The organism is candidate division KSB1 bacterium (assembly GCA_024655945.1).
Lineage (GTDB): Bacteria > Zhuqueibacterota > Zhuqueibacteria > JANLFK01 > Oleimicrobiaceae > Oleimicrobium.
Window position 1 is genome coordinate 1 of record JANLFK010000006.1, and the last position, 57,671, is coordinate 57,671.

Below are 57,671 nucleotides of genomic sequence, written 5' to 3' on the forward strand. Positions count from 1 at the left end.
AAGCTTTCCACGACGCCGTTGCAGCGTGGGGTGGCTACCGGGATGGTGCGGTGGGTGACGCCGTAGACCTGTTCCAGCAGCTGCACAAAGGGGCTGTTCTTTTTGGCGTTGGCGGGGCCGACAAACTCGGTGCCCCAATCGCTTTGCACGGTGAGCTGGTGGAGGTTGATGCCATGGCGGCTGAGGTGTTCCAGCACCAGAGTGGCAAAGCGCATGGAGTTGGCCACCCTCAGTTCGTAGGCAAAGGCGACGAAAGTGGTGGCGGTGGTCACATCACAGATAGTGTCCTGCTACTTGGGCAGTTTCCCCAGATAGATCAGTGGCCAGAGGGTGGCGATGTCGTTGAGGTATTTGACGTCAATCTGCATGCGGTGGAAGGCCCGGAAGGTCTTCCTGAGGGTAGAAAGGTCGACCTTGTGCCGCCAGCGTTTCTGGCGGGGGACAAGCAGGTGGTAGTCATGGAGGATGCGGTTGATGGTGGTGGCCGACAGACGACGCTGGTGGCGGGTCAGCAGCAGCCAGCGCAGGGTGCGCTGTCCGGCGAAGGGGTAGCCTCGCTTCACCTCTGCCACCAAGGCTTCTACCCCAGGAGGTGTCTGTGGTCGTGTGGGCGTTGGCGGTGACGTTCCTGGGCTCATGGGTGGTGCGTGGTAGTGGATGCGCCAACGTCGTGTTGTTGGGGCAATTGTGCAACCAGATCCTCAGTCTGGCGCAATGGCAGCCATGCCACCGCACGGGGACAGAATGGCTCGAAGCTAGCCCTGATCACCTCACCGATCGCCTCACATAGGTGGGAAGGTTTTGTCTGGTCCCCACAAAACAGACTCAAAATCGCCTTGCATATTTGCCCACCGGGTGCTATATTCTGGCGCAAACCGACAGAGACCATTTACCAAATACCGGGAGGAAAGATGAGTACGCTCATGCGTCACGTTGGCCGCCTCGCGTGCACGGCAGCGGCACTGGCACTCCTATTCTCCTGTGCAGTCAACCCGGTGACCGGCAAGCGCGATTTCATGCTGCTCACCGAGGCGGATGAGATCCAACTCGGCAAACAGACCGATGCCGAGGTCATTGCCACCTACGGGGTTTTGGAAAACCCGCAGCTTCAGGCGTATGTCGGCGACCTTGGGCAGCGGCTGGCAAGGGTCAGCCACCGGCCGCAACTGCCCTACTCGTTCAAAGTGCTGGATTCGCCGGTAATCAACGCCTTCGCCGTGCCCGGCGGCTACGTCTATCTCACCCGTGGCATTCTCGCCTACCTCAACAATGAAGCCGAGTTGGCCGGGGTCATGGGGCACGAAATCGGCCACATCACCGCGCGCCACACTGCCAAGCAGTACAGCAAAGCAATGGTAGCCGGCCTGGGCCTGGAGATCGGCAAGGAGCTTTCCAAGGAGTTCCGCAAGTACGCCCCATACGTGGAGTTCGGCGTGGGCATGCTCTTCCTGAAGTTCAGCCGCGACGACGAGCGCCAGGCCGACGAGTTGGGCGTCACCTACTCCACCAAGGCGGGCTGTGACGCCTCGCACATGGCCAATTTCTTCGTCACCTTGGAGCGCTTGCAGCCCAGCTCCGCACAGGGGCTGCCCGACTGGTTCTCCACCCACCCAAATCCGCCGTCGCGCATCAAGAACATCCAGAGCTTGGCAGCGCAGTGGAAAAAGACTGTGGGCGCGGCCGACTACCAGGTGAACAGCGAAAGGTACCTGCGCAGCGTGGATGGCATCGTCTACGGGGAGGATCCCCGGCAGGGGTACGTAGCCGATGGGGTGTTCTACCATCCGACCATGCGCTTCCAGTTCCCGGTGCCGCAGAATTGGAACGTGGCCAACACGCCATCGCAAGTGCAGATGGTCTCGCCCCAGGAAGACGCGGTCATCCTCTTCATGCTGGCCAAGGAGCCCGCTCCCAAGGCGGCGGCGGACAAATTTGTGCAAGAGACAAATGCCACCGTGGTGGAGTCCACCTCGCTGCAGGTCAACGGCCTTGCCGCCCACCGCCTGGTGACCAACTTGGTTTCGGGGGAGACTGCCCTGGCGGTGCTCTCTTACTTCATCCAAAAGGGGAACACGGTGTTTGTGTTCCACGGCTACACTCTTCAGGCCGGGTTTGCGCAGTACAGGAGCCTGTTGCAGAGCACGATGTCTCAGTTCCGGGAGCTCACCGATCCGGCGCGCATCAACGTCAAGCCAGCGATCCTGCGCGTGAAGGAGGCGCCACGCCAGGCTACCTTGCGCCAGATCCTCAAGGACTTTGGCGTGGCGGATGACAAGCTCTCCGCCATGGCGATCCTCAACGGCAAGGAGTTGGAAGAAGTGCTGCCGGCCGGCACCCTGGTGAAGGTAGTGGAAAAGTAGGGAGCAAGGCCCACAAGCGAAAAACGGGCGGAGCAAGCCTGCTTCGCCCGTTTCTTTTCTCCCACCGCTTTCCCTTCACGGCGTCGTCATCCCCTGCACGCGATAGTTGAACTCATACGAGAGGGCGCGACTCCAGTCCTCGTCAAAAATGGTCTTGTAGCGCGTCCCTTCGGGGGGCCCAACCGGCTTGCCGTAGGTGAAGAACCAATTGACAATCGGGCTGCCGGTGAAGCCGAAAGCAATCCAGTACCGTCCCGGCGAGAGCAGAATGGGGTCCCCCTGGAAAGGGAAATCCACCCAGCGGTAGCCCGGACGCAAGGAGAGCTGCCCCACGGAGAGCATTTCGCTGGTGGCAATGTAAGCCCCTGGTTTGGCGTTGTCGTCCTTGTACAGCTCCACCCACAGGGTGCCGTCGCCGCCAAAGCGGTGCAGCGCCAGGCCCACGCTGCGCAGGCTGAGCGGCTTACTGAGCACGAACATTTGTGCGTATTGCGCCGCCTGCGTGGTCACGTACTCGGCCGTCTCTACAAGAAAATTCTTGCGCATCTCAAAGGCGTTCTCGCCGCCCGCCACTGCCGGCCCCCGCGCCGCCATAAAGTCCACGCCCTCCGGATAGTTGAGGTTGCCGTAGACAAATGGCACCGTGTAGCGGAGCTGCTTCATCTCCTGTTCGGGGACGACCTTCGGCGGTGGCGGTGGGGGCGGCGCCTCGTAGGGCTTGAACACTGCCAACACTTCCGGAAGAAAGAGCATGTTGCGCGGGCCGTGCGCTTCCTTCTTGGCGTTGAGCGCCACGCGGTCCTGGACAAAGTCCGCGTCGATACTCTCTTCGCACTGCGGCTGCCCTTCTGCGCCTTGTGACTGCGTCCAGCGAATCAGGCCATCCTTGATGGTCTCCTCGTTGTCCACGCCCACTTCGATGCGGATGAAGCGGTTGCTGACAAAGAGCTCGGTCTGCTGGGGGTCAAAGGGCACCCATCCCAGGTCAGGGAAAAACACCTCGATCCACGAGTGCCTACCCTGGCCCATGCGCATGGTGAGCGTGCCATCAGGCAACTTCACGTCGTACGGGCGCTTGAGGGTGACGCCATTGACGATGCGCACCGGCACCCCCACCGCGCGCAGCAGGGCCGCAGCCAGGTGCGAGTAGTTCTGGCAATTGCCCTTGCCGCTCTGGAACGAATAGAGCGCGTCGTACTGCACGGGCGGCGTTACGTACTGCATGTGGTCCACTACCCAGGAGAGAATTTTCTGCACGGCGTCAAATTCGGTTTGAGCACCGACGGTGAGCTGGCGTGCCTTGGCGGCAATGGCCGCGTCGCCGCTCTGCACCTGAGGACTCGGTTTGAGGTAGACCCCCACCTCGGCGGGCAGAGCCGTCAGAGGAAACGGAGCCTGGGTCTTCAAAGACTGCAGCGTGACCTTGGTCACTGCCACCATGGCAATGTTCGCCTCCACCAGGCCTCTGGCACCTGACCAGGTCGCCTTCACCACGCGGTTGCCGCGCGCATCGACTTCCTCCTGCCGCGAAGACGGCTCCGGTTGAAAGGTGAGCGAAAACTCGGCGACAGCCTGGTTGTACGTCGGCGAGGCGAAGCTTTCCGGCACCACAAAGCTCAGCAAGAGGAGCTTAGTGCCTGGTGCGGGCTCGACTTTTTGCGACAGCCGGTAGGCAATCTTCGACTCCTGCCCGCCGTTGAGCAGATAGTTTTCCGCGGCGCTCCGTCCCACTACGCACGCCGCGAGCAGCAGCACGACCAGTCCCTTTCGCACGGTCACCTCCATTGCCCGATGAACCACCTTCTCTCCTTCCTGAGAGGGGCTTGCAGGCTCAGCACACGATGCACGACCCGCTGAGCCGCGCCCTGCAATACTGCGCCATAGTGTGCGCAGCACAAGACATGTGTTCTGCCAGGTGCTCCGGCGAGTAGCCGCCCGGGGCGAAAATCATCATCAGCACTTCTTGGGTGTTCTCGGTTATCCTGGTGCGGGCCGAGTCTGCAGAGGGATTGCCAAACGGCCCCTCCGCATCGACTAAGACCAGCTTCCCTTGCGCGTTGACCCAGCCCTTGCCAATCCCTTCGTACCCCTCCCCTTCGAGGCCCAAGCGAGCAACGACCTCGTGGCCTTTTATCGTCGCCACGTCGTACAGCCCGATGGGCAGCAGAAAGCGCAGGCAGCAGAGGTTGCACGCATCGACCACCGTGTTGATTTGGTAGAGATCCATCCCTTTGAGCACGCGGCGCAAGAGGGCCTCTGAGGACGGCCGGTTCTTGGTGGGATCCAATCCAATCCGCCGATAGAGCGCTCGGGCCGGCTGCAGCGCGGGCAAGGCACCATCGGGGTTTTGGAAGCGCGTACGCAGCTCCTCGGCCAGCGATTGCATCTCTTGCCCCAGCTCCGCTGACCTGTTGCCGACCACGACCTCGGCCAATTGCAGCACCGCCAGGTTCACCCAGCCTGCCACCTGCGGCGCGACCACAAGCGTGACGTTCCCTCGGCTCATCTGCCCGGCCCTTGTACGCTCGGATGTTACGAAATCCTCCCGTCAAAAGCAAGCAAAATATGCGGCAGCCGTCAGGCGGCCGAAGGGCCCGAGGCGCATCTCGCGCCAATGGCAGGGAGTGGCAACGCATCAAGGCCGCAGCACTCCCGGGGGTTCTCGCTTCTGGAACAAGCTGGCGACGCACGCGTTGAGCGTGCTCGTCCTCGCCGAGCACGTGCCGCTGCAGCGAAGGCCGCCCGACGAAGGTGACGACAGGCGAGACAGCTCCTCCACCGCGAGGAGAGCACGGCCTCTGGCACGAGGACGCGTCACTCGCCAAGGGCGGTCCGGCAGGAACTCTCGGGCGGCAGTGGCTGCGCGGCGAGGGGTTTGTACCCCCACGGCCGATGGGCAACTGCCTCCGCAGCAGGCGCGAGGGCGCGCTATCTGATGAGCACACAGCGACCGGTGGCCACCTGCCGTGCTCCGGCCACTCGCAGGAAGTACACGCCAGGACCCACGTCTTGGTCAGGTTGCCAGCGCACGGCATGCAAGCCGGCGGCGTACTCCTGGGAGGCAAGCTGCTGCACGAGCTGGCCCACGGCATTGTACACGGAGACGGACACCACCTCCGGCGCCGGCAAGTCAAACATGAGCGTCACGCCGCTCCTGTCCCTGCTCAGGGGGAAGGGGTTCGGGTAGGCAGGATAGAACACAAAGCTTGCTGGCGCGCCGCTTGCGCCCTGCTCGCATGCCAAGACAGCAGTCGAGGGCACGTCGATGCCGGAAAAGACGTAGGCGACACCGCCTTTCTCGAACCATGACTTGGACAGGTCGGCCTTGTTGAACACGTGCGCATAGCCGTCAGAGCTGCGTGCCGGGTCGTGCACGATGGGGTCTCCGCTGGCGGTAAAGCCCGCCACCATCATCAGGTGTCCGCTGTACAGGGGCGGTCCCACCGACATGCCGATGCGCCCGCCTTTGGCCAGCACGTCGTAGGCCTGGCTCCAGGAGCGGATGCGCGCCACTGTGCCCCGCAGGCCGTGCTCTGCGGCATTCTGCACCACGCGCGGCCAGACGCCAAAGATTCCCCAGTAGGGGTCGTACGTATCCAGGGCGAATGGGAGGGGATCAACAGAAATCCCATAGCTCAGCAGGATCATGGCCACAGTCGTCGGCGAACAGATTCTGCCGCCAAATTCGCTGGAAATCTTGTACTGCGCCAGGAAGGTGGTGGGAATGAAGATCGCCGGGGGCCGGTCCGCAAGGGCAGCGCTCAGGTCAAACTCGGCCGTCGTGCGACTGTCGCTCGCCACAAATGACAGCAGCCGCACCGTGGGAGAAGGCACGCTTGCAGCCAGGCGCTTCATCTCGATCTTGAACTGCCAGCTCGTGGCATAGAAGGAGAGCTCCACGGTGTCGATGTCAATCCGCCCACCGGCGAAGGTCGTCGGCTTGGTGCCCGGCCAGAGGTTGGCCTTCCAGTAGCCGACTTCCAACCAAGGCGACCACCCAGTCCCGTAGGGCACGCGGATGAGCACGCGGAAGCCGCCGCTGTCGCCAGGCGCCGAGCCATTCCATGAGGGGAGGCCGATGTCGAACGGGAAGGGTGCGCTCTGCACCTGCAAGATGATGCTTCCGCTCAAGGAGCCATCGGCTAACTGGATCGCTCGCCCGTCCGGGCTGCGCACAATGTTCACGATGCTGGTCGCCCCGGCCAAGAGTGAGTCGGCCCCTTCCAGAACAAACTGCTGGTCCGGGTACGACGCAAGTGCCCCTGGTGCGCTCAGCCCAAGCAGAGCAGCAAGAAACAGCATCCCTTTGCGACTTCTCAAAAAGCCACCTCCACGATTCCGTCTTTCCATGTGCGACACCTGAAGTTCGATTTCTCATGTCAACTGCTGGGCGGGAACCCAGCATAAGCACTCGCCTGCTGCGCCGCCACTCGTACCACCCTGCTCACAGCAGCCGCACCTTTCTTCGCACCAGCGTCCGGTCTTTCCAGGTCGCCTTGCCGGCCAGAGCACGGACTATGGCTTCCAGGCCGATCAATACCGAGGCAGTAATGACCACGGGGTAAAGACAGCACAGCCGCTTGGGCATGCCGGTGGCCGTTGCGACCAGGAGCCACAGGAGGCAGTTCAGGCCGACAGTCACAAGTGCGGCAACGCTGGAGCCGGGGAGACTCGTCCTCATCATGCCGGAGAGGACGGTGACCAGCGGGTGCCACGCGATGAGCATCAGCCATGACCAGACGAAGAGCGCCACCAGCAGGCGGTAGTTGAACAGAGCGAAGTAGTTCTTGGCGAACCCTCGTCTCGCCTCGCACCAGCCGCGGTACATGCGAGCGGTGACGAGGTCGGTGGCGTTGACCAGCCGCCATCGTAGGCCGGCTTTCTTGATGTGCCTTGCCAGTTCCATGTCCTCGGTGGCGTGGTCGCGGACGGCGGCGTGTCCGCCCACCTGCTCGTATGCCTCACGCCGCATGAGCAAGAACTTGCCATTGGCCGCCACCAAGGCGCGGTTCTTGCGCAGCCAATAGGCAAGGGGCACCGGCAGCAGGGTGAGGATGCTCCAGGCCGGAAACGGGACGGTGACGAGCTCTCCTACGCTGCCTATCTCCAGGCCGGTGATGGCCGTAAGCAAGTCTGCCTTTGTGCTCTGCAAGGCGGCCACTGCCCGAGCGAGGGTTTCGGGCTGATGCCGCGTATCGGCGTCGGTGAAAAAGAGGAGCTCGCCGGTAGCAGTTGCCGCAAGCTGGTGACAGGCCCACGGCTTGCCATTCCACCCCTCCGGCAAGGGCTGACCGTGCACCAGGCGGACGGGCGTCCCCCCTGTGTCGCGCACCACCGCCGCTGTGCCATCTGCAGAGTCATCGTCCAAGACGAGCACCTCAAAATCCGGGTAGGATTGCGCGACCAGCGACGAGACGCATGCAGCAATGCTCCCCTGCTCGTTACGCGCCGGAACCAGAATAGATACGCGCGGCTGCGGGGAAGAGGGCCGAAACCTGGAGAGAAGGGGCACTGCCCGCAGATTCAGTGCAGCGATAGCAAGCTGCACTGCCACAAAGAGCAGAATGCGCCACGAGTCGACGATCGGACTCACACCCTGCTCCTGTGCGCGCACAATTCCCGCCGGTGGGTGAAGATGAGCAGGGCAAGATTCAGCGTGGCAGTCCCCAACAGAGGCCCGGCACCGAAGCGCACAGCAACGAACAGCGTCACGCCGGCCATGGCCGAAGCCACCACCCAGGCGTCCGGCAGACGGAGCAGGAACTTGGCCACTGCGCATGCACCGCCGAGAATGCAGGGGACCTGCCAGGCGGTGAGCCCTGCCCACACGCCGAAAGTAACGGCGATCCCCTTGCCGCCGCGACCTGCCAGCCACGGCGAGAAGATGTGGCCCAGCACCGGCGCCATGGCGATGAGCGGCAGAAACCATCCCCAAGGCGAGGCCTCAGGCGCTGACAGCGGCCAGGTAGCCAAGGCCACGGGGAGTGCGCCTTTGAGAAAGTCCAAGAGGCCTCCTGCCAGCCCGATGGCCAGGCCTGCCGCCTTGATGGCGTTGGCCGCTCCGGGGTTGCCGTCGCCGACCTTGCGCACATCCTGGCCCCCCAGCCGCCCCAACCAGTAGGAGAACATGAGCGAGCCGCTGAGGAAGCCTGCGGCGAGCCAGAAGGCGGTTGTCCCTGGAGTCGGTTGGCCGTGCATGGTGTTCACCTCCTCCTTTTCAGCGCACCAGGACGCACCGGCGCGTCTGCTGCCGGTGGGAGGTGCGGGCCTGCACAAAATAGACTCCACTGGGCAGTGGCCTGCCTGCATGGTCCCGTCCGTCCCAGGTCAGAAGATGCTTGCCTGAGAGCACCTGTCCATCGCAGAGCACGGCAACCTGTTCCCCTCTCGCGTTGTACACCGCCACCCAGGCCTGCTTCGGCTCGGGCAGGTGAAGCACTAGAGAGGCCGAGGTGTTGCAGGGATTCGGGTAGGGCTGGCTAAGGACACAGGTAGGCGCACCCGAGCTAACTTGTGGAGCGGGCACGCTGGTTATGTAGGCGTCGTAAGCCTGGCGGAGAACAGCGAGCGCCCGTCTCGCCAAGTCCGCCTCAGCCTGCAGCATGACCTGCGGCGGCACGGGATTGGCACGCCACAGCACCATGAGACTTTCGGCCCTAGCGAAAATAGCATCCTCTGCGGGGAAGAGCGTGTACCAAAATCCGCCTCCCTTGCCATCCCGAAGTTTGTAGGAGTCGATGTAGTTGCTGTTCTCCGCATAGTCGAACAGGAGACTCTTGATGGCCAGGGCGGCATCACACAAGGGGGCGGTCACTTCGCCATTGGCGGCGGCAGGCGTGTTACCCACCGGCCAATAGGGCACAGCAACCGCACCGGCCGGCTGACCCAGCATGGCCCACATCGTGCTCAGACGCGCCGGCTCGCCCGGCCGCACACCCTGGATGACGGCCGCCGATACCGAAGTGGAGCGGCAGATGCTGAGGTAGCAGTAGATATAGCCAAACGGTCTGTTGCTCTGCCAGCGTGCAGGGAAGGGTACTGGCACGGGATTGCTGTTGGCGTCAGAAAAGTCACGCATTTGCGTACGAAGGATGCTGCGATAGCCAAGCGTGTCCCCGGCCCAAAAATCCGCAATCAGCTTAGTGGTTCGCCGGTAGCGCTCAATGCCACTGCTACCACCACCGTGGAGGGCAAAGTTGGTGCGCAACACATAACCCTGAGAGGCGACTGAAGAGTCGTTGGCGTCGTACTTCCAGTACTGCGTGCCGGCGGTCTCAAAAATGGCCGCAGCCCCGGTGCTGTCAATGACGGCAAAGTTTGCCTGGGTGGTGCGCCCGGTAAGGTTGGTGCGGTCAAGAAGGGCCTGGAACTCTGCCACCGACGCGCAACTGCCTAATGCGTCCTTCATCAGGGTAGCATTGCTGGGACCGGTGGCAGCGGTTGGAAGGTCGCTCGACAGAGAGTTGAGGATGGCAAAGCCCCTCTCGTTCACGCCCATCCACGGAGTGGTGGAGCCAGCGCTCACCACGGCCACGAAGCGGTACAAAGAGCCGGTAACCCACACCACTTCGTTGTTCACCTGGCCGGCGTCTCGGGTCTTCCACACCATGGGGCGCCCGTCAGCAGTAGCCCGGGCAGAGGCCACGCCGATGGTGCACTCCTCCAGCTGATGTTCAGGCAACTCCTCCCATGGCCCTTCAGCTGGGGCCATCGCCATGACCCCTGCCAGCACTATGCCCACCACGATGGTGATGCGCATCCTCATCCTCACCACCACACCTGACCACGGGCTTGTCCTGCCCATTGACAGGTCCCGTGCGTCTGTTGCCGCGTCGCAAGCAGCAAGATGTCGTGAGTCCATTGTGGCGCAGGGCCTCCTCTGCGATGCCGCGGAACTCCAGGTGCCGGCATCTTCGCCCTCAGGTGCTCAGGCTTGACAAGCTCCACCCTGGCTGGACCGCGCCTTCGCCACCTGGCTGACCTGCACCGGGAATCGGCTGATCACCGCACTATCGTCACCTTCCGCATGAAACGCGCAAGTTCCTGGCCTTGTTGGTCGTGAACCTCCAACAGGATGAAGTATACCCCGCTGGCTAGTTCCCTTCCACGTCCATCCTTGCCATCCCAACGCACGGCTCCGCGGCCTGAAGGCTGCCTGCCTTGCAGGAGGGTACACACCTCCTGCCCGAGCAGGTTCACCACCGTCATCTTCACCACTGCAGGCCGCGGCAACGAATAGGCGATTTCGGTTTGGCCATTGAAAGGATTGGGGTAACACGGATAGAGGCGGTAGGAGTCAGGAGCTTCCTGACCGCCACTTACTGTAAGCGATGTTGCCAACCCATCTTTGACCAAGACATCATCGATGTTCCAACCGCCCGCCACGAGGTTGTCGCCGTTGGATGTGAGTCCAAAAGAGACCACCACCTGGGGATTGCCGTCCGCAATGGCCGAAATGTCCACAAGCTGGACCGTCCAGCTGCGGTCAAAGAGCCCTTCTGGAGGACTTGTCCAGACCACCTGGTCATTCACCAAGACGGTAGCAACGTCCCCGGCGCGCACATTGAGCCATCGCATGAAACGTAGCCCCACCTTCTGGTAGCGGCTGCAGTCGATCGTTGGGGAGTTCAGGTAGCAGTTGACATTGGCTTGGTAGGATCCGTCCCAACCTTCGCCTCCCAAGTCGTTGCCCCAGCAATATTGACCCGAGTAGGCTGAGCGGGGGTCTTGCCCGCTCGCCTTTCCTTGGGGAGTTCCCCACTGCCAGTCGTCCTGCAGATTGGATGGGTTGCCCCGCACCTCATGCCACCAGCGGCTGTCGGCCACCTCCAAGTCGTCGAAAAAACCTGCTACACAGGCGTAGCGGAAGGACTCTATGGCCGTGTACTTTTCTGCGCTAACCAACGTCAGGCGGAAGTGGGCCACATGCGCCGCTGGCGCCGCAGCTGGCAGCTCAGCCCTAAACAGAAAGACCCCCTCTTGGCCGGGCTCAATGGCCTCTACCGTATCCATGGCAACGGGCAATCTCACCCACTCACTCGCACATGTAAGGGTGCCGCGTACCTGGGTGGCGGTCATGCCGCCGTGGTTTGCTACCACTACTTTGAGAGCAACCTCCTCCCCTGGTTCCAGTGCGCCATTGTCGTTGGCCAGACTGTCCGCCACCACCACGCGCGCGTAGTGAAGCAAGGGAGCCTGGATCTCCAGGGAAAAGTCGAGGTCAAGGCTCAATCCGCCCGCGCCTCTGATCTGAAGCTGCAGGGGGAGCTGAAAGCCATGGGGGGTGCGGTAGAACACCCGCAGCACAAAACTCTCCTCCGGCGAAACGGTAGAATCCACGGGGAGGACTCCGTACGAGACTGTCCCCTTGAGCACCGTACCGTTGGCATGTCGGGCCACCAGGGTCGCGGTGAGATTCTCCGCCGGGCTCCTGCCCGCATTGCGCAGGGGGATGCGCAATTCGATGGTCTCTCCCGCCTCAACCCTCCCGTTGCCGTTGCCTGCGCTCGCCCCTAAGCTATCGTCGTCCACTACTATTGCGCTGATGCTAGGCAGAGCAGCGGGCGGCAGCGCGATGTCCAGCAAGCTCCACCCGTCGCTGGCCACCGTCACGTGCTCGGTGACGGGCAGGAACCCGGGGGCCCAAGCGCGAAGGGTGTAGACACCCGGTGCGGCAAAACGGTGGAAGCGGCCGTAGCGCGCCTCAGCCCTACGGGGTGTCATCCCTGGGCGGTCGTACTCAAGGATGCTGACCTCTGCGGCCACAGGCGCGCCCGTCTCTGCATCCCGTACGTGTCCGTACACGCCCGGACCAGCTACCGTTTTCTCCAGCAGGTACAATGCCCCGGCCAAGTTGTCTGCAGCCACCCGGCGCGCCACCGGCCCGGGGGGAATAAACTCCGTCCCAGTTTCGATGAGAAGCTCGTAGACCCCTGCCACCGCAAATGCCCACGGGTAGCTCTGGTTGGTGGCATTTGTGCGTCCCCCCGGCTCGTAAAAACCTCCCCCCAGGCGGGGGATGCGATTGGCGACTGCCGCGGCAAACGCGTCCAACAAGGGCGTCTCCGGTATGGTGGAGCCGTATACACCACGCGCATAGTAGATTTCTTCAGCGTAGCTATGGTAGGAGATGGAGCAGAGGAAGCGCTCCCGCAAGACCAGATCGCGCTTGGCTTGCGTCTCCGCTTCCGAGAAAGGGGCCGGACCTCGGTACGTCCAGCTCGTCATGTCACCAGAACCACCCTCTGACCAGCGGTAGTCGTAGTTGCGATTTAGATCTACGCCGTCGAAGGTGACGTCAAAACGGCCATTGCCGTTATTGTCCCGCTGGTTCTTTCGCCACCAGGGGCTACCCAGATCGTTATCCACGATGTACTTGTAGCCCTCAGGATTCAGAATGGGGACAACCCAGATTTCCAGCTCGTTGACCGCCGTGGTAACGAGGGGATCCTTGCCATAGTTTTCCAACAGATGCCGGACAAGAAGCAAACAGCACTCCATGCCCAACGGCTCGCGGGCATGGTGCATACCATCATAGAGGACGGTGAACTCGTCTTCATCGAGCGCGGCATTATCGGAGATTTTTGTGGCGTAGATAGGGATGTGCAATTGCTGGCTGGCACCTATTTGATGCACGGCCGTAATCTCTGGGTACTCTCGGTGCAGAGAGTCCAGATAAGCTACCATGTGTTCGTAGGTGTGGTAGGCTGGGTCGAACAGGCGCGCACGATCAATGGTTGGCAGCAGTTGGTAGGTGAAACCCCTTTCCTTGAGGATCCCCAGTTGTTGCTCATCCACCACCAGGTCCACATAGTCCTTGAGACCTTGGTAGGCAAAGTCCAGGTCCAGGTCCTGCAAGCGCTGAAGGGATGCCCGCTCCGGGATCGGCACCCTCACCAGCAACCTTTGGCTTTGCCCGGCTATGCATGCGCCCGCAACCATGAGGGTCGCAGCGATGAGGGACAGCCGATGACTCGTACGCTTCATCTTACGCCTCCTCAGTCCTGTGCCAATGTACGAAAGTTTGCGCAACTGCGCAAGCCCCTATTTGCCCTTGCCAAGCCGGCATGTCACCCCCATTGGCCTGGCTCTGTTGCAGCTCCAAAGGCGCAGGGTACAGATGCCGTGCCACTCGGGAGCCATTCCGCTGCCGTGGCAAAAAAACAGGCAAGGACGCAGCCCTCACGTTGCGTACGGGCCACATCCTTGCCTGACCTCGGCCCCGCGAGTGACATACAGCGGGCAGCCCCCGGCTGGGCCAGCAGAAGCTCCTGCGGTCACCTCCTGCTGGCTGCTACCGCACAAGAGTCATCTTGCGCGTGGCTACAAAGTCGCCAGCACGCAGGGTGCAGAAGTAGACGCCGGAAGGCAACCCACGGGCATCCCACACTACACCCTTCATCCCGGCAGGCTCGACCCGGTCGACGAGTCTGGCAACCTCTTGGCCCCTCTCGTTGTGGACGGTGAGAGTGACGTGCGCTTGCTCCTTAAGGTCAAACCTGATCGAGGTAGTCGGGTTGAAAGGATTGGGGAAGTTCTGGTATAGGGCAAAAGACTTCGGTACTTCACTACGCGGCAGGCTGACGGCGCTGCGCGCCTTGACCTCGGAGGTGGGCGCACCCACATAGTACAGCGAGTCCACTCCGCCGACGTACTCGCGGAAAATGATGTGCAACTTGTCGCTGGCGTTCTTGGCCATGCCGTTGGGGTGGCCGCGGCCGCTCCAGTTCTCCACCACCGCCACCGGCCCGTTCCAAGTGCTGCCCTGGTCACCGGAGACCATGACGAACATCTTGTACTTGTACTTGTACTGGTCGCCGGCAGCGCCTGTGGTGTCAACAACATCGACGTAGGAGTAGTATAAGGTCCCGTCCGGGCCAAGGGCGGCATTGTTCATCGGCCACGCCGAGTTCTTCGGGTTGAGCGCTACGATACCCTCCGGGATGACCTGCGGGTACACGAAGCGGCTAATGTTCCACACCGAGCCGTCGTAGCGAAAATCCCAGGCACACACCTGTTCTGGGGTCCCCTCAGAGGTGTCGGCGCCGATAGCAAAGACGTGAAAGTTACCTGCCCCATCTAAGAGAGAGGTAATGTTCCGCCCTAGACGGCCGTTGCCAAAGTCCAGAAAGTCGGCGCCTGGAATAAGAGCCGGCGACGACCAGGTAGCGCCTCCATCGGTGGAGGTGGAGTAGATCACACGCCACAGGTCGTCATCCGAATAATACTGCCCAAGTCCCGCCGCATATGCCTTGTTGTTGGCGCCCAATTCCACCAAAGTGGAAGAAGTGGACAGGTCGATGACGTAGTTTGGCTTGCCCACGTCTGCAGGCACCGCCGAAGCCCATCGGATGGGCGGACTCCAGGTGGCGCCGCCGTCCTCGGAGCGATAGACCAACAAGTACTCACCGGGCGCCTGAGGCGCCGAAGTGGTCCCGGGATGGTGATAGGCTCCCACCAACCACAGCTGCGGGTTATCAGGCGCTATCGCGATGCTGTAATAACGCATATCCAGGATGTCCTCTGCAGAAGCAGTCTGATCGATGAAGCTATTTGCCCATCCCCCCATGTTCCAGCCGAGCAAGTCCATGGCCAGCGTCGGTTGGCCCTTCATGAGCGTCGTGTTGGCCGTGGAAACATTGCGGTAGACGATGATCGGGGTTGAGGCGTTCCCTTTCAAAGTGGGGTAGTAGGCATTCATCACCGCACCCACACCCAGATTGATGCTCTCATGGAGGGTCCACGTCTGGCCACCATCGGTGGAAATAGCCGCGGTGATCCTCCGGGGGTCTGGATCGGATGAGCCGTAGGCCCAGTACCATGTCGCGATTAAGTTTCCGGTTGACGGCTCATAGTAGATGACCTCGTTGCCTCCGCGATAGCAGGAGTTGAAACTCGGCCCCCCGGACGGGCTGGTGGCAACCAGCACGGGCGTCACGCCAGAGATAGGACACCTCTGCCCCCAGCTCACGCCTGCCCCTACCAACAGGAGCACCGCCGTAAGGAGAATCGTCGCTTTGCGCATGTTGTCCTCCACAATATCGTGAGACACAGCTCCGTTGCACGCACCACGCACCCTTCCTGAGGAGAGAATCCTGTTACACACTCCTTCTGCCGCTCTCTCACCTCCTTTCTGGCTAAGGAGTTGGATGGCTGCCCTGGCCCCCCTGAACCCCCCTGTGCCCTTCTGTCCTCAGCAACTCGAGGAAAGCAGGGTCGACATCGTAGTGGACTTGCTGCGCCGCCCTGACATGATCCCAGGCGCGCCGCAGATCGCCCATGGTATAGTAGGCCACGGCAAGATTGTTGTGGGCTTTGCCCAGGCGCGGGTTGAGGCGCAAGGCGGTCTGCAGGGCGCTCACGGCATGGGGTAAGTCCTGCATCTGATAGAAGCATACTCCCAGGCTGCAGTGCGCATCCGCATACAAGGGGTCACAGGCGATGGCGCGTCGGAATGCTTCCATGGCCTGCTGCAGTCTTCCCTCCTCTAAGTAGATGAGCCCCAAGTTGTAATATGCTTCCGCATAGCCAGGGTTTTTCTGCAGCGCCTTCTGGAGCTGAACCACTGCTTGCTCCCGATACCCTTGGTGGTGATAGACCACACCCAAGCCCGAGTACGCGTCCGCGTACTCACCGTTAAGGGCAATCGCCTTGCGGAAGGCGGCAATAGCGGCCCTATTGTCGCCACGCAAATAGGCCAGCCGTCCGAGGTTCGCCTGCGCCACATAGTCCTGGGGGGCCAGGCTCAAGGCCTTGAGGTACTGGGCGCGCGCCCCCTCGGCATCGCCGCTCTGCTCTAACGCCATGCCAAGATTGGTGTAGGCGTTGGCAAAGGAGGGACTCAGTTCGATGCAGCGACGGAACTCCCTCGTCGCCTCTGCCACCTCTCCACGGCGCAGCATGCTATTGCCCATCATGTAGTGAAATTCGGCGTGGCCCTGGAGCTGTTGCTGGTGGCGGCGCAGGAGCGCCAACTTTTCCTCCTCTTTGCCGGCCCAGCCGAGGACTTTGGCCAGGTTGAGCGTGCCTTCCAGGTAGTAGTCAGGGGGCAGCGCGTGCATCACCCGTTCATAGGCAGCCAGGCGCTCATGGTCGGTCACTGCCCTGGCGGCGGGCACCCACCCCAGGCGTTGCATCTGCTGGACCAGCAGCTCGGCGATAAGCTGATGGCCGCGCACCGTCGGATGCACGTGGTCCAGCAACAAAGAAGAGTCCATCACCCCCTGGGGCGAACGGCGTGCAAACTCCTCCTCCACATCGACCAGTGCGAGCCCATAGCGGGAGGCTACATCCCGGATGATCCGGTTAATCTCCCCAGGTGCTCGCAGCGGGCAGACATCCAACTCCCTGGCCAGCAGTAAATACTGCTTGGCCAGGTCAAAGTGCCCCAGCCTGTGCAGACAGCAACCAATGCGGTAGGCCAATTCCGCGTACTGATCATCGAGCTGGTAGCATTGTTGGTAGGCAGCCAGTGCCTGTTCGTACCCCCCGCGAGCCCCGGCAATGATGCCAGCGCGAAAGTGTTCATCCCACCACTCCTGTTGTTCTTGGCTCCACGGCTCGCGGTGTTCAGATTTGAAAGGGGAAAAGTCTTTGAGGTTTGTGGGCAGCGTTGCCAGCAGCATCTTGACGTGATGCTGGCGGGCGAGCGCCACCATGCGCTCCAGGTTGTAACGATAGTGGGCATAAGTTTGCTCGCGCTGCAGAGTCTGCCGCGAGTAGCGCTCCAGGCCGGCACTGGCATCAAGGATGGCACTGACCTCATCCTTCAGCGGGGGCTTCTCCTCCCCTTGGCCGAGGACTCTCCTTTGCACGGCCGTAACTACGGGGCGCAAGGCAGCATAGAGGGCTGACCTGTCCATGAGCAGCCTCGCTTTCCGCACCACGGGAGGCTGGCGTAGGAGTGCATCATAGGTGCGCGCCTCCAGAAACTCGTTGTGGCCGCAGTATAGCACGAACACGTCCGGCTCGTAGCGCAATGCCTCCTCTACCAGGTGGGCAACGCGATAGCTGGCGTAGGAGATGCCACCGGCGTTGATGACTTCGTAGCGGTGATCGGGATCCTGTAGCTGGAGGTTGATCGCAAGCCATCTGGGAAAAGCGGTCTCGCCTCTGTAAGGGCGACCGTAGGTGGTTGAGCCACCGAAGCAAAAGATGCGGACCGTGCCGGGGGCTTTCTTTGCGGAGAATTCCTGATGATTGAAGAAGGGCAGCTTGTTGGGGGCGGTGGCCATCATCAGCCGCCCGTCCCCTGCTTTGCTCTCGACCCATAACGGATAAACCCTTTCAAAGCCGACAAAAGGGTCGAGGCGCCTGGCTCGGTTGCCCATACCTGCCAGGCGGAGTACTCCTTCGGCAAGCCCCAGGAGGAACAGCCCGGACACCATGAGGGCCAGCCTCTGCCGCCAGGTCGTCGGAGGCTTAGCCTCGCCGCGTGTCCCGTGCCCTTTGTCCTGCTCAGCGGGCAATCCTTATCTCCTCGCGCCAGTCAGGATTGTAAATCTCCAACCGCTCCCCACTCTTGAGCGTACAGTGCACGAGACGATGGTTGCCGTAAACGCCATAGTCACAGAAGACAAACTCCACTCGCCCCTGGCTCTTGAGGTTCTCGTAGATCCAGATCTCGTAGGCGCGCGTATCGACGCTGGCCGGCTCCCGCTCTATTTCGTCCGGGGGCCCATACATGATGTAGACCCGCCCGCGGTCGGACTGCCAACCCGGAGTGGTCGGCGAGCCGAACAACCGGTTCGCAGCGTCAAAGCGGCGCAGATGTTCCGACCGGAACTGGGGCGAAAAGGCCGCCCAAAAGGAGGCGACGTACCTGGCCTTGCCCTGCGCATCCAGCTGGTCAAACAGGCGCAGCTCCTGGTCGCTCACCAAGTAGGTAAGTTGGGCACGGGCCTGGGCTGCTTGCTGCTCGTCCAGCTGGCTAGGCGAGCTGACCACGGCGGGATTGCTGAACCAAAAAGGGGTCTCCCGTTGCACAGTGGCGCCGCTGGTGCTATCGGTCACGGCCAGCCGCAGCAGATACCGCCCAGAGGCCACCCCTAAGAGGTTGATCTTTTCCGCCCACACCGCGGTGGGGGCGCGCGGCCGCATGCTCCTCTGCCCCGAGTGCACGGGGTTGCCTTGGCCGTCTACAACCGACCACTGGCGCAGGCAGCTCTGCCCCGCCACCAGATTGTACAGTTCGCAGTAGAAATACAAGAAAGGCGAGTCGATGCCATAGATGCGCGTAGGGTTGGGAAGGACTTGAAAACCACTTTTCACGAACCGATTGTCAGCAGCTGCACGCTCGATGGAGCCTGCCAACTCCACCTCGCTCATCTGCAGACCAGAGTCAGCAAAGGTGGGCACCTGCACCCAGGTCTGCAGTGAGCCACGCATGCCCGAATTCAGGTCCTCTACCTCGACGTCCAAGAGGAGCGAATCCTCATGCACCACGAAGCCGACCACCTCCAGGGATGTCTGTCGTTGGCTGTCCTGCAGCGAGTCAGCGCGCACCACGCTCTGCCAGGTGCGTTCCCCAACAGCCTGCCCAGCGCGAGTCAGGAGGCGCGCCCGCACGGAGTAGCCGGCCAACCACCCCCCCTCGGTGGCGCTGAAGCGCAGCCGCCCATGAGGAATGCCCAGATACACCTCCTGGTAGGTCGCACCTGCGCTGCGCAGCTCTTTGAAGGCCGCCCAGTCGCAATTGAAACGAAGCGCCCCTTGCTGGGCAGCGGGTGCAACTGCCCAACCTACCACCGCAAAAGCCAGCGCCCACAAACCTACCACGCTACCGCACCCTCGCCAGCTCTGCTTCCAGGAATGGTCGCCACCCCGTGTGCGGGAACTTCTCCAGGAAGTATTGGAAGATGGGCGGCCGTTCAATCTCCTGCCCATTGGAAGCCGTGAAAGCGGAAATCCTATCGTAGGCACCGTGGCGGATCTCCCGATTGGAGAACAAGGTGAAATAGTTATGCTTCAGGTTCACGATCCTATTCTCGGGGCCAATGTCGAAAAAGGTACCGCTAAAGGCCACGGTCTCCGTCGGCTGTATCTCATAGTTGCTCACTGTGCTGCGGAATTCGTTGGCAATGGTGAGGAACGCCACACCAGGCATGTTCACTCGCAAACCTTTGAGCGCGTACTTGCCGTCCGGCACGTTAGGAATGAAGAAGTAACCGTTCTCATCAGCCACCACCCATTTGCCGAACAACTTCTCCTTGCCGTCCTCCTGGGAGTACCCAATGACGGCCACCTCCACGTTGGCAAAGTAGACGTCGTTCCTGTTCTGGTAGCCACTGTTTTCGAAAATCACAGAGCCGATGAGGAGGTGTTTCCCCTCCACCGGTTCCTGGAGGGAAGCCATGCCTCCTGCGCATGCTACCAGCAACGCCAACCCAAACACCAATGCCGCTCTTACCATGCGCCGCATAGTCTCTTCCTGCCAAAGTGTGATTGTTCCGCTAACGGCGGCAACCGGGTCTTGTTCTCTTTCTTCCTTGGTTGCTTGTCTTGCGGGCACGCCGTCAGACGCTGTGGGGTGGCCAAGAGAGGAAGCCGCCGTTGGCCACCGGGCCATCAGAAGCCGATCTCTACCGAGGTGACATGGATGCTGTCCAGGTCGCCATAGTCGGCAAGGGCATAGTCGAAGCGTACGTTCATGCCCGACACCGGCAGGCGCAATCCGCCACCGAACGAAAAAGTGGCCAGGTCGTACTTCTGCTTGTAACCCGCGCGCAGGGCCAGGATGTTGCGCCACTCGTATTCGAGGCCGTACTTGGCGCGCATTGGGTTGTCGAACGCGTCGTTCACCTCGAACACCCACGTGAGGCGATTGGCAGAGCTCTTGACCACGAAGGCCTTCGATCCCACCAGATCCAGCGCGACACCCATTTGGAAACTGACCGGCATAGGGTAGTCATCTACCATGAACTTGGCATCCAGGTTACGGTTGCCGACGCCGGGTTGATCTGGGCGCGGCTCATAGGAGAAGGTCTGGAGCGGGCCTTCATCCATGGCCATGTTCGGGCCGAAATTGGTGATGCTCATGCCCACGCGTAGGCCGCTGAGCCCTGGGCTGAATAACAGCCCCAGATCCCCACAGTAGCCATCGGCCTTCTCTTGCCAGATCTGCTCGTGCACGTAGCGCCCGGTCACACCAAAGGTGACGCGGTCGGTGAGCATGCGAGAGTAACTCAGACTGACGGCCATGTTGTAGCTGGAGAAGAAAAGGCCGGTACCGTCAGGGCTTTCCACGGTGGTCTTCTCGATCTTACCCAAATCCACATAGTCAAGGGCGACGCCGAAGACGTTGTTGCCACCCGTGGGAATCACCACCCCCACGAACTGGTGCGAGATATCCGCATAGAGGTTGACGTTGTGATAGGTGACGGTCAGACGGTCGAAGAACGACAGCCCGGCCGGGTTCCACTTCAGGGCCGAGGCATCGTTGGCCAGGGCAGTGAAGGCGCCCGCCAGGGCCACTGCCCGCGCCCCCACCTCGAGGTTGAGGAAGTTGGCCGCCGTGGTACCCACCTTGTGCACCTCTCCCTGGGCAAAGACTGGCGCCGGAGCGACAATCGTCGCTGCAAGTAGGAGAACAATCGTCTTTCTCATATCCTCGGTCTCCTTTGCCTCATTCACTTGACAACAGCCAACTTCCCGATCTTGGTGTTGCCATTTGGTGTCTTCACCACCCAGATGTAGATCCCGTATGACACCTCAAGGTTCTCTTTGGTCAACAGGTCCCACCGTGCCTCTCCATAGGTAGGCATGTTGTGCACAATCTCCCGCACATGGTCGCCCGTGAGGGTGTAGATGTTGATGGTACACTGCGGTGGCAAATGGGTAAAACGCACCTCCCGCTGTTCCCACTGCGCCGAGCCGGTGTACAGCTCGGTCTTGGAGTACACGACGTAGGGGTTTGGCACCACCCTAATGTGGGCCAGGTCGTCTGCAGTGATGGCGCGAGTGGTAGGCGAGTAGGTACGAAAACGAAACCTATCCCTGACAAAGGGCTTCTTGGTGGTCACCCGGAAGACACTGCCTGGCATGGGCTCTTTGCCCATCGGGTTGACTACTGGCTGCCCACCTACCCATTGGGTGTCGGGTTTCCACGTCCACTCAAAAACCCAGGTAAAGGTGCGGGTAGTGGAGCCAGGGGTCAGTCGCTCCCACAATTTGATCTGGTCGCCACTGGCAAAACTACCCGTGGTGGGGGTGATGAAGATATCCACCTGCTTGGGGGGATCCATGCTCACGTTCCAGATCTGAAACGGGACCGTCTTGGTCCCCACGACGTTAGTATCAGCGTTCGGCCCCAAGAAGCGGATCTCGTAATCGGAGGGCTGCCGTTTGCTTGCCCCTACCAGCCGGAATGTCCAGGTGCTGGTGTCGCCCACCACATTTGCCCACCCGGCATGGAGGAGCTCGACTACGTCGTGGTTGATGATCTTCAGCCCCACCCCGTCGAAGATAGGTGCAGCTTCCGGTTCGATGCCGCTACTCTCATTGCCGATGTTAGTGCAATCGCTCACCCTGTAGCGCCGCTCGTCCTCGTCATACACGCTGTAGGCAAGGCGGCCCAGGGTGTCGGCGATCTGCAAGGTGTACGTATGCCCAAGCACCGCGTCATCGTCGATCACCTTGAGGGCAATGGGGCCAGTACCCGTGCCTGCCAAGCGCAGGAACACTGTGTCCACCTGCGCCCCGACATAGCCCACAGGCCTCACGCCAGGGATGACATCGACCACGTTGAGGTCACGGGACGAATTGCCCCGCGCCGTCTCATTGCAGTTGAACTCCCTGTCCGCGTACCAGTGGTCATAGGCGGTGATGCAGTAGCGGTAGCGAATACCGGGTACCACGTTGTTGTCAGTCCAGGTGTGGACGATGCCACTATTGTTGCCCACATAAAACCAGGGCTGGAACGGATCTACCCCCTCATACTCGTCGACCAGATCACACTGGAAGACCGGCACATAGGTGAGAACCGCACCGGGCGTGCCCTTGTCGGTGATCTCATAAACCTCTTGTCCCCAGTCGACATAGTCCAGGTCCCGGTCGAAGTAGGCCTTGTAGATTTTGTACCCCTCAAAGTCTCTTTCCTTGGTGAGGATGTCGACGGATTTTTCCGCGGCGTCGTCCCAGTAGAGAGTAACCTTGTTATCACCGGTGTAGACGAGCGGGAGGCCGTTCTCGTCCAGCACGTTGGTGCCGACAGCGTACAGCGTGGGAGTCTTCGGGGGACCGGTGCCCTGGAACTTGTTGTTGTACAGTTCCATAGCTTTGGCAAAGTTGTTGAGCACGTCCGCGAAACGTACCTCGTAAGGGTTGGTGGGAAACCCATCGGCATCCAGCGGCCCAGGGTTATCAAAACCACCGACGATGCAAAAGTGCAACGGCAAGGTGTCGCCAGGGGCGATGCTGAACGGGCCGGAAGACATCAGGAAGTGCACGTCGGGACGGCTCCCCACCGGGTAGCTCTCCTGCCACTCCCGCAACAGCTGCAGGTCGTCGAAGTTGGGGTCAGGCCCGTGGAAATACTTCTGCTGGTCTTGCGGGGTAAGGATCTCCTTCTTGCCGCTGGCCATTGCATAGATGATCTCCTCCATCTTGCGACCACATGGTTCGGCATCGAAGGTCTCCTGTTCATAGAAGTGGAACCCCGTGAGGCCGATGTCGCGAGGTGTCTTGAGAAAGGCGATGGCGTACGCCGACACGGGACCCTCGGAGTTGATGTCATCAGCATCGCGGTCCCAGCCGTCTTTGTCGAACATCAAAAAGATGCCGCGGGCAGTGTCGGCGATGCAATAGTCGTCCTCCGCCCAAGGGTCCATGGTGTAGCCCTGAGGGTCGCGCCCCGGGAGGTCAGGGTCAATAATGAACCCAAAATAGAGCCCATCGATCGGCCCATTGTAATGTTGGCGGCTGGGATCAGTGATGTCATCGCGATAGATGAGGTGGTAGTTAAAAAAGACAATATCCTCGTAGGCCCTTGTCGCGTAACAATAGCCGCTTACTTCCATGTCAAAGCCGATGGGATAGCCAACGTTGACCTCATCGCCCTTGCGGATGCCGTTCCACTTGTCGTCCATGACGAAATAGATATCCTTGTCGGAGACAAAGCGGCCAGGAACCTCCTGGCCGTAGGTGGGTGAAGTGGGGTCGGGATCTATGGCCCAATGCCCTGGCCAGTGGCGCTCGCCTGGGGTTGCGATAAACTGCCTGAAGGTGGGCGAGGTGGGGTTTTTGTCGTAGTAGCCCTGCGGCCAGGAGTTAGGCCTGGTGCTGGTGGCGATAAGCGGAATATCGGACCATGTGTCGTCGCCCATGAGGCGCGTCTTGGAGTAGTCCTGCGCCTCCCAGTCGGTGTAGGTTAAACCCTGGCCGCCAGTACCAAAGTACATGGAGATGCTCTCGATGCAGTTGTAGTATTGGCTGCGGTCAAAATGGCGGCCATCTTCAGTGACGATGTCGGTCGCCCACGGCTGCGGTGGCACAGCCAAGAAGGGGATGATCCAGCGCAGCTCCCCCCAGAAGCCGTGCTTGCAATAAGGGAAGCCGCGGCTGCCGATCATGCCATAGTTTTCCACCCCGTTGACCTGCATTTTGCCAGCGTCCATGAAGGCGATGCCGCGATCGAAGTTACTGGCATGCTTCCTCAGGTCGGCTGGAAAGCTCTTATGCTCGGGGGACCAGTCCCTCTGTTGCGCCAGCGTGGCGCCTGCCAGCAGCGCCAGTACTACAACAATACTTAGCTTGCGTGTCGGTCGCATGCGTGCTCTCCTCGCGTTTCAGTCGCTTGCTTGTTGCGCCCGGTGCTACATCATCAGTCGCACGCCAAAGTTGATCAAGCGGCGCGGGCCAAAATTGTTGATGGTGATGCCATCCATTCTGGTGGCGCTGTAAGTACCATAGGCGCCACCGGGATCAGTTGCCGAGCCGGTACGCTCGTAGCCCTCCAGCACGTTGAGGCGGTCGAACAGGTTGCGCACCTGCACGAAGAACGAGTAGGTCAACCCGAATGCCTTCACGTTCTTGTAAGCCCGCAGGTCAAACTGGTGCCAGAACGGCCAACGGGCAGAGTTCTCTTTCTCCAAGTAACCTTCGTCGCCCATGTAGGGGGTATAGACGCGCCCGCTCTCGCCAAAGTAGACGAGGCTGACCCCGAAATTGGAGAGCAGCCGCTTGCCCAAAAGGCGCGGCCCGCTACGAGAGGGGATACTAAAGTCGATATGCACCCGAATGCTGTGCGGCTGATCCCACGAGGCGATGCTCTCCCGCTTGGGCATGGTCTGCTTGGTGTCCCCGTCCCAGTAGCCGTCCCAGGAGGTGGGCTTCAGCACCATCGCCCGCGACCACGTATAGTTGACGGTCCCCGAGAAGTAGTGGCTGTAACGTTTGCGCAGGGTGATGTCCATGCCCTTGGCCGAACCGAAGTTGTTGTTAACAAACACATAGTAGGTGTACGGATTATCGTGCCCTGGGTCCGAATAGGCAGGCACCGTGATAGAGCCCACCTGGTTTGTGGTCTCCTTGGTCCACAAGGTCGCATTGAGCCCGTACAGGTCGCCGATCTGCTGCTGGAAGCCGATCTCGTACTGGATAGCTTTCTCCGGCTCCAAGCTCGGGTTGCCAATGATGTTGCCCCGCATCATGCTCACTTCGCGGATGGCCCCGGAGGCGCGATAGAGGTCGCGGTAGTTGGGCGCCTGGTAGAAATGGCCAAAGTTAAAGTGCACCACCGACTTGTCGGTAAGCGGATAGGCCATGCCGATGCGGGGGCTGAACTTGAACTTTTTCTTGGCCTTCACCCACCCATTGTATTCAAAGCCGGGTTGGGTTGGGTCCTGCTCGCCCAGGGGATCCAGGGGATCGGCCCACATCTCACCACCGGCGTTGGCGTAGTCCAGCCTGCCCCCGACATTGATGACAACGCTGCCATACTCGATCTTGTCCAAGATGTAGAGCGCACCCTCCTTGGGAAGCATGCGGTAGATGGTCGGGTACGCCGAGGGCCCTGAGGTCCCTTGGTCGTCGTGCCGGTGCACGTCCATGTACACGAACTGGCCCCCGAACTTGAGCTGATGGTGCCTGGTCACCTGGCTGGTAAAGTCCAACCGCAGGTCATAAGTGACGCTGGAGTCACCCTCAAAGTAGTTGTTGTCGTAGCGGATGCGGAAGTAGTCCTCCCAGGGGTCGAGGACCCCGTAGGTATTGTAGTGAGCGTATTGCTCCTTGGCCAGAATGTTATCCCAGTCCGGCGCCCAATAATTCGTCAACCCCATGACGGTGGCGTAGGGGTGGCTGTAGTCATTGAGAATGCGCGAGCGGCGGGACTGGAAGAAGCGCTGAAACCTGAAGGTGTAGAAGGTGGAGGGGCTCAACGTGTGGCTCAACGCCAGGCTCTGTCTGTTGCTGCGCTGGATGCGTACCTGGCGGGCGCCCATGCCTGAGCGGTTCCGATGCCAGATCTCAAAGTTGGTGCTCCCACAGACAGGACAGACCTCAGGCGTTGGTTCACCAGGGGCAACAAAGCGGCCGTCGTCGTACTTGGCCCCGCGCAAAAAGATGCGCGCGCCACAGTCGCTGCACACCAACAACCGGTCGATGCTCTCCCGGTTGTCCACTGGGCTCTGATCCACGTTGTACCAACCGCCGAACCAGTCGTCAGGCAGGTAGTAGTAGTAGCCCGCGTGGAACACGTTGGCCTGACTGTAGCCGCCCGACTGGGAAGCGCTCAGCGCCAGCTTGAGGTTGGGACTGATGCGCCAGGTCAACTTACCCAAGTAGTCAAACGAGTTATCCCACCCCAACCCTTTCCACCCTTTCCAGATATCAATGGGGTTAATCCAGCGCACAGCCCCGTACACTGGCCCTTTGGTCTTGACGCTCTGCAGTTGCGCAGAAGTGATCAGGTCCATCTTGCCGTCTTCGAAGAAGTCTTTGAACAACTCCTTCGACGAGGGAAGATCTCCACGATAGTCGTCCCAAATGATGTCGTCAAACTTGAGCACCGTGCCAGCCCGCACACTGGCCTCGCCAGAGAAGAAGAAGGACACGGTCTTGGTGAAGGGCACCGGGCCACTGAAACTGGCCACCACGTCTTGGTAATTGCGCGCCCGCCCCTCAGCAGGCGCCAACGCCTTGATGCCAAACGGCATGGAAGTGCTATACTCGAGCTGCCCCGAGAAGACTGACCCCCCCTCGCGCGTGGACAGGTTGATGACCCCGGACAGGGCATTGCCGTATTCAGGGCTAAACCCGCCGGCAGCCACCGTCATCTGGTTGATGGCGTTATTGTTGACCCGCGTGGCGAAGCCGCCAAACAGCGGGTTCCCCACCTTCATGCCGTCAATGACTAAGGCCAGCTCGTTGTTGCGCCCGCCGCGCATACGAATGTCCTCGATGCCGCGCAGGTCGTAGCCCGACTTGCTGTACGGCGTATTGGTCAGGACAGTGACATTCGACTGCAACGCCAGTACCCTGGTCATGTCCTCGGCAGGCAAGTTCTTGATGTCCTCGTAGGTAATAGTGGAAACCTTCGAGGTCACGTCGCGCTCGATGAGCGGGCGCTCGGCCGTCACCACCACCTCCTCTCCCTCCAGCACCGTCTCTTCCAATTCAAAGTTGATGCGCGTGGTCTGCTCGACCACCACCTGCACCCCCTCCTTGTGCACCGTCCGGTAGCCAATCATTGAGGCCACCAGCGTGTAGGTTCCTGGCTGCACGTTCAGGATGAAGTAGTAACCATCCGCGCCAGTGGAGGCACCGCGTGCCGTGCCCTTGACGATTACGCTGACCCCAGGAATGGGCCGGCCAGAGGCCCTATCCTTGACCACCCCGTCAATCTTGCCAGTGACTGATTGGGCGTGGACGAGGCAAGGTAGTAGTAGCAAAGCTACCACTAGCGCCATAACTATGCTCCCTCTCATAGCTCCCTCCTGTAAAGGGTTTAGTTGCGGCGCGTGCGCGGGGTCTGTCCTGGGCTCCCACCCCGCCGCACGCACACCTCCCGCCTCCGTGCACCACTTCTGCGGCGCAAAGACGATGCTACTTGCCGGAAAAAACACAAAAGGCACAGACCCATCCCTTCCCCACTAAAGAGAGTAGCTGTGCCCTTGCACTCCGAGACTATCAATCATCACTCCCGCTCTCTCGGGCGCCTTAGCCTTGCAAGGCCAAGGTTTTGCACTCGTGATTTAACGTCCCAAGGCCAAAATGTCAAGAAAAAAATTCATTTTTTCCCGACCGCGTGGAAAGTTCATCTTGTTTGCCTCGCCATCTTCCAGCGAAACCTTTCTGTATGAGTCGCTGGATATGGTTATCCAGAACGATCGAAGGGTGCTTGAAACCATGGTAGATCCGGTGTCTCCCGCAGTAGCGATTCCCTTTCCTAAGGGCGAGGGAAGGGGCATAAGCCTCGGCTGTAAACTTTGCTGTGTGTCTACAGTCTTCTCCGCTATGGAATTCGTTCCCCACAAGCCGATGAAGCACTTGCGGCGCGCTCTGTGAGGTGGTCGCCCACGGCGGCATGCAACGGTGCCACACCCTCACGAACCCCGGGCCCTTTCGAGCTCCTCTTGCGCTCCCCGCGCCCATACACGACGAATCTTGAGCCGTCATGTGTGTGCATCGTCGCTGCACTGCGCCCTACCCTCGCAGGCGTGAAGCTGACTCAGCAGGGGATGCACAGAGTTGTCGCGGTGTCGTCCTTCTTTGGGCGGCAGGCACCCCGTTCACCACCGGTGCGCACCTAGCGGCGCGCAAACCGGCAAGGCAGCCGCCCGACTCTCCTCATCTGCAGCGGCACTCGCACATGTCACCGAGCTCCTTGGCATCCATCCGGTTGTGGTAAAGGGGGCGCAAATCCCTCGTCACCTCCTGCAACTGCCTATCCCCCTTCTTCTTTGCTTTTCCGCACCAAATCACGCTGGGAGACGATGCGCGTAGTCGGTGGCGATTCGGAAGATCGCATAGCTGCTTCCCTTTCTCCGGCCCGAGGCAATCACGTGCTCGTCAAGTTCCTGTGAGGTCTTATGGATGCGGTGCGGCGCCGGCCAGCCCTTGCTGTTCATGGCTGCTCGGCCACCTGCGCACGGTGGGCCAGGTAGAGACAAGTTCCCATGCGATCTGGTTGAGGCCCGCCGGTTCTCCTCACCATCACCAACCGGAGCCCAAAGCGCCTCATCCCTTTGCCACCCCGAAGTATCTCCTCGCCCAGACCTCCCCGGGCAGCTGCGCGCCCTTCTTCTGCAGGGCAGACAACCCCTTTCTACGATTCTCCACAATTCATCCACCCATTTTTCCCTTAAATCGCCAAGACCTGTTGTCTCCTGGTCACCTGGTAGCCGCCTTCCTGCAGGGCCACTTGTATTCGCCTACCAGCGCACGCCATGGTATCTCCTCTCTGCGTAGCTTTCAGCCCCCGATGAGGGACCGTGCCCGACCGGCAGAGACAGGTTCCAAGCGAACTGTGCATCAGGGATGGGCAAGGAGGGAGCCAAACTCGCCGCAGGCATCCCCCAAGCTTCCGAGGTAACCTGGGCCCCCGCAGAAAATGTTTGATTTTCTGCAGAGATTTCGTATATTGCACGGCGAAAATGGGAGCCGACGATTTTGGCAGGAGTTGCCGTGACCTACGACGCAGACTTTGTCGTCATCGGTTCAGGATTCGGCGGCAGCGTCGCTGCGCTGCGCCTGGCCGAGAAAGGCTACCGGGTTCTGGTGCTCGAAAGCGGCCAGCGCTTTCGCGCCGAGGACTATGCCAGCACCAACTGGCAGCTGTGGAGATGGCTCTACATGCCGCGCCTGTTCTTCACCGGCATCCAGCGGTTGACGCTCCTGCGCAACGTCCTGGTGCTGAGCGGCGCAGGTGTAGGCGGAGGGAGCCTGGTCTATTGCGCCGTCCTGTTTGAGCCGCCTGACAGCTTCTTTCGCGACCCGCACTGGGCAGAGCTGGACCCTGACTGGAAAGCAACCCTGGCGCCCTTTTACGCGGAGGCAAAACGCATGTTAGGGGTGACGGTGCCCCCGCGTCTCTGGCAAAGCGATCAGCTGCTGCGTGACTACGCAGGGGAGATCGGCCGCGAAGAGCACCTTCGACCGGCGCAGGTAGGCATTTTTTTTGGGGAGCCGGGGTTGACCGTGCCCGACCCCTATTTCGGCGGCTTGGGTCCGCCGCGCGCCGGTTGTGACGCCAAGGCGCGCTGCATGGTTGGCTGCAAGGCGGGAGGGAAGAACTCCCTGGACCGCAACTACCTCTACTTAGCCGAGCGACTTGGCATGCGCATCTTGCCCCTCACGACGGCAACAAGAATTCGTGCTTTGGCCGAGGGTGGGTATGCCGTGGAGACCAGGTCCTCGTTGGGCTGGTGGGGCCGGCGACAGACGTTTACCGCGCGAGGAGTGGTCTGCGCAGCCGGCGCGCTGGGCACTTTCCGGTTGCTGTGGACAAGCAAGCGCACTGGCGGCTTGCCAAACATCTCCGGCCAGCTCGGCAACGGCGCCCGCACCAACAGCGAGGTCATTGTCGGGGCGCGCACCACCGCGCGGCCCATGCGCCTGTGCGAGGGAATCGCCATCGGCTCCAGCCTTTTTGTGGACGACATCACGCATATCGAGCCGGTGCGCTACCCGGACGGCTCCGGCGCCATGTTCTGGCTCTCCACTTTGTGCACCGACGGCGGCTCGCGCTTAGGCCGGCCACTGCACCACATCCTCAACTGCCTGCGTCATCCCCTTGCCTGGGTGCGCGTGCACTGGCCGTTCGGCTGGGCGCGCCGTGTGCTCATTCTGCTGGTGATGCAGACCATCGACAACCGCATTCGGCTGGTCATGCGCCGCAAGTGGTGGTGGCCTCTCGGCTGGTTCCTCACCTCCGAGTCCACCGATCGGCCCACGCCCACCTACATTCCGGCGGCCAACCAGGCGGCGCGGCGCATTGCCAAGCGCATAAACGGCATCCCGGCCAGCGCAGTGACCGAGGTGATGCTCAACGTGCCGCTTTCGGCGCACATCTTAGGCGGCTGCACCATGGGCAAAGGGCCAGAGGATGGGGTGGTGGACAAATACGGCCGCGTGTTCGGCTATGAGAACCTCTACGTCACCGATGGCTCCATCATGCCGGCGAATCTCGGCGTGAATCCCAGTCTGACGATTACGGCACTGGCAGAGTACATCATGCATCATGTGCCACCACGCCCCGAGGCGTGGGAGTGAAACTCACGAACGACTGATTACAGGGCTCGAGCGCATGTTGACCTCCATCAACCCGACAACCGGCGAAGTACTGGCACAGGTACCTCCTCTTTCCCGAAATGAGCTGTGTCGCACCATCGAGCAGGTAGCGCGAGCCTTTCCTGCCTGGCGCGACGTACCTGTCGAGCAACGGCTGGCAGCCTGCCGCAGGCTTATTCGTCTCATCACCGAGCAGCGCGAGAGTATTGCGCGTATCATCGCCATGGAGCAGGGCAAGCCGGTCTGCGAGGGGCTGATCGCCGAAGTGTTGCCGGTGCTGGCGGCGCTGCGCTATTTGACCCGCCAAGCGCCACGCCTGTTGCGCGAACGGCACGTCCCTCACGAACTCATCCTGCTGGCGCACAAACGCAGCAGCTACCGCTTTGCGCCCTATGGCGTGGTCGCGGTCATTGCGCCCTGGAACTACCCCTTCTCTGTGCCGCTCCCGGAGATTGCCGCCGCCTTGGTCACTGGCAACACAGTCGTTTACAAACCTGCGCCCAACAGCATCCTCACCGGGCAAAAGATCGATGAGTTGTTGAACCAGGCGGGGTTCCCGGCCACGGCATATGCCACGGTTTTCACCACCGACCAAGTGGCGCCGGCCCTTACCTCGCATCCGGCAGTGCGCAAAATCGTCTTCACCGGGAGCACGCGCGTGGGGGCAAAGGTCATGAAGAACGCCGCCGACCAGGTCACCCCGGTCTTGCTGGAACTTGGCAGCAAGGACCCGGCGGTGGTTGCAGCCGATGCGGACCTCGAGCGGGCGGCGAATGGCATCGTCTGGGGCGCGATGTTCACCACCGGCCAGGTGTGCGCCTCAATCGAGCGCGTGTATGTGGAGCGGCCCATTGCCGAGCAATTCATCGCCGCCTGCGTGGAAAGGGTGCGCAGGCTGCGGGTCGGAGACCCGCTGCGGCCAGAGACCGACATCGGGCCCTTGACCACCGCGCAGCAGTTGGCCACGGTGACGGCGCACGTGGAGGATGCGCTGCGCAAAGGTGCCAAAGTGCTGGTGGGTGGCACGCGCCTGGGGAGCACCGGCTTTTTCTATGCGCCGACGGTGCTGACCAATGTCAAGCACTCCATGGCAGTGATGACCGAGGAGACGTTCGGGCCGGTGCTGCCCATCATGGTGGTCGCTTCCATAGACGAAGCCATCCGCTTAGCTAACGACAGCCCCTACGGCCTCTCCGCCTACGGCTGGACGCGCAGCAAGAGAACGGCGCAGCGACTGATGCGCGAACTTGAGGCCGGCACGGTGATGATCAACGAGAGCACGGTGACCTGGGGCGAGCCGAGTGCACCCTGGGGCGGCTTCAAGAGGAGTGGCATCGGGCGAACGCGGGCCAGCTGGGGTCTTTTGGAGATGGTGCGGGTCAAATATGCCAGTTTTGAGGCCGGCAAGAAGCCAGACGCGCCCTGGTGGTTCCCGTATGACGAAGACGTGCGCACCCTGGCCAAGGAGGCGGTGCCGCTGCTGTTTGCCTCCCGCCCCTGGCAAAAGGTCGCCCCGCTCTTCCGGCTGCTGCGCAACGGGCGGTTTGTGCGCAGCGCCCACTGGGCGGCCACCCTGCGCAACCTCCACAAGCTCTTCTGAGAAGTGAGCAGATCCTGAGCCCTGACTATGGCGCGACCGATCTGGTTTGTGGAGCTCCTCAAGCGCGGGTTCACGCAGCGCTTCCGGCTGGCGAGGCTCTCGCGTCTGCCGGGCATTGGCCGTCTGTTTGACCGCTTGCTTTTCGCTGGTGACGACATCATCTTCCTCCCCCGGCAGCGGGTCATCCAGGTGCACCAGAGCGTGCCGGTGCCGGAGCAGACGGTGCTGCCGGCGCAGGTGGTGCACCACTTCATAGACGTCGCCCAGTATCACTGGGTAATGAACTTTTGCATCTGCCGCGCGGCAGCGCACTGCAAGGACTACCCCATCGAACTGGGTTGCCTGTTCATGGGCAAGCCGGTGCTGCAGATCAATCCGCGTCTGGGCAGGTTGGTGACTGCCGCAGAGGCGCATGCGCACGTGGAGCGCTGTCATCAGGCCCGCCTGGTGCACCTCATTGGCCGCAACCGCCTGGATGCCCTCTGGCTTGGCGTGCACCCTGGCGAGGAGCTGCTGACCGTGTGCAACTGCTGCCCCTGCTGTTGCCTTTACCGCATGCTGCCGATGTTGGCGCCGCACGTCTCTGCCCGCTTTGCCCGCATGCCGGGCGTGGCGGTGGAGGTCAGCGAGGCGTGCGATGCCTGTGGGGCGTGCACGGACGGAGTCTGCTTCGTGGGCGCCATCAGCCAACGGAACGGCAAAGCGGTTATCAGCGAGGCCTGTCGAGGCTGCGGCCGCTGCGTTGAGCTTTGCCCCAAGGGGGCCATTCGCCTCACTGTCGAGCACGATGCGCTTGCGCGCTCCGTGGCCAAGGTCCAGGCTGCCGTACGGCTGTAGCGGAGAAAAGCGGACAATACACCAGAGAGAAGATGACTGCCCCCCTCAGATTGGCTTTGGTTCAACAGCACGCCACAGATGACCTCGGCGACAATCTGCGGCGTGCGATTGCGGCCGTGGAGCAGGCGGCGCAACAGGGCGCGCGCCTCGTCGCCTTTGCCGAGCTCGGCCTGACGCCCTTTTACCCGCGGTGCCCTGCTGGCGACAACCTGCAGGCGCTGGCAGAACCGATTCCGGGGCCGACAACGGAGCTCTTCAGCAAGCTTGCTGCGCAACACAAGCTGGTCGTGGTGCTCAATCTTTTCGAGCGGCGCGGCGCGCACACCTTCGACGCCTCGCCGGTCATCGATGCCGACGGCCGGCTCTGCGGCGTGACGCGCATGGTGCACATCTACGAGGGGCCAGGCTTCCACGAAAAGGGCTACTATGCTCCCGGCCCGCCGACTCCCATAGTGCACACGACGCAGGTGGGACGCCTGGGCGTGGCCATCTGCTACGACCGGCACTTCCCGGAGTACATGCGCCTGCTCCGCCTGCAGGAGGCCGAGCTGGTAGTTGTACCCCAGGCCGGAACAGTCGGCGAGTGGCCAGCTGGCCTGTTCGAGGCGGAGCTCCAGGTGGCTTCGTTCCAAAACGGCTACTTCGCCGCGCTGTGCAATCGCGTAGGCAACGAGGGTTCCCTCACTTTTGAGGGCAAGTCGTTCGTCACTGCTCCGGACGGCAGGATAGTCGCGCAAGCGCCGGCAGGGCGCGATCACCTCCTGCTCGTGGACATCGACGTGGCGGAGGTCGCCACCTGCCACGCGGCACGCCACTTCCTGCCAGACCGACGACCGGAAGCGTACACCGATATGTGCCGAAGCAACGAATCGTAACGGAGAGGTGCCATGAGAGCTGTCGCCGTTGTCGTTGTCTGCCTTGCCTGGTGCACGTATGCTTTGCATGCGGAGGAAGCGATGACGCAACTCAATCTCATGCCTTGGCCGGCTGAGCTGACCTCCGGCGAAGGTTCATTCCGGCTTGAGCAGGATTTTACCATTGGTCTCCAGGCCGGGAGCGGGCTGCGCGCCTATGCCGCGGCCACCCGCGCCTTGCAACGCCTGGCTGCCCGCACAGGGCTCTTCTTTTCGCAGACAGTCCTCTCCCCCGAGAACGCGCCCGAGGCTGGCTCGCTGACCATTAGCTGCAAACGTGCCGGCCAGCTCCGCCTGGGCGAGGACGAGTCGTACGTCCTCCAGCTAGAGCCCGGCGGCATCCGCCTGGAGGCGGAAACCGACATCGGTGTGGTGCGCGGCATCGAGACCCTGCTCCAGCTCTTGGCTGCGGACGGGTGCGGCTACTACTTCCCGGCGGTGACCATCAACGACCGCCCGCGCTTCTCCTGGCGCGGCCTGCTCATCGACGCTTGCCGCCACTTTATGCCGGTGGAGGTGATCAAACGCAACCTCGACGGCATGGCTGCCGTGAAGCTCAACGTGCTGCACTGGCACCTGACCGAGGATCAGGGCTTCCGCGTGGAGTGCCACACATTCCCCAAGCTGCACCAGCTCGGCTCCGATGGCCTCTACTACACGCAGGCCCAAATCAGAGAGGTCATCGCCTATGCCGCCGAGCGGGGCATTCGCGTGGTGCCCGAATTCGACATGCCGGGACACGCCACGAGCTGGTTTGTGGGCTATCCGGAGTTGGCCAGTGCCCCAGGCCCTTACGCAATCGAGCGGCGCTGGGGCATCATGGACCCGACCATGGACCCGACTCGCGAGCAGACCTACAGGTTCGTGGAGAAATTCTTCAAGGAGATGTGCGCCCTGTTCCCGGACGAATACGTGCACATCGGCGGGGACGAGAACAACGGCCGGCAATGGGATGCCAACCCGGCCATCCAGCAATTCATGCGCAAGCACAAGATCGCCGATAACCACGCCCTGCAGGCATACTTCAACCGGCGCGTGCTGGGCATCCTCTCCCGCTATGGCAAAAAGATGGTGGGCTGGGACGAGATTTTTCATCCCGAACTGCCCACCAACATCGTCATCCACTCCTGGCGTGGTCGGGAAGCCACGATCCAATCGGCGCAACGCGGCTACATGAGCATCCTGTCCAACGGTTACTACATCGACCTCATCCAGCCAACCGATTTTCACTATGGCAACGACCCGCTTCCCGAGGACACTCCTCTGACCCAAGAACAGCAGGCGTTCATCGTGGGCGGCGAGGCCACCATGTGGTCAGAGTTCGTCACTGCGGAGAATGTGGATTCGCGCATCTGGCCGCGCACAGCCGCGATTGCCGAGAGGCTCTGGTCACCCCGCCAGGTCAACGACGTCGCTGACATGTACCGGCGCCTGGAGGTCATCAGTCTGCTTCTGGAAGAACATGGCCTCACCCATGAGAGGAACTTCGAGGCGATGCTTCGTCGCCTCAGCGGCTGCCAGCAAGTCGGCCCGTTGCGCACCCTGGTGGAGGTGCTGGAACCGGTGAAAGGCTACGAACGCGGCCGGCGCCGCGCCTACACCTCTTTCTCGCCCCTCACCCGTGTGGTCGACGCCGCCAGGCCAGATGCCCCAGTGGCGCGCCACTTCAGGGAGGCGGTGCGCTCTTTCCTGCAGAGCCGCGACCCCCAGACACGCGCCGAGGTGGAGCTGCACCTGCGGCTCTGGCAGGGAAACCATGAGCGGCTGCTGCCGGTCATCAAGGCTTCGCCGATCCTTTGGGAGATCGAGGAGCTGTCGGCTGACCTGAGCAGGGTCGCCGCCATCGGGCTGGAGGCTCTCGCCCGCCTGCACGAAGGACGGGATTCCGCCGAGTGGCAGCAGAAGGTGCTGGGCGAACTGGAGCAATGCCGCGCGCCCCGCGCCGAGACAGAGCTGATGATTATCAGCGCGGTGGAAGAGTTAGTCCGCGCGTGCAGCTCTGGTGAGCCGAAGGCAGGCAAATAGGGATAGAGGTAATCGCACCGCAAGGGAGGTTGTCATGAATCAGCGAGCCGAGTGGAAAGAACGGACTTCTGGCCTGTTGGTTGCGCCTCTTCTGTGGCTCATTACGACCGGCCTTTTCCTGCTCACACCGGTTACCTGGGCACAGGATGCACCGGTCAAGCGCCCTCTCTGCCACAGCGACTATGACTCGTGGAAGTCCATCGCCAGTCCCTCCCTCTCCCCCGATGGCCGTTGGCTCTGCTACATCGAGACGCCGCAAGACGGCGACGCCGAACTGGTGGTCACCCACCTCCACGGCCCGGAGACGTACCGGCAGCTCGTGGGCTACTCCGGCGAAGGGACTGAGGCGCACAAGGCCGCCTCTGCGGCTTTCAGCTGGGATTCCCGGCATGTGGCCTTTCTCATCTCTCCTGACAAGGAGAAGGCCAAAGCAACCAAGAAAGCCAACAAGAAAGACAAGCCCAAGAAGAAACTGGCCATTCTGAGCCTCTCCGACGGCGCGATGCAGACGGTCGAGGAAGTCAAGAGCTTTACCATGCCCAAAGAGGCAGCCAGTTGGATCGCTTACCTGCACGAAACGAAGGAAGCCGAGGAGAAGAAAGGCGACGGCGAGCAAGGGAAAGAGGAAAAGGAGCAGAAGAAGCGCGAGAAGGAGCGGACCTATGGCGGCCAGCTGGTGGTGCAGGCACTCGCCGACACCACGCGTAAGACCGTGCTGCAGGACGTGGTGGATTATCGCTTCACCAAGGACGGCCGCCACCTTTTCTACGTCGTCTCCAGCAAGGAGCACCCGGAGCGCGACGGGGCCTATTTCCTCCACCCCGGGGACACCGCGGGCGTGCCACTCATGAACGGCAAAGGAGAGTACAAGCACCTGACGCTGAACAAGGAGGAGACGCAACTGGCGTTTCTCACCGACAGGTTCGACCAGGAAGCGCAAGAGCCGACCTTGGTGTTGGCTGGCTGCGCGGTCGGCGCGCCGAAGGCCACCGTGTGGGTCTCTCACACTGTCACGCCGGGCTTTCCCGAGGGCATGGCGGTCAGCGACAAGTCACCGCTCACCTTCAGCGACGATGGCAAGGTGGTGATGTTCGGCATCAAAGAGATTGCCAAACCTGCCGCAAAGAGTGACTCGCTCCGCGAGGAGGCAAAGTGTGACCTCTGGCACTGGCAAGACCCTTACCCGCAGCCTGAGCAGAAGAAGATGGCCAAGAAGGTGCGGGAGAACACTTGGGAATGCGTCTATCACCTCGAGCGTAAGCGCTTTGTGCAGTTGGCCGACAAGTACCTGCCTGACGTGGAGTTGGGGCGCACGGGCAAGGTGGCCTTGGCGCAAAACCCGTGGCCCTACGCGGCCCGCGCCTCTTACGACGCCGCTTACCATGACATCTACGTGATCAATACGACAACTGCTATGCGCACGCTGGTGCGCGAGGAACTGCGCGGCGGGGCACAGCTCTCGCCAGAGGGCAGATACGTCACCTGGTTCGACGACGGCCACTGGCACTGTCACGACGTGGCGCGAGGCGTGACCCGCAATTTGACCGCCACACTGGGCGTCTCCTTTGCGCGGGAGGAACACGACACGCCAGAGCCAGCGCCGCCTTACGGCAGCGTCGGCTGGAGCAAAGGGGACCGCTCTTTCCTGGTTTACGACCGCTATGACCTCTGGGAGCTCTTTCCGGACGGACGGCCAGCGCGCTCAGTGACAGAGGGGCAGGGACGCGCGCACAAAGTGGCGTTCCGCTACGTTAAGCTCGACCCGGAAGAGGGGGCCATCGACCCGGCGCAACCGTTGCTCCTGAAGGCAACTGACGAGGAGACCATGGCGGAGGGGTTCTATCGCGATTGGCTCACGCGGGAGCAGCCCCCGGCGCAGCTGGTCATGGCCGACAGGAGCTTTGGCACGCCGAGCAAGGCTGCCTCCGCCCCCGTGCTTCTGCTCACCCGCGCCGCCTTTGACGAGTACCCGGACCTGTGGGTGAGTGACCCGTCTTTTGAGCAGCTCCACAAGGTGACTGACCTTGGCCGCCAGATGGCCCCTTTTCTGTGGGGGAAGGCCCAGCTCCGCACCTTTCGCAATGCCGACGGGGTTGAGCTCAAGGGTGTACTCATCACGCCCGGAGACTTTGACCCTACCCGTCGCTATCCGCTCATGGTGTACATTTACGAGCGGATGCATCAGACCCTGCACCAGTTCCGGCATCCCGGGCCTGGTACGTCCATCAACCCCAGCTACTACGCGAGCAACGGCTACCTCATCTGGATGCCGGACATCGTCTACTCGACCGGCTTTCCTGGCCGCGACGCCCTCAAGTGCGTGCTCCCGGGAATCCAGATGCTGGTAGCCGAAGGTTACGTGGACCCGCAGGCGATTGGCATCCAGGGCCACTCTTGGGGCGGCTACCAGGTGGCTTATATGGTCACGCAGACGGATATCTTCGCTGCTGCCGAGGCGGGGGCGCCGGTATGCAACATGGTGAGCGCCTATGGGGGCATCCGATGGGAGAGCGGCAAAGTGCGCCAGTTCCAGTACGAGCGCACCCAGAGCCGCATCGGCGCCAGCCTCTGGGAAGCGCCGCTGCGTTTCATCGAGAACTCGCCCATCTTCTGGGCAGACAAGGTGCGCACGCCGCTGCTCATACTCCACAACGACAACGATGGCGCAGTGCCCTGGTACCAGGGCATCGAGTACATGATGGCGCTGCGCCGCCTGGGCAAGACTGCATTCATGTTCAACTACAACGGCGAGGAGCATGGCCTGCGCAAGCGGGTGAACCAGAAGGACTGGACCGTGCGCCTGGCCGAGTTTTTTGACCACTACCTGAAGAAGGCCCCTGCCCCGGCCTGGCTTACCGACGGCATCAAGGCCTGGCACAAGGAGGAGGAAGAGAAAGAGGGAGAGGGAAAGTGATGGCACACTCCAAAAAGAGCTCGACGCGCACGCCAAAGGCAATGTGCCTGGCGGCAACCTTCTTCGCCTGCGCCTGGCTGGGCGCCACTCCCGTGTACGCCCAGCTCAGCGAGCGCTACTTTGCCGAGCAGCAGAACCCGCCCATGCAAGTGTGCGTCGCGGTCTTCTATCCGACGACTGGCACTCTGGAGGAGCTCATCGCCCTGCGCCGCGAGGGTCTCATGCCCGCGACCGACCTGCTGGTGGTGGGTGTCTACCACGAGAAGGAGATCGGCGACTACCAGGCTGCCCGCCGCTACGTGGAGGAGCGGCAGCTCGACTGGGTGCAATTCCACCGAATCAGCGGTGACTTGTCGCCGGCCAACATCTACCAGGACAATTCCTGCCGGAACGACTTTGCCCAGATCGTGCGGCTGAGCGACGGGGCCATCCTCTTCGGCGGCCCGGACATACCTCCGCAGTGTTACGGCCACAAGACACATCTGGCCACGGCGATCAAAGACGTGTACCGCCACTATCTGGACCTTACCTTCGTCTTCTACCTGCTGGGCGGATCGCAGAACAATGCCCATCGGCCCCTGCTGGCGGAGGCACCCGACTACCCCTTGCTGGGCATCTGCTTGGGGGCGCAGACCATCAACGTGGCCACGGGCGGCACCCTGGTGCAGGACATCTGGCAGGTGACCTATGGCAAGCAGACCTACGAGGACGTGTTGCGTCTGGGCCCGGAGCGCTGGCACACCAACCCCTATCGGGGCCTCTACCCAGACGCTCGCCTGCTCGGCTACCATCTGCACCACATCCGGCTCAAGCAAGAGGGCTTCTTCTGTCAGTCATTGGGGTTTTCCCCCTCGGACGCGCCGCTGGTGGTGAGCTCCCATCATCAGGCAGTGGACAAGCCTGGCAGGGGCATCGTGGTGGCAGCTACCAGCATGGACGGCCGCGTGGTGGAGGCCATCACGCACCGCACTTTCAAGAACGTGCTCGGCGTGCAGTTTCACCCGGATTTTCCCATCCTCTGGGACGCCGAGCTGCGCTTCAGATTCACGCCTGAGGGGGAAGAGACCAGCATCCGCGCGCTGTTGGAGGCGGATGCGCCGGGCCTCGCCTTCAACCGCGCTGTCTGGATCTGGTTCTTTGGCAAGGCAGCTGAGCGGCACCGCTCCCGATCCTGAGCGCGTCCCCTCTGCTCTGAGAACGGCGCCTGTCAGGCAGACTCAATACTCTATTTCCACCAGGGCAGGCAGCCTTGTCACCCATATCCCTTCGGGGCCGAACTGCTTGTGCAGCTTGCCGTTGACCCTTACGCGGCGAATGGGGTCCTTGTACGGCGGTTTGACCAGCACCTTCGCCTCCGCCCGGCTGAGCTCGATGCTCAGCCGCAGGATTTTCCCCTCCCGCCAGGCGGTGTAGGAAAGAAGGCCAAGGTAGGTGGGCAGCTCTTTGACCTCCACGCCGCCCGGTGCCTCGAGCCAGGCAGCGGGAATGCCCGCGGCCACCGCCAGGGTCCCCTCATCGTCCTCGTAGACGAACATCGCCCGTAGCGAGCGGATAAAGTCCGAGCCGACCCAGGTGTGCGGCATGTCGCCAATGAACTTGGGGGCATCTGGGTCTTTCCACACCACCTCTGCCCAGTGGTTCCAACCGGGTGGACGGCGGTCGTTCATGAAAAAGGCCAGCAGCTGGTGTGCCCTCTCCCTCTGGTCGAGCTGAACTAACGTGCCGATGGCGCGCAGTTCGTAGGGGGTGTAGTTCTCCCAGGCGCGGGTTCCGTTCTGCCGTTCCTGCGCAAAGCGGAAGTAGCGCTCGAACGTGTTGTGCAGCTCCGGTTCCGGAATGCGCCCGAGCTCGCCTCCTGGGCAGACGCCGATGGTCGTGGAGGTGGGATCAAAGTCGCCCAGCTCGGCGCAGCCGGGGATGTAGTCGATGCCGGCGACGGTCATGGCCAGGCGCATGGAGTTGTAGAGGTCGGTGCGCAGGTCATCTCGCTCGCGGGCAAACTCCGTCGCCAGCTCTTTTTCGCCCAGGATTTCGGCCATATGGGTCGCGTCCTTGAGGCCGCGCAGGGCGAAGAAATCGTCCCAGTACGAGTGCATGGGCTTGGCCGAATAGCCCTCGTGGCTAATGGACTCCGGCAGCAACCCGTACAGGACCCTCTTCTCGGGCGGCCCAAGCCGGTACTCTTCGCCCTTCCGCTCCTGGCGGAGGCTCTGCATGTAGCGCACCGTCTTCACCACCTTGGGCCATTTGCCGCGCAGCCAGGTGGTGTCGCCGGAGAAGCGAAAGTACTGCATGACAGCGAAGATGAACTCGCCGTGGCTGTCGTGTTCAGGCAGAGGGTCCGGCCCACGCTGGTCGACCACGCACGGAATCTTACCGGAGGGGTACTGGTAGGCGGCGTACCAGTCGATGAACTCCCGCGGCTCGTCGCGAAAGCCCACTTGCAGCAAGGCAGTTGAGGTGAGGGAGCCGTCGCGTATCCACGAGCGGTCATAGGTGCGCGAGCCAGGCTTGATGCTCGGGCCGTCGCGGTTGATGAGGATGTAGGCAATGTTGCTGCGCAGCGTGTTCACGAGCTGCGCCGCCGCAGGCGGAACTTTGATTTTCACGCGGTTGACCTCGCGCACCCATGCCTGGCTGACAAAGCCCAGCTGTTGCTCAAAGAGCGCGCTGGGAGGATCACCGCGCAGCAGGCTCTGCGCGCTCAGCGAGGCATCGTGCAGCGGGATGGCCAGCACATAGTCGGCAGAGTCGCCAGGGGCCAGGCCTACGCTGTAGTGGAAAGCGGCCGAAGCGAGATGGCGCGGATCGCAGACAGCCTTACTCTCCGGCAGCATTCCTGAACGCAGGTAGTCGGTAATGTCTCCCCGGTCGAAGGTGGTGGCGCCGAAATCGGTCGGCGGTGTCAAGCAGAGGATAGTCCTGCCGTCCACAACCGCGGCCTGGGACGCGTAGGTCAGCGTGTCAATGCGGCCGACCCCACCGAGGGTAACCAGCTTCTGCCAGGGTGGAGTGACCTGAAAGGGGCGCACGGCCACGAAAAGCGCGCCAGCAGCCGGCTCCAGTCCCTCGTTCACCAGCCGGTAGCGCACGAAGAGAATGGAGCTCCCTGGGTCTCCGGCAGCAACCGCGGTGATGGACAGCCTGGCCGTTTCCCCGATCTGCCAGCTCACCGTCGGAATGGGCAAATAGCTGTCTGCGAGTGTCTGGCTGGCTGTGACATCGGGCCAGGAGAGGAGGCGATCGCCAATCCACAGAAACGGCTCCAGCGAAAAGGAGCGCGTGCCCACCTCGATCATGCCGTGTTCGTTGATGAGCGCCTCCTCGCCGTCGCCGTTCTTCACGCCCACCACCGTCCAGTAGGTTTGCCGATCGGAGAAATAGGCTGGGAAACTGCCGGTCGGCTCCTCTTTCGCGAGAGCGCGGAGAAGGTCGTTGGACGAAGAGGAGAACTCCGGACCCTTGACCACCATGCGCCTGAGCAGGCACATTTTACCGCCGCAGGTGAGGAGTCGCAGCCGCAGGTGTCTGCCTTCTGCCTCTGGGGTGGGCACATAGTCCCGTCCGCCATCGCTCTCGCGCACGCGGTAGAGCTCCTCCCAGGCGCGACCATCTGAGGAAACATCGAGTGCATAGTCTTTGGCGTGGGCGCCAGGCTCCCAGTCCAGCACAAGGCCGCCGATCTCCCTCGTCCTGCCAAAATCGAGGGTGAGCCACTGTGGGACCTTTGTCGCCGGGAGCAGCCAGCCTGTCACTGTGTCGGCAGACGCATTCACCCTGGGCGGCGCTCCACGTGCCGCCGAAACACGCAGCTTAGGGGGAACCGTCGCCGCAGGAGCATGCAACGGCTCGAAGCGGAAGTTGTCGATCCACACCTTGCCGCTGCCGCCGCTCCCTGTGGAAACCACGAACTCAATGTACTTCGCCCGCCTGAGCTGCCCCGGTCCCGAAGGCCCCCAGGCGAAGGTGATGTCCCGCCTCTTGACGCGCATCGTTTTCCACGCGGCGGGGTACTCGACGTTCAACTTCTTCACCCAGTGCACGTTGCCGAGAGAGTCGATGAGCTTGAACTCAAAGTTGTTGACGGGCGTGACGCCCCGCAGGTCGAAGAGGAACTGGTAATCTTCGGGCAGCTCAATCTCGAACTGCTTGCGGGCAATGACGTAGCCAAAACCCCCACCAAAGGAAAAATCCATGAGCATGGCCTGCCCTGCGCGCCCTTGGTCGGCAAGGAGCTTGAGCTGTGCTCCCTCTGAGGTCACCGGCTGCCAGCCTTGCAGTTGCTCAAAGTCGTCGAGGAGCTTCTCCTGCGTCCGCCCTTGCGGCATTAGCATCACAAGGCAAAGTCCCACAGCAATGCTCAGTCTCGCCATGCGCCTCATCCTCATGAGGTTCTCAGATGGTGGGAAAACTTGCCGCGCCTCCCAGAAAAAGGTGCTCCTTGCGCTTTACCGCGCCCTCGTCTTGCCGTCTCCGCATCACTCCGGAGAGCCTATTCCAGCCAGCCGCCGGAGAAGCCTGCCCTGCGCAACCCGGCAACGATGTAGGGATTGCGCTTCATCACCTCCCACACCAAGCCGCTGCGCAGGTTCTCCGTCATGAGGACGATTGGCCCTTGGTCGATGCCCAGGTAGTCGCGGTCGAACCAGCCGTCGGGTGTCTTTGTGGTTACGAAGGTCGGGTTGAACGCATCGCGGAAGCCGAACTCTGTCCAGAGGCGCTCGCCGTAGGTGGCGCGCATCTGCTTCAGAGTGGGGATGCAAATCTCCGGAGCAAAAGGAAGCGACCCGGCTACCGCGGTGGGCGTAATGGTGCCGTCGTCGTTGGTCCAGTCGATGGACGGACCGCGCGCGCCATAGCCGATGAAGCGCCGTTCCTTGCCGTCGATGAGGAGCGTTGTGTCACCCGGGCCATCGCAGGCGGAAAATCCCCAGATCGTCGGCCCATAGTCGCGAAAGCCGGCTGGGTTGTCAATGGCATACGCCCGTTGCGCCAAAGTGGCGCGACGCGAGTTCTCGACGTAGTCGATGCCCCGCGCGCGCATGTAGTCGTCCTTGATGCCGCGGAAGTCGATCCAACAGTGCGAGAACTGGTGCCCAAACAGAGGGGCAAAGCTGATGAACTCCTGACCGTAGAACTCCGCCCACAGGTAGGAGGCGGTCCAGGCCTGCCAGGCACTGGCCGGAACAGGATGTGTGGGGGAACCCAGGGCCAGGATGTAGAGGATCATGGCCTCGTTGTAGCCTGTCCAATAGTGCGGGTCAAAGCCGCGCTCCGGCATCCATCCTAAGGCAATGCCCAGTTTGTCGGCCATGGCCCACTCCCACTCGACGCGGCGGTACAGCGTGTCGGCAAGGCTGCGCACCTCCTGTTCCTCGGCCTCAGGGGCGTCGAAATAGCTCTGGCAAAAGAGCACGCCGGCCATGAGCAGAGCTGTGTCCATGGTAGAGAGCTCGCATCTCCAGGCGCGCAGCCCGGTCTTCATGTCCAAGAAGTGATAAAAAAAGCCTCGGTAGCCGCCGCTTCTCTCTGGATCAGCGCTCTGGGGAAGGGATAGCAAATACTGCAAGGTCGTGCGCACGCGCTGGGCAGCCTCATGGCGAGAGATGAGGCCGTGTTCCACCGCCACAGGATAGCTACTTAGAGCAAAGCCGACGGCAGCGATGCTGCACGGCCCTGGCGACGGCCAGCGATCCGGAGCCATGCCGCTCGCTGGATCAGTTGTCTGCAAGAAATAGGTGAGCGTCCTGACAACCAGGGTGTCCAGGAAAGGGTCCCAGCGCTCTGCCTGTGGCACCGCCTGCGTTCGGCAGGACAGAAAGGCCGCCGAGGCCACCAATACCATCAGCGCCCCCGCGACAAATTGGCCGCCCGTCAGGCGAGCAGCTCTGGCGAATCGCTCTCCCATAATTGCCTGCTATTTGACGACTACCATCTTCTTTGTCGTGGAAAAACCCGCAGCCTGGAGGCGATAGAGATAGATGCCGCTCGCCTCTCCGGGCGGCACAAACTGCACGGCGTGCTGCCCTGCTGCGCGTGGCTCGTCGATGAGGGTACTCACTTCCCTGCCGAGGGCGTCGTACACAAGCAGCTTCACCCGCGTGGGGTACGGCAGCTCAAAGCGGATGACGGTGCTCGCATTGCAGGGATTGGGGTAGTTCTGGTAAAGGCGCACCTGGCGTGGCACCCCGCCGGGCTCCTGGCCTACGCCGGTGAATGGCACAAAGCCAGCCCGCGCCAGTCCCTGCTGCACGTATGGGTTTTGCATGAAGACGCGCCACACCTTGCCGCTGCGATAGTTCTCAATCATGACGATGATGGGCCCTTGGTCAATGCCGATGACATAAGACGACCACCAGTTCAATGTGAGGTTGAAGGCATCTCGGAACCCGTACTCACCCCACAGGCGCGTCCGGTAATTGTCGTACATGTAGCGGAGCGCCGCCAACGAATATTCCGGCGTAAACGGCATGGAGCCGGCGGCAGCAGTGGGAGCGATGGTGCCGTCGTCGTTGAAGGGTGGCGGTGCGCCCCGAGCCAGGTAACCGGTGGGCCCATCACAGGCGGTGATGCCCCACACGTTCTCGCCGTAGCCGACAAAGCCCTTGGGGTTGGCGATGCAGTAGGCGCGCGCGGCCAGTGTGGCCCGACGCGAATTCTCAAAGTACGTGATCCCCTTCCCCCGCATACACGGGTCCGCAATGTCGCGGAAATCAATCCAGCAGTGCGAGTACTGATGGCCGAAGAGCGGCGGGAAGGCGACGTAAGAATAGCCGTAATGCGTCTCCCATGAGTACCCACTCGTCCAGGCGGACCAGACAGAGGACGGCACCGGATGAGTTGGCGAACCCAGGGCGAGAATGTACATAATCATGGCCTCGTTGTAGCCGCGCCACCAGGCGTTGATAAAGCCGGTCTCCGGGTAGTAGCCCATCATCAGCCCGGGTGCGTAATTGCGCATCCAGTTCCAGTCGACGCGCAGGTAGATGGCGTCCGCCAGATTGCGGACCATGCTGTCCAGGCTGTCGGCACCGGAGAAGTATTCGCGCGTGTACAATACCCCCGCAAGCAAAAGGGCGGTGTCGATGGAGGAAAGCTCGCAGTTCCAGGTGCGCAGAGCCGTGTTCATGTCCAGAAAATGGTAGAAGAAGCCCTTGTAGCCGCTGACACCCTGCGCAGCCTTTCCCTGGGGTGCAGTCCACAGGGTCTTGAGAGCGGCAAGGACGCGACTCCTGCCCAAGTCACGGCGCACCCACCCCCGATCGATGGCAATGCAAATAGCGGTGAGGCCAAACCCCAAGGAGGCAATGCTGCAGGGCGAGTTGGGCAGACTGCTGTCGCGGGTCAGGCCGGTGGTGGGATTGGCTTCGTTCCAGAAGAAGGTGAAGGCAGTGCGTTGCAGCAGGTCGAGGAAGACGCTGTCGTCTCCTGCGTCCGAGAGCTCGTCAACAGGGGCAGCCGGCAGAAAAGCGGCTCCCGTATAGCCCCGCACCTTCCCGGCGGGCGCCGGACACGTCGCCACGGCAGCGTTGCCCGCTCCTGTCGCTCCACCCGCAGAGCGAGCGGTGCCATGCGCAGCCAGAAGCGCCACTCCGGCGGTCTTTGGCTCGCCTGGCGTCCGCATGCCGGAGGCCGCGACGGTGTTCAGCGCAAAGCAAACCAGTACAAGTGCCAAAAAGCGCGGGCTCTTAGCTACCAAGGGTCACCTCAATTCTATGCCTGCTCCCCGGAGGGAACTCGGGCAGGAGAATACCCCGTCCGAGACGGGTCGCAGAGGCGGGCTGTCCGTCGATGCGCACCTCGCCCACGCCACAACTGACGTGCCCGGGGTTGCGCACCTGGATCAGGTACTCTGCGCCGCGGAATGTGCGTCGCACGCCGTAGGCCTCCCACTCCGGCGGAATGCACGGGTCAACGAGCAGGCCGCGCAGCGTCGGCCGAATGCCGAGTATCCCCTCCGGACTCACTTTGCACAACCATGCCGCCGAGCCCGTGTACCAGGTCCAGCCGCCGCGGCCATACAGAGGCGAGTCCGGCCCCTCGACGTTTCCCGGCATCACGTACGGCTCCGCCTGGTAGAGGTCCGGGTCCAACGACCGGTAGATGGGCGAAATCTTCTTGTACATGGCGTAGGCCCTTGCGCCATTGCCGAGAATGGTGTGGGCAAGAATGGCCCACGTGGCGGCGTGCGTGTACGTCCCACCGTTTTCGCGCCGCCCTGGCGCATAGCGCGACAGATAGCCAATGGATGGGTCAGGTCGCGAGTAGGCGGGCCAGAGGAGCAGGGGACCATAGTCACGGTCAAGATATCTGTCCACCGCCTGCATGGCCTTGGCCTGTAGCTCGGCAGGCGCAGAGTTGGCAATTATCGCCCAGGTCTGCGCGTTAAGGAAGATCTTGCCCTCTGCACAGGAGGCACTGCCAAGCAGCTCGCCATTGTCTTTGGAAGCCCGCCAGAACCACTCGCCATCCCAGGCATGCGCAGCAATCGCTTCGCGCAGCTTGGCTGCTTCGCGGCGACAGAAGGCAAATGACCTGCCCTTGCCTGCGGCAGTGGCCACCTCAGCAAAACGCTCCAGAACCGCGCACAAAAAGTGCGCCAACCACACCGACTCGCCCTTCATGTCGTTACCCACGGCGTTCAGCCCGTCGTTCCAGTCGTGGTCGCCAATGAGAGGCAGGCCTCGGCTGCTTCGCCACGACAAAGCACGCCGCAAGGCCAGCCAACAGTGAAGCCACAGCGGTGCCGGCCCTCCCCCGTCCACAAATGGCACAAGCTCATGCAGCACCGCAACGTCTGCCGTCTCCCGCACGTACTCCGCCACCACGAAGGGGAGCCAGAGCAGATTGTCGCTCACCCGATTGCGAAATCCTATCTCGGTGAGGGGGTGCCACCAATGGTACACCGAGCCGTCCCGGAACTGGTGAGCGGCATGGAGCATGATCTGCTGCCGCGTCTGGGCCGCATCAAGCGGCAACCAAACGAGGCTGTCCTGGAGCTGGTCGCGGAAGCCATAGGCGCCGCTCTGCTGGTAGTAGGCGGCTCGCCCCCACAGGCGGCAGGAAATGGCCTGGTACGGGAGCCAGTTGTTGGTCAGAATGTCGAAGGCCCTGTCTGGGGTACTCACGACACATCGGGATAGACGTCCCTTCCACCCTTCCCTCACTTGCGCCAGAGCTCGTTTGGCCGTGGGTAAGGACCGGTACTTGGCGACCAACTCCTCCGCCTGCATCTGCGAGTCCGCGGCCCCCAGCAGAAACACAAGTTCTTGCTCCTGCCCAGGCTCGAGGTCTACATCCACATGCAAAGCCGCAATGCCATCGCCCCAGCGCCCTTCAGAGCGGCTACAGTGGCCGTTCGCTACCGCCGCCGGTGTGCGCACGTCCGAGCCGCGCGCCAGAAAGCTTGCTTTGTCGCCGTCGAAATCGACCACCGGTTCACTGCACGCCTGGAAGGCGACGTAAGGCCAGTCCCGGTTCCAGTGGCGCCCTTTTTCGTCTGCTACTTCCCACAGCCTTTTTCTGGCGAAGAGGATCCCACTTGTTGGGGCAAAGCTCGTCTCTAAGAACGCTTTGTGAAATTCCCGATGGCTATCCGGCGCCACCCCGAGGCACCACTCGAAATAGCTGAACAGGCTCAGCTGCCGGCGTACCCCGCTGCCATTGCGCAGGGACAACAGCCATATCTCCACAGGATCCCCTGGGGCCACGAAAATCGTCCACTCGCTGGCAATGTCGCCCAGCGAAGCGGCCAGCGTGGTGTAGCCGAGGCCATGCCGGCATTGGTAGCGCGCAGCATTGTGCTTGACGGGCTGCCATGCTGCCGACCAGATTTCACCAGTCTGGCGGTCGCGCAGATAGAGGAACTTGCCCCAATTGTCCTGCACCAGGTCCTGCTGCCACCTGGTCAAGCGATTCAGGTTGCTGTGCGTGCGCCAGCTGAACCCTCCTCCCGCCTGGGAGACGACCAGCCCATAATCGCCGTTGGAGATCACATTCACCCACGGCTTGGGCGTGTCCGGACGGACAATCACATATTCTGTTCCATCGTCGCTAAAGTAGCCATACTGGTTCTCGAAGAGCTTGTCCATGTCGCTGCCTTTCCTCAGGTGCAGTCCTCCGCAGGATTGTCCCTATTCCTTCACACTCCCCGCAGTTATGCCGCTCATGTAGAAGCGCTGCATCGCCAAAAAGGCGATGGCAATCGGAAGTATCACCACCACCGAGCCCGCCATCAGCAATTCGTATTGGGTGCGGTGTTCCTCCCCGGTCAGATTGGCCAGGGCCACCGGCAAAGTGTACATCGACTGTTTGGTCATGACGATGAGGGGCCAGAGGAAGTCGTTCCAGGCCCCCATGAAGCTGAACACGGCCAAAGTGGCCAAGGCAGGTTTGGTCAAAGGCAGCACCACCTGCCAATAGATGCGCCACTCACTTGCCCCATCGATGCGTGCCGAATCTAAGAGCGCATCGGGAATCGACATCATGAACTGCTTGAGCAAGAAGATGCCGAACATGCTGGCCATTCCGGGAATAATCAGGCCAAGGTAGTTGTTGAGCAAGCCCAGCTTGTTGAACATCATGAACAGGGGCAACATGGCCACCTGGCCCGGAATCATCATCGACGCCAGCAACAGACCAAAGAGTCTCTGCCGGCCAGGGAACTGGTACTTGGCGAAAGCGAACCCGGCCAGGGAATTGATGAAAAGTCCGAGCACGGTCACCGAGACTGCGACGACCAAGCTGTTGAGCGTGGCGCGGGCAAAGTTCATCTGCGCAAAGAGCGTCCTGTACTGCGTCAGGGTCGCCGGGCGCGGAATCCACTGCGGGGGCAAGGTGAACGAGGCTCCAGTCGGCTTCAGGGACGTGGAAAGCATCCAGGCAAAAGGCGCCAGGGTAAGGGCGAAGACAGCCACCAAAGCCAAATGCAGCAGCACCGACTTGCCCCTCGTCCACATCGCCGCGCAGCGTGGTCTTGTCGCCCGCTGGCCGATTGACGCTCCGTGCTGGGAGAAATCTACGGCAAGAGAGTGCATTTGCCGACTCTCCTCACAAATGGCGCCTCTGGATACGCATCTGTGCCATGGTCAATATGAAAATCACCGCGAAAAGCGTAAAGGCGATGGCCGCGGCGTACCCCATGTTCCAGAACTTGAAGGCTTCTTGATACATCAGCAAGACCACCGAGAGCGTGCTGTCCAACGGGCCTCCCTGCGTCATGATGTATGGCTCGGCAAAGAACTGCAGGTAGCCGATGGTGGTCACGATGCTCACAAAAAGCGTGGTCGGACCCAGAAGTGGCACAGTGATGCGCCACGTGCTCTGCCAGGCGCTTGCCCCGTCGATGCGCGCCGCCTCGTAGTAGGAAGGGGCAATGGTCTGCAGCCCCGCCAGGAAGATAATCATGTTGTAGCCAAAGTTCTTCCACACCGCCATCAGGATCAGCGCCGGCATGGCCCACGTCGTGGTCGCCAGCCAGTCCGGGCCCTGGGTGCCCATGAGGGACAGCAAATAGTTGAGCAGGCCAAAGCGAGGGTGGTAGATCCACCGCCAGAGGACCGCCACCGCAACCAGTGTGGTCACCACGGGCATGAAGAACCCCAACCGAAAGACGCTCCGCAACTTGACCAGCCGCGAATTGAGCGCCAATGCCGCAACGAAGGACACAGCCACCGTCAGTGGCCCGGCCACCAGCACAAAGTAGAAGGTGTTGGCCAGGGCGCGCCAGAACAGACCGTCGCGCAACAAGGCGGCGTAGTTGGCAAAGCCCACGAAAGAAGTGAGACGCCAATCCCCCAAGGAGTAGAGGCTGAGATCAGAAAGGCTCATCAGAAACGCGACCCCGACCGGAATGAAGAAAAACGCCAGGAGGAGCAAGACGCTGGGGGCAATGAAGAAGAGCGGTGCCCAGCTCCGTCCACGCAGCCAACGTCGCGGCGGTCCAGAGCTCACGGCTGCCCTGCCTCCCGGTGCTGAGGCCTGGCGGTCTCTGGCGCAATCGAACGCACGGTATGTCTGTGCGAGTCTGGGCGCTTGCGCATGATGCTCTCGATATCCCTTGCCAAGCCTTCGACTGCCTGGTCTACGCTCACCTTTCCATACACCGCCGCTTCCAGCCAGCGGTTGATGCGGCTGGCGATCTGCTCCCATTCGGGCACCTGGGGTGCCGGCCGCGTGTGCTGCAGCTGGTCGTGGAAGACCTGGATGAGCGGATTGGCCGTCAGGGTACTGTCCTGCCAGGCATCTTCCACCGCCGGCAGGTCAGAGGTGAGGTGATACCACTCCCTTTGCACCTCGACGCGCGAGAGGAACTCGATGACCTTCCAGGCCTCAGCCTTGTGGTTCGACTTGCGAAAGATCACCAAGTTGCTGCCGCCCGCCCAGGAGTCCGTGGTGCGAAACGCCGGCATGGGCGCCACGCTCCAGCGGCCGGCCAGCCGCGGGCAGTTCTGCGCCACCTGCGTCAACATCCAAGGCCCCGAAAAAAACATCGCATAGTAGCCGCTCTCGAATGCCTGGAAGAGATCGGTGAGGAGGCCACTGGTCACCGGCACTAACCCTTCGCGGAAGAAGCGGACGTAGAAACGCCACGCGTCTTTGCTCTGCTCGGAGGTCACCGCAGGGGTAAACATGTCGTCGGCCAGAATACGCCCGCCTGCCTGCCAGGTGAAGAAGAGCGGCTCCTCCCAGACGTTCACCGGCAGCGTCAGCCCGTAACGGTCCGGCCTGCCGTCGCCATCGGTGTCCACGGTCAGTCGCCGGCACGCCTCGTACAGCTCATGCCAGGTGCGCGGCCCGCGGGGAAAGCCGACCTCCGCCAACAGGTCCGTGCGGTAGAAGAGCACCCTGGTCTCCACGTACCAGGGCACACCGTAGACCTTGCCCCCGAACTGCCCTGATGCCCAGGGCCCGGGGAAGTATCGCTCCGGTTTGACCACGGCAGAGGTAGCGATGAAGCTGTCCAGGGGAGCGAGGGCTTGCATGGCATGAAACTCAGGCATCCAGGTGTTGCCGAGTTGGCAGAGGTCAGGTTGGGTACCCCCGGCAACGGCGGTAATGAGCTTCTCGTGTGCGGCGCTCCAGGGAATCGTCTGCACCGACAGGCGTACCCCTGGATTTTCGCGCATGAACCATTCCACCAGCGGGCCAAGCCGCTCCCCCTCGGCGCCTATGGCCCACATGGTCACCACCCTCCCCGCAGGGTCCCCGTGGCGCGAGCACCCGAGCAGGACCAGCAGGGCCAAAGCACTGAGAGCAACCCTTGTCCGGCCGCTGAGCCTCACCGCTTTCTCAGAAGCTGAATCCCAGAGTAAAGCGCTGCGTGTACTCCAGGCGTCCGTGGTCGGCCCACGCGTAGTCGATCTGCAGCTCGGTATCGCCCAAGGACAGACGCGCCCCCGCGCCGAGGGTGAGCCCTACCTCGGAATCCTTGAGAAAGAGGTTCTGGTAGCCCGCACGCACGGCCACGCTGCCGAACATCCGCCACTCTGCGCCGAAGCTGATGCTTTCCGTGTTGTCGCTGGGATGAAAGGCGGTGACTGCCGCGCAAAGCTGGTGCCGCTCGCTGATGCGCACGGGCCAACTCAGCCCCACGCGGAAGAGGACCGGCAGCGGATACTTTTCCGTGTAGACCTCGCCCGGGAGGCTACTATTGTCGCCGTAGCGAGTGGGGTCTTTGTCGTACTGGATGCGCAGGTCCCGCCCCTGGTAGCGCGCGCCAAGGCCAAAGTTGGCAATGCTCGCCCCCAGCCGCAAGCCTCCAGAGGTGAGATTGTACAGCGTCCCGACGTTGATGGCCACCGTTGCCAAAGAGCTATGCCAGATGGTTTCCTGCACATAGCTCACTTGCACACCCATGGAAAAGCGGTCCGTGACCTGACGACCGTACCCAACGCCAAGCGCAATGTTGGACACCGTGTAGCGCTCCCCGGTGCCCAGCGGCTGCTCCACCGTCCGCACGTCGATCTCACCAGACTGCAGCGAGGTCACCGTGAAAAGCAGGTTGCCAATCTGCCCGGCCCCCACTAACGCTGCCACATAGTCGTAGGAGATGTCCGCCAGCCATTCGCTGTGGGTCACCTGCAGACCGTACCCCTGCAAGCGGCCCAATGCCCCGGGATTGTAGTACGCAGCGCCGATCTCGTCGTGAGAGGCGACGCCGGCATTGCCCATTCCAGCATAGCGGGCACTGGGCTCGATAAGCAAGAACTGGCCGATGGTCGTGCCGGTCTTGCTTTGCGCGAAGAGGCCGGGGATAATGAGCACCTGCACTGCGACCACGCACGCCCACAGGAGAAACAGACGCGTACTGCGGAGATCAGACTTTTGCGCTCTCATGGGTCACCCCATCCTCACTTGATGATGGCGAACTTGCCGATCTTGCTGCCCAGGCTGCCGGCGTCCACATGGAAAATGTATAGCCCTGGGGCGACGTCAAGGTTATCCTTGGTGCGCAGGTCCCAAGGCACATAGCCGTGCGTGGAGCCGTCGTGGTACAGCGTCTGCACCAGCTCACTGCGCACCGTGTAGATGCGGATGGTGCACCGTTCAGGCAGGCCGCGGAATTCGATGCGCCGCTCCCCTCGCCCGGAGATGGCAAAGCGCTCGGCCTCAAAACTCGCCGAGCCGACATAGGGATTCGGCACGACATACGGATCTTCAGTAAACTGTTGCGCCGCCTTCTGCGGGTCGAGCCATTCCCCTGTCGTAGTGAAGACGAATTCGTCTCCTGCGCCCAGGGGATAAAGCAGACGGAGGTAGTACACGTCGCCCGCCTTGGGCGGGACAAGGGGACCGCGTTTGGCCTGACCTGTGGTGTCCACCTCGATGAGCCAGGTGATCTGAGGTTGCGTACCCTTTTCTGGCACATAGGTAATGACCTTGATGAACTCGTCGGCCCTGCTCAGGTTGTTGTCCCTATCAAGGTCTCTGAACTGAAACTTCAGCCGCAGTGGGCCCGCATCGGTCAGTGCCTCGACACGGAACTTGGCCGGACGAGATGGCAGGCCAATTGCCGCCAGAGAGGTGTCCAGAAAGGTGTCGGCAAAGGTAATTTTCACGTCATGGGGGAAGCCCGGCCGCCGCCTATTGATGGACAGCTGATACTGGTAGGAGGAGCGCAGGCACATGGTGGTGGCGCTGCCCGGCGCAAAGCCGCTCTGCGCCGTGTCCACGCTAATCGTGGCCGGCGTGCTCACGATGGGCAACAGTCCTGCCCCGACCGGGCCGACTCCCAGCCCATCCAGGTCGGTGCCGTTGGTGAAGACGTACTTGTGGGTAGTGCTGTCGTACAGGTCGTAGAAGGCGGCACGCACGCTGTCGGCCGAGGGGAGCTTGGTCCTGACCACGAAAAGGTGCTCATGCGGCACCAGCGCCGAATTGACCACCTGCACGTCTACCGTGCCCACGCCTTTGCCCTTCGTCTTGCTGCACACCGACGCAGCGGCCGGCACGAAGCCCAACACCTTCGGTTCCGGTCGCATCGCGACCACGTTCGTGGGAAGGATCAGGCCGCCGCGCGGCGTGCGCGACACGCTGATGGCATTCTCCGAGGGATAGAAGTCCAGCGAGTCCGAGCCATGGTCGTAGGCAGTCACCGCGTAGTAGTAGAGCTGCCCATTCGTCACCGTGGTGTCCGTCCAGGTGTGGGTGACGCCCGTATCCTCGCCCAGGTAGTAGGCCACCCCTTCCACCGTCTGCTTGGAGAAACCCTTGATGCCATTCTTCAGGTCAAACTGCGCAATTGGACGGCCGTTGCCAATTGGCCCTGTACCCCGCGCGGTGGTGATAACTTTCGGGTCGCGGAACTCGGGATCGGTGGAGCGGTAGATGCGATACCCTTCGAAATCGTATTGCAGGGTCACCGGATCGATCCCTCGCTCGGCAGCATCGTCCCACGACAGGCGCACCCACCCGTCGCCTGCCTCTGCCGTAACTTTTGGCTGCGGCGGCGGCACCGCAAACTGGTAGTTGGCGTTGTAGATTTGCTGCACGATGCGCACCGTGTTGCGCAACTCCTCCAAGTCGGCGCCATAGGCCAGAGCTAAGCTAAAGCGCTCCGTCTTGCCGGCCGGGAGCTTGAAAGGACCAGACGCGAACAGGAAGCCAATGTTGTAGTTCAGCATCAGCGCCTGGTCGAAACGTGCCGCGGGATCGGGCGCGGTGAAAAACTGATACAGCCGCTTTGGCCACTCCTTGCCGTCGTCGAAAAAGACAATGTTGTCCGTCTCCTCCGAAGGGTTACCCTGCCCTGGGCGGATACGGTTCATCTTGAACCCAGTCAAACCGATCTGGTCTGACTCGTTGAGGTCTGTCTTGTCGAAATTCGGCTCGCCGTTGGTGGGGATGCCATCCCCCTCGCCGGTATCGTTGGTGCCGAACACCCCGTCGGCGCCGGTGTCACACAGCTCGGCCACCCAGTCCATGTCCTCGTCGCCAGTCCACCAGCGCGCCACCCGGTAGGCAGGACGGGTGGCAATGGTGCCGATGGCACGCTCGAACTGCTGCACGTTGTAGTGGCTCTTCAGATACTGCAGGATAGCCTCCTGCCCTACCAGGAGTTCACCCGGCCCTCCGTCCCTTCGCTCGTCCACTATCCCGTCAAGGTCATTGTCGATGCCGTCATAGGGGTTGCCGGGCGTCTCAAGGTAGGAGTAGCCAAGGTAGCCGGTGCGGAGGCAGTTGGAGCTCAGGCCAACGCCGTGACCAAGCTTGTCCCACGTGTACACTAAGTTGATGCCAAAGGATTTGTCAAAGTAGGCGTTGTCATCGTCAGACTCGTAGATGCCGTCACAAGAGAGGGCCGAACCCCCAACGCCGGAGTCCATGTACATGCCGAAGATGATGTTGTTGTCATAGTCGGTGGTGCCCTCATTGGTGATGTCGTAGTGCCAGAAGATGACGTTGGCGGCCTGCGGGTTGGCCCACTGGAAGCCTCTGACCTCGATACGCAGGCCTAAGCCGCGCCGCGTCGAGTCCCTGCTGTCCGGGTAAAAGTCCCAGGCATCGTAAAAGTCATCGTCCATCACGAAGAAACTTTCCTGGTCGGCGTTGGGTCGCTTGCCAAAGTAGCCGTTCCAGCTGCCTCGCCAGCCTGGGTCATCGGGGTCATTGAGCTTGTCTGGCCAGTAATCAGGCCAGGTGCGCGGGTCGTTGCTGATGGCCGGCGAGCGCCCCTTGTTGATGCTGGGGTCCGCCTGGAAGTAGCCGGGGCGTGGCTCAAAGCGCATCACGCGATTGCGCAACGGGCTTATCCCCTGCCGCTCCCGATAGCCGGTCTCCATGATGTAGACATCGCGCCCCTTTCTATCCCGGATCTTCGCAAGCACAAACGGAGTGATACCATCGGTGTAGTTGAGGCCACTGCCTTTGGGCACCTCGGCAGAGTGGAAGACGCTGAGGTCCACGTTGCCGGGGTCTGGCGGATAGTCGCCAACCATGCCATAGTTGTAGAAGACGGTACGGATGTTGGCGGCGTCGTGGAACCCGGCGCGCTCCGCATCCACCCGCCCGCGCATCTCCTGGGGCACTACCGGCGGCAGCTGCGCGTAGGCAGCCACCTGGCAGGACCCCAAAATCGCCAGCACAAGAATGCCGATCTTGCGGCTCATCCGCTCATTCTCCCTAATTGGTCACTGTCCGGAACTGACCGTGATTCCCACCTCTACGCGCCGCGGCGGGTAGTAGCGGCCCGGGTCGGCCAGCGTGGCGCGCTGCCCCACGGGATTGAGTGAGTAGTCGGGACTTCCGGTGTCATCGAAGACAAAGCCATTGACGAACCTGGTGTCCAGCAGGTTGACTACGCGCGAGAACAGGCTCACCGTCATGCCGTGCAGGCGGAAGTACTTCTCGGCCCGCAGGTCAACGCGGAAGAAAGGCGGCTTGCGTCCGGAGTTGGTCTCCAGTCCACCGCCAAAGCCCGCCTTCAGCGACGGGGTATAGGGTTGACCACTTCCGTAACGAAGGACGGCGCTCACTGCAAAATTCCTCGGCGACTCTAAGAGCACGCTGGCATTGAGGGTGTGGCGCTGATCCCAGTTGAGCGCTATCTGCCGCGGACGGGGGTCCTCCCCTGCTGCCGCCCTGGTGGCCGTCTCGCGAGGGTCGCTGGAGTTGCCCATCGCCTTCTGCCAGGTGTAGTCGACCATGGTACTCAAAGGACCTATGCGGCGCTGGTCCACGGCCACCGTGAAACCGAGCGCATTGCCAAAATCCACGTTGGTCAGACGGGCGTACTCCGCGGCGGCATAGGTGGACACAAACTCCACCCCCAACAGGTCGCGAATATCCTTGTAGAAAATGCTCACATCCAGCCCGAGGAACGGCGTGATGGCGTGCTTGTAACCAAACTCGTACTGCACCGTGCGCTCCGGCTTGATGTCGGGGTTGCCCATCACGCCGTAGCTTATCCCCCCTGCCTGCAGCTCATCGAGCACCTGATAGTCGGAGTTGGAGAAGATCTGGCCCAAGGCAGGCATCTGGTAAAAGTGCCCGTAGGCGAAAAAGAGGGCCGCACTCGCCGTCATCGGATAGGAGACCCCGATGCGAGGTGCCAGGGAGATCTTCTTGCTCGTTCGCTTGGGATAGCTTGGCGGAGCGCCGGCAATGGCGTTAGCCGGGTTTTGCAGGTCGCTGGGCACGGTGGCGCGCGCATCGAAGTACTCCAGGCGCGCTCCCGCTCTGACGATGAAGTCGCGCCACTCCAGTTGTCCCTGCCCATAAGCCATCAGCGACACAGGATGGTAGGTGGCCACGTCGGGGTAGTCAGGGGGCTCGTTCACGTGCCGGGTGATCAG

The 57,671-nt window shown here is 61.8% G+C and carries 36 protein-coding genes (1 of these 36 running past the window's edge); 9 read left to right on the plus strand and 27 right to left on the minus strand.

The window, feature by feature from the left end; genetic code table 11:
* Together NUW13_08945 and NUW13_08950 are read right to left on the minus strand one after the other, a co-directional pair.
* The coding region (locus NUW13_08945) for a hypothetical protein (GenBank protein ID MCR4439154.1) at positions 1 to 272 on the minus strand (272 nt) is incomplete at its 3' end.
* Between the two features lie 18 nt (positions 273 to 290).
* Positions 291 to 563: a hypothetical protein gene (locus tag NUW13_08950; protein MCR4439155.1), complete on the minus strand. Its 273-nt coding sequence runs from the start codon at positions 561 to 563 to the stop codon at positions 291 to 293.
* Between the two features lie 35 nt (positions 564 to 598).
* Between NUW13_08950 and NUW13_08955 the strand changes: the two genes are divergently transcribed.
* Together NUW13_08955 and NUW13_08960 are read left to right on the plus strand one after the other, a co-directional pair.
* Positions 599 to 790 carry a hypothetical protein gene (locus NUW13_08955; protein MCR4439156.1) on the plus strand — a complete coding sequence of 64 codons (192 nt, stop codon included), beginning with the start codon at positions 599 to 601 and terminating at the stop codon, positions 788 to 790.
* A gap of 121 nt (positions 791 to 911) precedes the next feature.
* Positions 912 to 2,360, plus strand: coding sequence for a M48 family metalloprotease (locus NUW13_08960; GenBank protein MCR4439157.1), 1,449 nt, complete (start codon positions 912 to 914; stop codon positions 2,358 to 2,360).
* A gap of 75 nt (positions 2,361 to 2,435) precedes the next feature.
* On the opposite strand, the gene NUW13_08965 is transcribed toward NUW13_08960, so the two are convergent.
* The 15 genes from NUW13_08965 to NUW13_09035 form a co-directional block, all read right to left on the minus strand.
* Positions 2,436 to 4,160: a hypothetical protein gene (locus NUW13_08965; GenBank protein ID MCR4439158.1), complete on the minus strand. Its 1,725-nt coding sequence runs from the start codon at positions 4,158 to 4,160 to the stop codon at positions 2,436 to 2,438.
* Positions 4,161 to 4,191: 31 nt separating this feature from the next.
* On the minus strand, positions 4,192 to 4,866 hold the full coding sequence (locus NUW13_08970) for a phenylalanine--tRNA ligase beta subunit-related protein (protein ID MCR4439159.1): 675 nt from the start codon (positions 4,864 to 4,866) through the stop codon (positions 4,192 to 4,194).
* A 422-nt stretch (positions 4,867 to 5,288) separates the two neighbouring features.
* Positions 5,289 to 6,680 (minus strand): C39 family peptidase, encoded by a 1,392-nt coding sequence (locus NUW13_08975; protein ID MCR4439160.1) that lies wholly within the window; start codon positions 6,678 to 6,680, stop codon positions 5,289 to 5,291.
* Between the two features lie 124 nt (positions 6,681 to 6,804).
* Positions 6,805 to 7,953 (minus strand): glycosyltransferase, encoded by a 1,149-nt coding sequence (locus NUW13_08980; protein MCR4439161.1) that lies wholly within the window; start codon positions 7,951 to 7,953, stop codon positions 6,805 to 6,807.
* The gene (locus NUW13_08985) at positions 7,950 to 8,558 is read right to left on the minus strand and encodes a glycerol-3-phosphate acyltransferase (protein MCR4439162.1); all 609 of its coding nucleotides are present in this window, start codon (positions 8,556 to 8,558) and stop codon (positions 7,950 to 7,952) included. Before NUW13_08985 ends, NUW13_08980 begins: the two co-directional genes overlap by 4 nt.
* A gap of 19 nt (positions 8,559 to 8,577) precedes the next feature.
* Positions 8,578 to 10,221 (minus strand): T9SS type A sorting domain-containing protein, encoded by a 1,644-nt coding sequence (locus NUW13_08990; GenBank protein ID MCR4439163.1) that lies wholly within the window; start codon positions 10,219 to 10,221, stop codon positions 8,578 to 8,580.
* Between the two features lie 140 nt (positions 10,222 to 10,361).
* Entirely contained in the window at positions 10,362 to 13,346 is a 2,985-nt protein-coding gene (locus NUW13_08995) for a M14 family zinc carboxypeptidase (protein MCR4439164.1), read from the minus strand.
* Between the two features lie 307 nt (positions 13,347 to 13,653).
* Entirely contained in the window at positions 13,654 to 15,384 is a 1,731-nt protein-coding gene (locus tag NUW13_09000; protein MCR4439165.1) for a T9SS type A sorting domain-containing protein, read from the minus strand.
* 112 nt (positions 15,385 to 15,496) lie between these two features.
* Positions 15,497 to 17,827: a tetratricopeptide repeat protein gene (locus tag NUW13_09005; protein MCR4439166.1), complete on the minus strand. Its 2,331-nt coding sequence runs from the start codon at positions 17,825 to 17,827 to the stop codon at positions 15,497 to 15,499.
* Positions 17,817 to 19,136, minus strand: coding sequence for a GWxTD domain-containing protein (locus NUW13_09010; protein ID MCR4439167.1), 1,320 nt, complete (start codon positions 19,134 to 19,136; stop codon positions 17,817 to 17,819). Before NUW13_09010 ends, NUW13_09005 begins: the two co-directional genes overlap by 11 nt.
* A gap of 1 nt (position 19,137) precedes the next feature.
* On the minus strand, positions 19,138 to 19,770 hold the full coding sequence (locus NUW13_09015; GenBank protein MCR4439168.1) for a hypothetical protein: 633 nt from the start codon (positions 19,768 to 19,770) through the stop codon (positions 19,138 to 19,140).
* 155 nt (positions 19,771 to 19,925) lie between these two features.
* Entirely contained in the window at positions 19,926 to 20,963 is a 1,038-nt protein-coding gene (locus NUW13_09020) for a PorV/PorQ family protein (GenBank protein ID MCR4439169.1), read from the minus strand.
* 23 nt (positions 20,964 to 20,986) lie between these two features.
* Positions 20,987 to 24,124: a hypothetical protein gene (locus NUW13_09025; protein MCR4439170.1), complete on the minus strand. Its 3,138-nt coding sequence runs from the start codon at positions 24,122 to 24,124 to the stop codon at positions 20,987 to 20,989.
* A 45-nt stretch (positions 24,125 to 24,169) separates the two neighbouring features.
* Positions 24,170 to 27,283 (minus strand): TonB-dependent receptor, encoded by a 3,114-nt coding sequence (locus tag NUW13_09030; protein MCR4439171.1) that lies wholly within the window; start codon positions 27,281 to 27,283, stop codon positions 24,170 to 24,172.
* Between the two features lie 993 nt (positions 27,284 to 28,276).
* Positions 28,277 to 28,426 carry a hypothetical protein gene (locus NUW13_09035; protein ID MCR4439172.1) on the minus strand — a complete coding sequence of 50 codons (150 nt, stop codon included), beginning with the start codon at positions 28,424 to 28,426 and terminating at the stop codon, positions 28,277 to 28,279.
* 556 nt (positions 28,427 to 28,982) lie between these two features.
* Here NUW13_09035 and NUW13_09040 point away from each other — a divergent pair.
* The 7 genes from NUW13_09040 (at position 28,983) to NUW13_09070 (ending at position 40,052) form a co-directional block, all read left to right on the plus strand.
* Entirely contained in the window at positions 28,983 to 30,569 is a 1,587-nt protein-coding gene (locus NUW13_09040) for a GMC family oxidoreductase (protein MCR4439173.1), read from the plus strand.
* A 34-nt stretch (positions 30,570 to 30,603) separates the two neighbouring features.
* Positions 30,604 to 32,187, plus strand: a complete 1,584-nt coding sequence (locus NUW13_09045) for an aldehyde dehydrogenase family protein (protein ID MCR4439174.1) — start codon at positions 30,604 to 30,606, stop codon at positions 32,185 to 32,187.
* Positions 32,188 to 32,214: 27 nt separating this feature from the next.
* Positions 32,215 to 33,024: a 4Fe-4S binding protein gene (locus tag NUW13_09050; protein MCR4439175.1), complete on the plus strand. Its 810-nt coding sequence runs from the start codon at positions 32,215 to 32,217 to the stop codon at positions 33,022 to 33,024.
* A gap of 32 nt (positions 33,025 to 33,056) precedes the next feature.
* Positions 33,057 to 33,899 (plus strand): carbon-nitrogen hydrolase family protein, encoded by an 843-nt coding sequence (locus NUW13_09055; protein ID MCR4439176.1) that lies wholly within the window; start codon positions 33,057 to 33,059, stop codon positions 33,897 to 33,899.
* An 81-nt stretch (positions 33,900 to 33,980) separates the two neighbouring features.
* Complete coding sequence (locus tag NUW13_09060; protein MCR4439177.1) at positions 33,981 to 35,963, plus strand: family 20 glycosylhydrolase; 1,983 nt, start codon at positions 33,981 to 33,983, stop codon at positions 35,961 to 35,963.
* 34 nt (positions 35,964 to 35,997) lie between these two features.
* Complete coding sequence (locus NUW13_09065; protein ID MCR4439178.1) at positions 35,998 to 38,877, plus strand: prolyl oligopeptidase family serine peptidase; 2,880 nt, start codon at positions 35,998 to 36,000, stop codon at positions 38,875 to 38,877.
* On the plus strand, positions 38,877 to 40,052 hold the full coding sequence (locus NUW13_09070; GenBank protein MCR4439179.1) for a gamma-glutamyl-gamma-aminobutyrate hydrolase family protein: 1,176 nt from the start codon (positions 38,877 to 38,879) through the stop codon (positions 40,050 to 40,052). Before NUW13_09065 ends, NUW13_09070 begins: the two co-directional genes overlap by 1 nt.
* A gap of 42 nt (positions 40,053 to 40,094) precedes the next feature.
* On the opposite strand, the gene NUW13_09075 is transcribed toward NUW13_09070, so the two are convergent.
* The 10 genes from NUW13_09075 to NUW13_09120 all read right to left on the minus strand — a co-directional run.
* Positions 40,095 to 43,250 carry a discoidin domain-containing protein gene (locus NUW13_09075; protein MCR4439180.1) on the minus strand — a complete coding sequence of 1,052 codons (3,156 nt, stop codon included), beginning with the start codon at positions 43,248 to 43,250 and terminating at the stop codon, positions 40,095 to 40,097.
* Between the two features lie 119 nt (positions 43,251 to 43,369).
* The gene (locus NUW13_09080) at positions 43,370 to 44,785 is read right to left on the minus strand and encodes a Tat pathway signal protein (protein MCR4439181.1); all 1,416 of its coding nucleotides are present in this window, start codon (positions 44,783 to 44,785) and stop codon (positions 43,370 to 43,372) included.
* 9 nt (positions 44,786 to 44,794) lie between these two features.
* A complete protein-coding gene (locus tag NUW13_09085) occupies positions 44,795 to 46,576 on the minus strand; it encodes a T9SS type A sorting domain-containing protein (protein MCR4439182.1) in 1,782 nt (593 codons plus the stop codon).
* Positions 46,566 to 48,968, minus strand: coding sequence for a glycosyl transferase family 36 (locus tag NUW13_09090; GenBank protein MCR4439183.1), 2,403 nt, complete (start codon positions 48,966 to 48,968; stop codon positions 46,566 to 46,568). Before NUW13_09090 ends, NUW13_09085 begins: the two co-directional genes overlap by 11 nt.
* A 42-nt stretch (positions 48,969 to 49,010) precedes the next feature.
* Positions 49,011 to 49,913, minus strand: coding sequence for a carbohydrate ABC transporter permease (locus NUW13_09095; protein MCR4439184.1), 903 nt, complete (start codon positions 49,911 to 49,913; stop codon positions 49,011 to 49,013).
* Between the two features lie 13 nt (positions 49,914 to 49,926).
* A complete protein-coding gene (locus tag NUW13_09100) occupies positions 49,927 to 50,829 on the minus strand; it encodes a sugar ABC transporter permease (GenBank protein MCR4439185.1) in 903 nt (300 codons plus the stop codon).
* The gene (locus tag NUW13_09105; GenBank protein ID MCR4439186.1) at positions 50,826 to 52,058 is read right to left on the minus strand and encodes a sugar ABC transporter substrate-binding protein; all 1,233 of its coding nucleotides are present in this window, start codon (positions 52,056 to 52,058) and stop codon (positions 50,826 to 50,828) included. Before NUW13_09105 ends, NUW13_09100 begins: the two co-directional genes overlap by 4 nt.
* A 109-nt stretch (positions 52,059 to 52,167) precedes the next feature.
* On the minus strand, positions 52,168 to 53,214 hold the full coding sequence (locus NUW13_09110) for a PorV/PorQ family protein (GenBank protein ID MCR4439187.1): 1,047 nt from the start codon (positions 53,212 to 53,214) through the stop codon (positions 52,168 to 52,170).
* Between the two features lie 14 nt (positions 53,215 to 53,228).
* Entirely contained in the window at positions 53,229 to 56,486 is a 3,258-nt protein-coding gene (locus NUW13_09115; GenBank protein MCR4439188.1) for a hypothetical protein, read from the minus strand.
* Positions 56,487 to 56,507: 21 nt separating this feature from the next.
* Positions 56,508 to 57,671: the final stretch of a TonB-dependent receptor gene (locus tag NUW13_09120; GenBank protein ID MCR4439189.1), read on the minus strand. It continues 1,497 nt past the right edge of the window; 1,164 of the gene's 2,661 nt are visible here — the last part of the coding sequence; its start codon lies off the right edge, out of view; it ends in the stop codon at positions 56,508 to 56,510.

Excerpts from the sequence above, each read along its gene's own strand:
- NUW13_08960 (MCR4439157.1), top strand. The coding sequence starts at position 912 with ATGAGTACGCTCATGCGTCACGTTGGCCGCCTCGCGTGCACGGCAGCG.
- NUW13_08970 (MCR4439159.1), bottom strand. The coding sequence starts at position 4,866 with ATGAGCCGAGGGAACGTCACGCTTGTGGTCGCGCCGCAGGTGGCAGGC.
- NUW13_08985 (MCR4439162.1), bottom strand. The coding sequence starts at position 8,558 with ATGCACGGCCAACCGACTCCAGGGACAACCGCCTTCTGGCTCGCCGCA.
- NUW13_08990 (MCR4439163.1), bottom strand. The coding sequence starts at position 10,221 with ATGGACTCACGACATCTTGCTGCTTGCGACGCGGCAACAGACGCACGG.
- NUW13_08995 (MCR4439164.1), bottom strand. The coding sequence starts at position 13,346 with ATGAAGCGTACGAGTCATCGGCTGTCCCTCATCGCTGCGACCCTCATG.
- NUW13_09000 (MCR4439165.1), bottom strand. The coding sequence starts at position 15,384 with ATGCGCAAAGCGACGATTCTCCTTACGGCGGTGCTCCTGTTGGTAGGG.
- NUW13_09015 (MCR4439168.1), bottom strand. The coding sequence starts at position 19,770 with ATGGTAAGAGCGGCATTGGTGTTTGGGTTGGCGTTGCTGGTAGCATGC.
- NUW13_09020 (MCR4439169.1), bottom strand. The coding sequence starts at position 20,963 with ATGAGAAAGACGATTGTTCTCCTACTTGCAGCGACGATTGTCGCTCCG.
- NUW13_09025 (MCR4439170.1), bottom strand. The coding sequence starts at position 24,124 with ATGCGACCGACACGCAAGCTAAGTATTGTTGTAGTACTGGCGCTGCTG.
- NUW13_09030 (MCR4439171.1), bottom strand. The coding sequence starts at position 27,283 with ATGAGAGGGAGCATAGTTATGGCGCTAGTGGTAGCTTTGCTACTACTA.
- NUW13_09035 (MCR4439172.1), bottom strand. The coding sequence starts at position 28,426 with ATGAACAGCAAGGGCTGGCCGGCGCCGCACCGCATCCATAAGACCTCA.
- NUW13_09045 (MCR4439174.1), top strand. The coding sequence starts at position 30,604 with ATGTTGACCTCCATCAACCCGACAACCGGCGAAGTACTGGCACAGGTA.
- NUW13_09050 (MCR4439175.1), top strand. The coding sequence starts at position 32,215 with ATGGCGCGACCGATCTGGTTTGTGGAGCTCCTCAAGCGCGGGTTCACG.
- NUW13_09055 (MCR4439176.1), top strand. The coding sequence starts at position 33,057 with ATGACTGCCCCCCTCAGATTGGCTTTGGTTCAACAGCACGCCACAGAT.
- NUW13_09060 (MCR4439177.1), top strand. The coding sequence starts at position 33,981 with ATGACGCAACTCAATCTCATGCCTTGGCCGGCTGAGCTGACCTCCGGC.
- NUW13_09065 (MCR4439178.1), top strand. The coding sequence starts at position 35,998 with ATGAATCAGCGAGCCGAGTGGAAAGAACGGACTTCTGGCCTGTTGGTT.
- NUW13_09070 (MCR4439179.1), top strand. The coding sequence starts at position 38,877 with ATGGCACACTCCAAAAAGAGCTCGACGCGCACGCCAAAGGCAATGTGC.
- NUW13_09075 (MCR4439180.1), bottom strand. The coding sequence starts at position 43,250 with ATGGCGAGACTGAGCATTGCTGTGGGACTTTGCCTTGTGATGCTAATG.
- NUW13_09080 (MCR4439181.1), bottom strand. The coding sequence starts at position 44,785 with ATGGGAGAGCGATTCGCCAGAGCTGCTCGCCTGACGGGCGGCCAATTT.
- NUW13_09090 (MCR4439183.1), bottom strand. The coding sequence starts at position 48,968 with ATGGACAAGCTCTTCGAGAACCAGTATGGCTACTTTAGCGACGATGGA.
- NUW13_09095 (MCR4439184.1), bottom strand. The coding sequence starts at position 49,913 with ATGCACTCTCTTGCCGTAGATTTCTCCCAGCACGGAGCGTCAATCGGC.
- NUW13_09105 (MCR4439186.1), bottom strand. The coding sequence starts at position 52,058 with ATGTGGGCCATAGGCGCCGAGGGGGAGCGGCTTGGCCCGCTGGTGGAA.
- NUW13_09110 (MCR4439187.1), bottom strand. The coding sequence starts at position 53,214 with ATGAGAGCGCAAAAGTCTGATCTCCGCAGTACGCGTCTGTTTCTCCTG.
- NUW13_09115 (MCR4439188.1), bottom strand. The coding sequence starts at position 56,486 with ATGAGCCGCAAGATCGGCATTCTTGTGCTGGCGATTTTGGGGTCCTGC.